Origin of the sequence: Faecalibacter macacae (assembly GCF_003687725.1) — a bacterium.
GTDB lineage: Bacteria > Bacteroidota > Bacteroidia > Flavobacteriales > Weeksellaceae > Empedobacter > Empedobacter macacae.
In genome coordinates, this window is record NZ_RDOJ01000007.1 from 1 (window position 1) to 57,671 (window position 57,671).

Consider the following 57,671-nt stretch of genomic DNA (forward strand, 5'->3'; position numbering starts at 1 on the left):
AGATGCCGTTTTTGATATTCTGAGCAAAGCGCATACGAAGTGAAGAATCTACAAAATTCCTCGAGATAACATTTCTTTTGTCAAGCTGAACTCGTTTCAGCTTCTCATTTATAAATAATTTTCATTTTTGTCTTGACAACGAAACAAAAAAGTCAAGGCTATAAATCTATTGGACTTAAAATAAATATCATTTCGGGAATGAATTAAATAATTCGCTATCGCTCACTAATTCATTCTAATCCTACATTCAATTTATTTTTTAACGTCATAGATTTAGATGCCGTTTTTGATATTCTGAGCCTGTCTAAGAATTTATTGATAATATAAACGATAATTAATCGCGTGATTTTTTAAAAGATTTTGTTCTATTAATTGTTCATTTACTCCATAAAATAAAGTTGAAGCTGATTTAGTTTCAAGTAAATCAAAATAACCATTTCCTTCAGGACAAAAAGGATTTTCGTAATGAGTTTCATAACCAATCAAGAAGTTTTTAGCTTCGGATGGTTTGATTTTTAAATGAACAGGAAAAATATATTTCCCCACATAATCTTTATCCACTTCAAACCATTTTTCAGCAATCAAACTATTCTTTGAATCCTTATTTTCTAAAATAATCGGTTTAAAATAATAGTATTCGTTACAGTAATTTTTCTTCTTGATTTTGGATTCGAACAAGATTTCAATTGCTACAATTTCGATTTCAGATTCTATTGGTAAGTGTAATGTAGAAAAGACTTTTATACCATAAGTCGTATGATCGGTTAAGCGAATAATCTTTTTGGACTTTGGTCTAAATTGCTTGTATTGGGAATAATCCATCAACTGAAATTCATTCAAATTAATTGTATCATTTGATTGCGCAAAAGTTAGAATTGATAAACAAAAGAATACTAAAAACCTCATCTAATCTTTCTTTTTCAACAATTCTTTAATTTCTCTAATTTCTTCTAACAATTGATTATTTTGTCGTTCTAAATCTTCGATTTTTTCTGAATTTTTAAAGATTTTATCAAAACGTACTAAGTATAATCTGAAGATTAAAACAAATACGATAAATATGATTATTCCTCCTATGTTTTCTATAATTCCCATAGTATCAAATTTACTTGATTTTTTTTGAGTTTCCTCGGAATGATATTTTGTTTTATCAAGCTGAATTTGGTCAATATTTTTCATTTTTGTCTTAACACAAAAAGGAAACAAGAATGTCAAGCTGAACTCGTTTCAGCTTCTCAATATATAAAGCGATCCTGAAATAAATTCAGGATAACGAATCCTTGTAAAAAAACACAATGAATCTTCTTCGATAAGCTCAGAATAAATTCTTTTAAAAACTCAGCATTAAAAAATCCCAAATCAAATGATTCGGGATTTAAGAAATATTGTAATTAATCGATTAGATTAAATTTAAAACTTGTTCTAAATCTGCTAATAAATCGTCGATGTCTTCGATACCAACAGATAAACGAATTAAATCGTCTGTAATACCAATTTCAGCGCGTTTTTCTGCAGGAATTGACGCGTGTGTCATCGTCGCCGGGTGATTTGCTAACGATTCAACTCCACCTAAAGATTCAGCTAACGTGAAAACTTTTAAGTTTTCTAATAATTTAAAAGCATCTTCTTTTTTACCAGAAGTTAAAGTGAAAGTTACCATTCCACCGAAATCTTTCATTTGCTTCTTAGCAATTTCGTGTTGTGGATGATTCTCTAAACCTGGATAATATGTATGTGCAACTTTTGGATGAGCTTCTAAGAAACGAGCTACTTTCATACCATTAGAACAATGACGATCCATACGAACCGCTAAAGTTTTGATTCCACGTAAAACTAAGTAAGAATCTTGTGGTCCTAAAATTCCACCAGTTGCGAATAAATTAAAGTGAACATCAGTTGCTAATTGATCAGAATTAACCACAATTGCTCCTGCTACTAAATCTGAGTGACCTCCTAAATATTTTGTTGCAGAGTGCATTACGATATCCGCTCCTAATTCGATCGGACGTTGTAAATATGGCGAAGCAAATGTATTATCAACAGCTACTAAAACATCAGCTTTTTTTGCTTTAGCTGCATCATTGATTGCTTTGATATCAACCACTTTCATTAATGGATTTGTTGGTGTTTCAATCCAAACCATTTTCGTGTTGTCATTGATTAAAGCTACAGTAGCTTCAACATCTGTCATATCTACGAAATGAAATTTTAAACCAAATTTCTCGTAAACACGAGTAAATAAACGGTAAGAACCACCATATAAATCGTCCATAGCGATGATTTCATCACCAGGTTTGAATAATTTTAAAACACCATCGATTGCTGCTAAACCAGAACCAAATGCAAAACCTGCTACTCCTCCTTCGATAGATGCTAAAGCATTTTCTAAAGCCGAACGAGTTGGGTTTGCTCCACGAGAATATTCGTATCCTTTGTAATCTCCAGGAGAACGTTGTGCAAATGTTGATGTTTGGTAAATTGGAGTCATAACCGCTCCTGTAGATGGATCATGGTGTTGTCCACCGTGTATAGCTTTTGTATTGAATTTCATGTTGTATTCTTTAAAGTATAGCAAATATATGGAGTTTTATTTATTCTAAGTTTTAATGTTTTGTTAGAATTTAGTTCAGAATATTTTTGGATTGAATAAATACATTTTCTACTGCATATATACCAAAAACAGAAGGTTTAGCTTTTACAATTACATGATTTTTTGTCAAACTAATTTTCTCAAGCTTTTGATATAAATTTTTATTTAAATCTACTGTCTCTTTATTTCCTCTAAAATTAATTTTTAGATTATAATAATCTCCACCTCTTCTATATCTTCCTTTTTTAATTTCTAAAATTTCACAATTTTCTGTAATTGTTGATTCTTCAGCTGATTGATTAATAAGATATTTAAATCCAAAATAACTAATCATTGAAATAAAAAACGCTAACACTAATGATCCAAGAATTTTTAATAATAAATCATTTGATTCAAATAACTTATTTTTAATAAATGGAATATTAAATATCAAAAAAATTATAATAACATGAAATACATAAAATAATACCAAGTTTTGACATTTAGTAGAATTATTTCATCAGTTATATACAGTAAATATATTATTGCAGTATAGACGAAGAAAATAAATGTAGAATACTTTTCTGCCTTTTTATTACTTTTTTCTTCTTGTATTCTTATTCTTTTACCAACAGAATTATTAATATTTCTTCCCATTAACTAAACAATTCGTGTAAAACTTGTAATGAATTTGGTTTCTTAAAATTGTTGGTATGTATTTGATAATACTTCACTAAAATTTCTAGCAATAAACCACGCTGTTGTTGATTGAAATGATTTTTCGATTCTAAATCAAAAGGTGTATTCAGTAACTTTTTGAATAATTGAGTTTCGATCGGATTTAGCATATTAATAGATGAATTCGATTCAGAAAAGAATCCATTTTCTAAATCAAAATATTGGGCAGATTCATTATCATCATTGGGATAGAATCCTAAAAAGTGCGTTAAATTCATCAAGAAAACCAAATGAAAATCGGCAAATTCTTCCTTCTTCTCATCAAATAAAACTAAACTCTGTTTAATAAATTGGTATAAATCTTCGTTATGTTCTTCCGCTTTTAAAATCAAATTTAAAAGTTCAGCCAAAAAGAAAACAATTGCAGATTTCACGGGATGAAAATGCAGTGATTCATAATAATAAGCAGCTTGCGCTGATTTTATAAAGACCAATTGTTGATCGTTTGACTTTGGTTTATATGCAATATCTATCTCGTTTAATGGAAAATACAAAGCCGTATTTCGTTTCTTTTTAGAGAAAACTCCTTTAGCTATAAACGATTTCAAGCCTAATTGTTCGGTATAACAACGAACAATTAAGCTTGTATCTCCATATTTTAAACTTGATAAAACAATTGCTTTTGTTTCAATCTCTTTCATTATCTCACTACAGCGATTTTTAGCGTTTTAGTTTCTGTTCCGTCTGCATTTGTCATCAACACTATATAAATTCCAGATGCCACATCTTTTCCTTTACTATTTTTTGTGTTCCACTCTACAATTCCACCATTTGCTTTGGCTTCGTACAATAAATTTCCAGTTACATCTGTAATTTTTACTGAAGCACGATTTGGAATATTTTTGATAATCATATTTCCTTTGAACCCAGGCCGAACCGGATTAGGATATGCAATAACATGATCAAAATTATCGCCAACATCTTGTACATCTCCATTAAAAACAACTACACCTTTTTCTGTTGCGAAATATACTTTCCCATTCGAGTCGTCTATTTCAATATCATAAACTGTATCAGATGGTAGTGCTGAATTTTTAGAAGTGAAGTTATAAATAGTCTGTTCTCCATTATCAGAAACATAGTAAACACCTGCAGCATTTGTCGCAATCCATTTTCTATTTGCTTTATCCACTTTAATATCGTTGATTCGTGTAGAAGTTAACAAAGCTTCTGGAATACCGTCTTGAATAATAACAACTGGTTCTGTTCTATAATTACCTGACTCGATAGAAGAATCAGCATTATTTAAAACAGTTAAACCTAATAAAGTTCCAATCCATGCATTATTATTTTGATCGATGGCAACTGTTAAAACTCCATCTTCATATAGATTTGCATTAGATTTTGTTAGAGTTACAACTTCCGTCATATTTTTATCTAAAACAGAAACTCCACCAGTTCTTGCATTTGGAAACCAAATATAATTCGACGAAAAATCTGGAGATAAAGCCGTAGATGGTCTATTTTTATTAGATCTTAGACGACGCCAAGACTGACCTTTTCTTTGGTAATAATGATTAGTTTCCCAACCTGATGGCTCGTCTACGAAAGAACTACTAACATATAAATCTCCATCCTTATCAAATGCACCTCCACCCATTCGGTAAGACCATACAAAAGGTGAAGTAATGTGATTAACATCAAAAGACTCTCCGTTTTGAGTAAATTCAAACATTCCGATTTTTTGTTCAGTTCCCCAATTTGGTCGTTCTGCAAATGGGATTGCAATAAAATTATTATCATCTTTTGGATTTACAGAAATCTTCACGAAATCTTTCGCGTTATATAAATCCGAACTTTTAAAATGTTTCCATTTGAACTTATCAAAATAATAAAATCCATCAGCATTAAAAGTTGGCGCATTAAAATCACTCATTCCACCTGGCGCAATCCAAACTTTTTGTTTACTAACAGCTAATGAATAAGATAAGTTATTAAAAGGTCCATCAGGTTTATAACCTTCTGAATTATCTAAGTACGTTAAGTCAAAATCAATCAACCCAAATTTTGCTGTTCCACCAAAATACTTATTATTGTGAAAAATTCCTGTATTTATAGGCATTTTTTGCAGTTGAGTTCCTCCTTCCGTAGTTTCATAATAATCTTCTGAATGTGTAATTACACTCTGATTCGAATTCATAAAACTTACTTGAGAAGCTTGTGCAATTGCTAAAATATCATGATTCGATTTTAAATCTTTAATATTAGAAAAACTCTGTACTTGAGAAAATTGTGTATCAGAAGTTAATTTATACAACATTGAATTTGATGCAAAATACATCTGACCATTAAAAAGCTCTACATATTTTACACCTCCTACAGATTGAGTCCCTGTTAATAGTTGCCAAACATAAAAGTTTGGAAAATTTGTTCCGTTAATTAACTGATAAGAATATATTCCACTATCTGTAGCCGAAAAAACACGACCATTGTAAATTGCAGATTCGTTTACTGCAATATAATTACCGTTATTGTAGAAAAAAGTAGTTTCTAAAAACTCACGATCCGTTAAACTGTAAGAAGCAATACCAAATCCACCAGAAATAATTGCAACATTGTCTTGGATAAAAATGTGATTAATCTTTTTAGCGCCAGAAAAACTATTCCATGGAATATCTAAAACCATTTGAGTTTCGCCATCAATTAATAAATCTATCGATCCATTTTCGTAACCAATAATTAAAGTATTTGTTGCTGCATCGTAGTTCATTGCAGTGATACCAACATTACTTAAAATATTTGTCTTGTTATATTTTACCCATTCTCTTTCTGGATTTGAAGAATCAAAAAGGAAAATTCCGTTTTCTGTAGCGCAATACAAAATACCTTGAACTTCTTCAATGTATTTTACATTAGAATAGGAGAATAAATCAGACCATCTTCCATTTGTATTCTGCCCAAAAAGCGAGAACACAGGAAAACATAATATTAGTAAAAGGTACTTCTTCATAATCAACAAAAATACTGTTATTTATAACAATATTTTTAGTGAAAAATTGTAATTATCATCGAGAAAGCTCAAAATACTTTCCTGGTAATGGTTGCAGAATATTCTTTAACTCTAAATCCAACAAAACTGGCATCAATTCATAAGTCAATAAATCTAAACTAATAGATAATGCATCGATATGAGTCTTTCCATTTTGATCTAAAAAATCTACAATTTTCTGCTCTTCTACTGTTAATTCAACAAACATTTCTAATTGATTTGTTTTCTTTGGATTATCGTTTAAATTTAGATGGTATGCCAAATCTTTAGATGATTCAATCAAATAAGCTTGATGCGTTTTAATCATATAATTACAACCTGAACTCAATATATCTGTTGATTTTCCTGGTAAAGCAAAAACATCTCGATTGTAGTCATTCGCAAATTTAGCTGTTACTAAACTTCCTCCATGCGAACCAGATTCTACCATAATTGTAACATCTGAAAGTCCTGCTATTATGCGATTTCGTTGTAAAAAATATTTTGGAGAAACACCTTTTATCGAAGATTGTTCAGAAATCCAACCTCCAGTTTCTAACATTTCTAATGCGACATTTTTATGCTGTGGAGGATAAATATGATTGAGATGATGAGCTAAAACTGCCCAAGTTGGAATATTAAATTTTAATGCTTGTATATGGGAATAAATATCACAGCCATAAGCTAAACCACTAACGATTGTAACATCATAATCTTTGATTCCGTCAATTAATTCCTCTATAAATAACTTCCCATAATTAGTCATTTTTCGTGTGCCTACAATTGCAATTTTTTTTGTGTTTTCAAAAAGAATATTCCCTTTTGTAAATAATACAATTGGTGCATCAGGACATTGTTTTAAAAGTGAAGGATATGAATCATCAAATAAGGTTATAATACTGATATTATTAAATTTACAAAATTCGATTTCAGCATCTGCTAAATCAAGATACTTTTCATTCCCAATATCTTTAATTAATTTTGGTCCGAAACCACTAATATTAAGTAATTCATTTTTAGAAGATTCCCATACAGCTTTAGCACTACCAAAGAAATTAACGAGAAAAAATATTCGATTATCTCCAATTCCTTTGATAAATGACAACGCTAAAATGTATCTTTGCTCAGAATTCATTCTTTTAAATTAACTATTTACATTCAAGACACACATTTTTAATTATTTATCTTAATAAATCGAAAAAAAATGTTAAATTCGTTGTTATGAGGTTAGAGAACTATATTAATCAGCTTATGTTTCAGTACGATTGTGTAATCGTTCCGAAATTTGGTGCGTTTATTTCGCATCCGACAAGTGCAACTATTAACCAAGAGGATCATACAATCACTCCTCCGCATAATGCAGTTTCTTTTAATTCATCATTAACATCGAGTGATGGAATTCTTGAAAAAAAATATGCTTTAGAAGAAAAGGTTAGTATTGAAGATGCTTCTTTACAGATTGAAGAAGACGTGAACAATTGGAGATCTCGTTTAAACAACGGTGAAACAATTGTGTTGGATAATATAGGAACGTTTACAAATGATACTGAAGGAGTTTTGAATTTTAAACCTCATACTACTGAAAATTTCTTATCAGATGCATTTGGATTGCGAGCTATCAAACCTAATTTAATTTTAAATACTCCAGAAGTAGCAACTGTGGTACCCTCTTCTAAAAGAAATTGGTCATCGTTTTTAGCTGTTGCATCAATTGTTCCGATTATTGTAGGTGGATATTTTTACTTTAATACACCTCAACCAGTTCAGAAATTTGTTGATCATCAATGGAGTGGTATTGTTTTACCAGCGATTAAAGAAGCAGCGCCTAATTTATTAAACTCTGCATCACCAATCGAAAAGATTAGTAAATTAGAAGATGTAATTCATAATTTACCAACAACAATTTCTAATCCTTTAGAGTATGTTCAAGCTGGAACCTCAGTTTCTGTACCAGCTGAAACTGATTCTACAGGACAAAATGTATTATCTCGTTTTGAGATTACCGTTGTTGAAGAAAAACAATTAAATGAAGACGAGAAAGAAGTTAAAGCAATTATCCGTAACTCGAAAGTTGATGCTAATTCTTTAAATTCTAAATCATCTAATTCTTCTACAAAAGAGACTGTAAAATCTGCGAAAGCAGAAGAAAACAACAATGTAGCAGGAAAAGGAAACGATAAAAATGCGGAAGATGTAATTAGAATTGATTCTAATCCAAAAAAATTCCAAGTTATCGCAGCTTCATTGAGAAGAGCTGATGATGCAGCAAGAATGCTACGTTTCTTAGAAAGTGAAGGTTACAAAAACGCAAGTATCGTTTATGTTAAAGGTCGTTTCTACTACGTAACTTTTGACGGTTTTGATACAATGGAACAAGCTTCTAAGTATTTAAATAATTTACACAAGCAACGTCCAGACGCTTGGATTAGAGAGCATAACTAATAAATTATTATTATCTTATAAAAAAAGGGTTACTATGTTAGTAACCCTTTTTTATTACACTATAATTATGTTATTTTTAATGAATATGTATAATAATTAGTAATTCTTAAATAGAATATTGAACTTTGCAACTCAATAAATAGGTTTATGTTAAAAACTAAAACAGCAAAAGAATCATTAGCAGTAATGACAAACTTGGTTTTACCGAATGAAACCAATCAATTAAATAACATGTTCGGTGGTGAACTTTTAGCTCGTATGGATCGTATTTCTGCTATTTCTGCAAAGATGCATTCAGGAAGTTTACAAGTTGTAACAGCAAGTGTGAATCACGTTTCTTTTAATCAACCAATTCCTCTTGGAAGTACAGTTAAATTGGAATCGAAAGTTACTCGTGCTTTTAAAACTTCGATGGAAGTTTATGTTGATGTTTTTGTTTATAACTATGAAGAAGAAAAGTTTACAAAAACAAACGATGCAATTTATACTTTTGTTGCTTTAGATGGTAATAATAAGCCTGTTGAAATTCCTGAATTAGTTGCTGAAACTGAATTAGAAATTGAACGTTATAATGCAGCTTTACGCAGAAAACAATTAAGCTTAGTATTAGCTGGTCGTTTAAATCCGAAAGATGCCAACGAACTGAAAGCTTTGTTTTTAGGTTAATATAAAAAAGCCACTCGATTGAGTGGCTTTTCTTTTACTTATTTTGTCCCGCAATGCGGTCTCTTACATATTCTACTTTGGTTTTACCATGAGGTTTTGGCACTCCATTTTCGTCTAAATTTACCATTGTTATTTTATCAACAGTAATAATCGTTTCATGCGTCATTTTGTTACGAACTTCACAATTTAAAACGAGAGATGTTGTACCAAATTTCACAACTTCAATTCCAATTTCAACAATATCTCCTTGCTTTGCAGAAGCCATAAAATTAATCTCGGACATGTACTTTGTAACTACATGTGGATTTTCTAATTGAACAACACTATAAAGTGCTGCTTCTTCATCAATCCATGCTAATAATCTACCTCCGAAAAGAGATTTATTTGGATTTAAATCTTCTGGTTTTACCCATTTACGAGTGTGAAACTTCATAAGCGTTCATTTGATGTAATTTATTTTCTTTTGCAAAATCATTAGCGGCTGAAATAAACTTCACTAAATCAACTGCGAATTTCCCGTCAAGGATACTTTCATTTTTACGAAATAACGCATCAGAAACCTCTTGTATAGCCTCTGGATGAAAGTTCTTTTGTTCTGTAGATACTTTGTTTGAACAACAAACATTCTTTAAATCACTGTAAAGCATTTGATTTAAATATTGATCACCAATTTTAATCGTTCCTTTTTCAGCAATAATCGTAATATTTGATTCGAAATTTTTATTAAAAACAGACGTCGTGTAAGTCATATGACCAACAGCTTCGTCTGCAATAAAATCAACATATCCACTATCATCAAATTCTGTAATATCAGAATGTGAAAAATTAAAACTTCTTGAATTTACGCATTTAACCTCATCAAACCAATAGTTAATGATATCTACGAAATGAGAGAATTGAGTATATAAAACTCCACCATCCATATCGTCTGTACCATGCCACTCTCTTAACTTGTAATAATTTCTATTACGGTTCCAATAACATTGTACATTAACCATGTGTATTTTACCTAAAGCATTGTTCTCTACCAATTTTTTTACATATTGTACTACTGGAGAAAAACGTAATTGCATAGAAGAAAATACGCGTAACCCTTTCTCATTTGCAACAGCTAAAATTTCTTCAGCATCTGCAACATTTAACGAAATTGGTTTCTCGATGAAAACATTTTTTCCAGCCTTTAAACAACGGATAGCATGTTCGCGATGCAAACCATTAGGTGTTGCAATTACTACCACATCAGTTGTTGTATCTTCTTGTAAGAAACTCTCTAATGTAGAGTAAGTTATTGCATCAAGATCAGAAGGTAAATTAAAATCGATAATCGAAATTAAATTAGCATTTTCTGTATCTCTAATCGCTTGTTCATGAACTTTACCTATATGTCCATATCCAAGAATGGAAAAATTTTTCATACAATTATTTGATGATTTTTTCTAAAATCTTTTGTGTAATTAGGTAAGTTGGTTTAACACCTGTTAATCCTAAACCTCCTGATGCTAATGTACTTCCAGTTTCTAATGGATTATCAGAAGCGTAGTAAGCGTACATTACTTTCACATCTTTGTCGATGTGGTGACGAATTTTAGAAGCTACCTGAATTGCTTTGTGGTAATGTGCTCCTTCCATTTCTAACCCTACCGCTTGGAAAGATGAATTTTTGAAATATTCTAAGATGTCTTTGTTTTGTAAAGAAGTTCCTAAAACCGAAATCATTGGCCCTTCGTAAACTCCTAAACCTGAATCTTTAAAATCTTCAGCTGTTAATTCATTGTCAAAAAAGTAATTATCAGTTGTTCCTTCAAATACGTGAGATGTTGCAATCATAATATCTCCTTTAACACCTTCTAAAATTCCAGCTTTCCCCATGATAGACACAGATTTCACATTCATTTTAAAATTAGCTTCTGCTTTTTTGTATGGTTTTAATAACTCATCCATTGCTTCAAAAGCTTGCTCTCCAAATGCATAATCCATAACGATAATTACTTCGTTATCTTTTGCTTTTGCATAAGAGAATCCTGTATTTTTAAGATCAACTTTCGCTAAATCGATAATTTGTACATCGATATTAGTTCCTGATTTATCTTTAATGTAAATTAATCCTTGTTTTTTTACATAATCAAGTAACTCTGCTCTTAACAATTTATTGTTTGCAGCACTTAAATCTTCGTAAATTTCAACAGAATCACCTTTGTATTTACGTTTTAAACCATCATAAGCATATAACATATTAGATACTGAATGCATATTTGCACTGATGATGTGAATATTTCTTTCGTGTAATCCGTTTTCGAATAATTGACGTTTAATTTCATTCGCCCATTTTTCTCCAATTACGTGATGTCCGATAGATTCGCGTAAAGTTGATGTAAAAGTAATTTCACGTTTCTTAACTCCGATACGATCTGCCTGACTTGTCATTCCCATCCAGTAAATGATAGAGAAGAATTTGTCTGGCTCGTCTGCCGTTCCGAAATATTCGTGAGTAGACTGCGTTTCTTCAAACGTACGTCCTAAGATGCTTGATAAGTGCATAATTGCAACTTCACGCTCTTGGCGAGTTAAATCTTTTTTCGTTAAAACGATTTCTTCAATAACTTCCCATAATCTACTTTTAGTTAAAGTTTGATTATCAAATGCGTGATTTCTGATTTTATCAGCTTCGTTGTATAAGAACGTTAAGTGTGTTAAAACATCAAAAATATCTGAACGACCTCTAGAAATTTCGATGTTCATCTGATCATCATCGATTCTGTAACAAAAACGACGTCTTTTTGCAGGAATAATTGGAGTAAAGATTGAACGATCGTACCCTTCATCAGCAGTAAAAGAGATAAACGGAGTTTCTACAATTCCGTCAGGCAAACGATCTAAAACGTACATTAAACCACTTAATTCTACTTTATTAGGATCTGTCATAGAACCATAAATTTCTGGTTCTAATTCAAATAATAAGCTTCTTAAAATTTTACCAGGATTTCCTGACACTCTATAAACACCACGGTGAAATAAGTGGCGCATTGAAATATATAATCTTTCGATCGCATCTGTCGATCTTCTAGCTCTTGATATTGCCATAATTTTTTTTACTTTTTTTGATTATTTAATTCAGCCTGAATTTGCATTAACTCTCCATACCATTCTTCTCCAAATTTTCGTACCAAAGAATCTTTTGCAAACGTGGCTACATTCACTTTTAATTCTTTACCTAATGTACAAGCATCTGAACAAATATCCCACACATGGTAGTTAACTGCAGTAAAACTTGAATATTCCTTAACACGAACTGGGTATAAGTGACAAGAAATAGGCTTTTTATATTCAATAATACCTTCTTCGTACGCTTTTTCTATTCCACACTTAGAAAAACCGTTTTCTTCGAAAACTAAATATGCACATTCTTTGTTGTTAACTAACGGTGTAACCCAGTCACCATCAGTATCCATTGTATATTTACCTTCGTTTTCAATTACCTCAATTCCTTCAGGTCTTAAAAAAGGTTTTACATCTTCGTAGATATCGTCTAAAATAGATAACTCGTCCTCTTCTAAAGGAGCACCTGCGTCACCTTCTACACAACAAATTCCTTTACATTTATTCAAGTTACATACAAACTCTTCATTAAGCAATTCTTCAGAGACCAAAGTCTTTCCTATTTGAAACATAATCTATCTATTTTTTGTAACCGACAAAGATACGGCGTTTTCTTCAGAAAATTGTAATTTTGTAAGCTAATAATGAATAAAGCTATCCATAAAATCAATCATCCTAAGCAACTTAGGGAACTAAATCAGGCAGATTTACCTGATTTAGCAAAAGATTTACGCGAATATATTTTAGATACTTTAAGTGTTAAACCAGGACATTTAGGTGCAAGTTTAGGTGTGATTGAATTAACAATTGCACTGCATTATCATTTTGACACACCGACAGATTTGTTAATTTGGGATGTTGGACATCAATGTTACCCTCATAAATTATTGACTGGAAGACGTGATAATTTCGACACCTTACGTCAAGAAAATGGTATTTCTGGATTTCCTTCACGTGAAGAAAGTGAATTTGATGTATTTGGAACTGGCCATTCTTCAACTTCTATTTCTGCTATTGTTGGTATGGCAACTGCTGATGAAATTAATGGTATTAACCGTAAACATATCGCAGTAATTGGAGATGCATCCATCACTTCTGGTATGAGTTTAGAGGCTTTAAATCATCTTGGATCTACAGATTTGGATGTTTTAGTGATTTTGAATAACAATTCAATCGGGATTGATCCTTCAGTAGGTGGATTAAAACAACATTTTAATCAATTAACAAATAATCAACATTCAATTTTTGAAGATTTTGGTTTGAATTTTCTTGGAACTGTTGATGGACATAATTTTGATTCATTATTAAATGCTTTTCAACAAGCGAATGAAACCAAAGGTCCTAAAGTTTTACATGTAAAAACAGTAAAAGGAAAAGGATATGAAAAAGCCGAATTGGATCAAGTAAAATGGCATGCGCCTGGTTTATTTGATAAAGAAACAGGCAAAATTACAAAAGTGTCTAAAAGTAAATCGTACCAAGATGTTTTTGGTGAAACGATGTTAGATTTATTAAATCAAAACGAAAAGATTATTGCAATTACTCCTGCAATGATTACTGGTAGTAATTTAGTAAAATGCCATGAGAATTTCCCGAAACGTGTAATTGATGTTGGAATTGCAGAACAGCACGCTGTTACTTTTGCAGCTGGATTAGCAGCACAAAATACAATTCCGTATTGTACAATATATTCGACTTTTTTACAACGTGCATACGATCAAGTCATACATGATGTAGCGCTACAAAATTTACCTGTTGTATTTTGTATTGATCGTGCTGGAATTGTAGGTTCGGATGGAGCAACGCATCACGGATATTTCGATATCAGTTATTTGAATACAATTCCGAATGTGATTATTGCTTCGCCAAGTAACGAAAAAGACTTTAAAAACATTTTATATACTGCTCAGTTTACTGAACAACCTTTTGCCGTTCGTTTTCCAAAAGAAAGTATTGAAACAAACGAAAATACTTTTGAATATCAGAAAATCACGATTGGTAAAGCGAATAAAATTACTGAAGGAAACAAAATAGCTTTATTGGCTACAGGTCAGTTATCATATACAATTAAAGAAATTATAACAGAGAATAAATTAGAAAACGAAGTCTGTTTAATCGACTTCCCATTCATTAAACCATTGGATGAACAATTCATTAAAATTTTAGCTTTAAAATACAATGTTATTGCAACTTTTGAAGATGGAATTTTAAATGGAGGATTTGGTGATTCTGTTTTAAAGATTTTAAATAAATCGAATTATAAAGGTAGTTTTAAAATGAATGGATATCCTGATGAATTTATTACTCATGGAACAATAAATCAATTAAATCAACAATTAGGATTAGACAAAGAGTCGATTTTAAAATTCATTCAATCTTATTTATAAATTTTGGAATAAGAATTGTTTACATCTTCCCAAATTCAAATGATTATGAATAAAATTATTCCATTTTTAGCACTTGTATTATTTACAATTTCGTCATGTTCTACACCCAAAAACATGAGTGAATTTTATGATAAATACGACAAACAATCTACTGTAATTCCTTTACCTAAATTTGCAATCAATTTAGCGAAGAAAAACACCGATTTAAAAATATTAGAGTATATCAATTCTGCCAAAGTATTCATCATTACAGATGCAGGAAAAGCAAAACAAAATAGAGTAATTAAAAATCTTATCGCTGCAACAAAAGGTGAAAACTATGAACAGATGATAAAATTAAAAGTGAAAAAGAATAACGTAAATGCCGCGTACTTAGAAGATAAAGGACAAATAAATCAGTTAATTCTTGGTGTTAACGGTTTACGTAATGTTTTAGTTATCGATTCTAAAGTTAATTTAACGAAAGAACAATTAGAAGAAGCTTTAGATAATGTAGATTTATCTGAATTAGAAGATATCTTAAAATAGATTTTTCTAGTTGTATATTCTCAACGTATCTTTGACCCATGAGTGGAAAATTGTATTTAGTACCTACGCCAATTGGAAATTTGAAGGATATGACTTTTAGAGCGGTAGAAATTCTAAAAGAATCTGATGTAGTTTTAGCAGAAGACACACGTAACAGTGGAATTCTTCTAAAACACTACGAAATTGAAACGCCAATGCGTAGCTATCATATGCATAACGAGCATCAAGCGACTGAAGATATTATCAGACAATTAAAAGACGGACAAACGATTTCGATTATCACAGATGCTGGTACGCCTGGTATTTCGGATCCTGGTTATTTATTAGCAAAAGAATGTGTTGCAAATAACATCACAATCGAGTGTTTACCTGGTGCAACAGCTTTTGTTCCTGCTTTAGTTGTTTCTGGTTTACCTAATAATGAGTTTACTTTTATTGGTTTTATCCCTGTTAAAAAAGGAAGAAAATCGAAATTAGATAGTTTAGTTGACGAAAAGAAAACAATGATTTTTTACGAATCTCCACACAAAATTGGACGTACGTTGAAAGATTTAGCTGAAACTTTCGGAAATGAAAGAAAAGCGAGTTTATCTCGTGAGATTTCAAAGAAATTCGAAGAAACTTTAAGAGGTTCTTTAATCGAATTAGCTGAAATTGCTGAAAAAAGAAATTTAAAAGGTGAAATGGTTTTAGTGGTTGAAGGAAATCAAGAAAAATAAAAACATTCTCTAAAAAAATATATAAAACTGTATTCAAGAATTTGAATGCAGTTTTTTTTATTCTTCGAAACGAATATCCTTGATATTTAATTGCCAAGTTCCTTTTCCTTGCCAATAATTCATACCAATTGTATAAACCATATCGAAAGAACAACCTTCTTGTAATTTTTTACCAAATTTCCCTAATTTAAAACCAATTGCTGGAAATGTTGAACGTGTATTTTTTTGATGAACATACAAGCGAGCATGTTCTTTTCCTACCAATCTAAAATCAGTAGCAATCAAATTCTTAGACAAGAAAACCGGATTCATGTTTTCTGGACCAAAAGGTGCCATTCGCATCACTGTTTCTAAAAATGATTTAGAAATATCATTAAAAGATAATTGTTTATCAATTTCTATAATTGGAGTAAAATGTTTTGCTTCGCTTTCTTCACGTACAGTTGCTTCAAAAGCTTTTTTAAATGCCTCAAAGTTTTCTTCTTTTAACGCTAAACCTGCAGCAGCCATATGACCACCAAATTGCGTTAATAAACCAGAATTCTTTTCAATTGCATTATACATATCATACTCTTGAACTGAACGTGCTGAGGCAACCAATTCGCCTTCGTAATTTTTAGTAAAAACTAAGGTTGGTTTATAAAACATATCAACTAAACGAGAAGCTACAATCCCAATTACTCCTTTGTTCCATTCTGGGTGATAAACTATTGTAGAAAATGTTTTGGATTGATCCAGATCTTTTAATTGATCTAAAGCTTGTTCAGTTGTATCTATATCTAACTTTTTACGTTCGTTATTTAACGAATTAATATCAGCTAAATACTTTTTACAATCCTCTTCGTTCTTACTCAACATAAAACGAACTGCTTCAGAACCATGTTTAATTCGGCCAGCTGCATTAATTTTAGGTGCTATTGAAAAAACAACGTTAGAAATATTTACATTTCCTTTTATGTTTGTAGGAATCATCTGTTCGAAACCTAAACGAGGATTTTCATTCAAACGCTTTAAACCTGCATAAGCTAAAATTCTGTTTTCTCCAGTAATAGGCACAATATCAGCAGCAATACTTACAGCAACTAAATCTAATAAAGGATCTAAAATATCATTATCCATATTAAATTGTGCAATGTAAGCTTGTACTAATTTAAAACCTACACCACAACCACTTAACTCTTTGTAAGGATAAGGACAACCTTTACGTTTTGGATCTAAAACTGCATATGCGTTCGGAATAGATTTATCTGGTAAGTGATGATCGCAAATAATATAATCGATACCTTTAGAATTAGCAAAATCAATCTGATCATGAGCTTTTATCCCACAATCTAAGGCAATAACTAACGAAATCTTGTTCGCAACTGCATGATCTATACTTTGATAAGAAATTCCGTAACCTTCGTTGTTACGGTCTGGAATGTAGTATGTGACATTCGAGTAGATAGAGGACAGAAATTCGTAAACCAATGTTACAGCTGTCGTTCCATCTACATCGTAGTCACCAAAAATAAGGATATTCTCCTCATTATCTATAGCCCATTTAATTCGAGATACGGCAACATCCATATCTTTCATTAAAAAAGGATTATGTAAATCTTTTAATGATGGGTTGAAAAACGATTTAGCTTTTTCAAAATCTGTAATCCCACGCTGAGCTAATAAAATAGCAGTTGTTTCGGAAACACTTAATGTGGTCCTTATACTCTCTACAACTTCCGTAGTAGGTTGCTCTTTTATTTGCCATTTTTTGTCCATCAGTAAATAGGTTATTTGCTATAAATTTATACTATTTAAAGATAGGAAGAAAAGAAAATAACTATTTTGATTTATTTACTTCTTTTACATATTTATCTAACGCCATTGTCATTGACGGAGTTTCTTTTGTTGGAACCTCGATATCAATACGTAATCCCATCTTTTTTGCTTCAGCTACAGTGTTTTTACCGAAAACAGCAATTCTTGTTTGATCTTGTACAAAATCAGGGTAGTTTTCGAATAATGAAATGATTCCTGATGGAGTAAAGAAAACTAAGATATCGTATTTTACATCTTCTAAATCAGATAAATCACTAGACATAGTTCTAAATAATGTAGCTAATTGCCAATCTAAATTTAAACTATCTAATAACTTAGGAACATCTGGTTTGATTACGTCTGCTGCTGGAAGTAAGAATTTTTCTTCTTTGTGTTTCTTAAATAAAGGAACCATGTCCGAAAATAATTTCTCTCCAATATAAATTTTACGTTTTCTGTAGACAATGTACTTTTGTAAGTAAAAAGCAATAGCTTCTGACTCACAGAAATATTTCATCGTATCTGGAACTTGAATTCGTAATTCTTCAGCAATACGAAAGAAATGATCAATTGCATTACGACTTGTAAAGATAACTGCAGTAATTCTTTGAAAGTCTATCTTCTGTTGTCTAACATCTTTACCGTCTACTCCAACTACTTGGATAAAAGGACGAAAATCAATTTTAATCTTATAGCGTTTTTCAATCTCAAAGTATGGAGAATTGTCCGCCTGTGGCTTAGGTTGTGATACTAATATCGATTTAACTTTCATAGTAATAATTAGATTCCTTTACCAATAATTAGGAACTTTGCTAAAACCATTATTGGTAAAATTTCTAGGGTGCAAAGGTACAAAATATTGTAATACCAAATAGATTTATTCGTTGATATTTGATTAGAATACCTAAAATAGATTTCCCATATACGATTAACACATAATAATATAAACCATGAAAGCATGATAATGTTGCCGTCTAAATCAGAATAAAAATAAAGAAAACAACTGACAATCAATATTAAAATATTTCTTGCATTTACGTAACTAGAACTTTTCATGAAGAAAGATATCGAGTTATCTTGATAAAAAACTCGGAAAAAAGCCATTTCAATAATCAGTTTCATCAACATCACAGCAGATATCAATACGAAACAAAAAGCAATTCGCAATGGAATAGTTAGCGTATAATTTAATACTTGTACATTAAAATGCGCTACAAGCAGTGCACTAATTAGTACAATCATCATAATATTGATGATTAAACTAAATAAAGTGGTGTTGTCGTCTGTAAAACTTAAATACTCCGTTTTATTCTTTAGCGTCTTAAAGTTTTTTGCAAACAAATACTTTGATGCACAAACAATTAATAAACAAATCACTAAGATGATTAGTATATAATCGTTGGTTTGCGTGTTTTTAGCAATACTAATTAATTCTGTAGCTTTCATAATTTTTCCAAAAATACAAAACCCTATCAATCTAATAACTATCTTTATCCCCTCAAAATGATATTTATGTCAGACAAATTAGTCATCATCCCGACATATAATGAAAAAGAAAATATACAAGCCATTATCAGAGCGGTTTTGGCAATGGATGATACTTTTGATATTTTAATAGTTGATGACAGTTCTCCAGACGGAACTGGCGATTTGGTACGTGCATTATTTGATGAAAGTAATGGGCGATTACACTTAGAAGTTCGTACAACAAAAGACGGATTAGGAAGAGCGTATGTACATGGTTTTAAATGGGCTTTAGCGAATAATTACAAGTACATTTTCGAGATGGACGCAGATTTTTCTCATAATCCAAACGATTTACCTCGTTTATACGACGCTTTAGCAAGTGGCGCTGATGTTGCTGTTGGCTCTCGTTACAGCAATGGTGTAAACGTTGTAAACTGGCCAATGGAACGAGTTTTATTATCATATTTCGCTTCAAAATATGTACGTGTCATCACTAATTTACCCGTACACGATGCTACTGCAGGATTTGTTGGTTATAAAGCTGAAGTTTTAGAAGCTTTAGGTTTAGATGATATCAAATTTAAAGGATACGGATTTCAAATCGAAATGAAATACAAATCTTGGGTTAAGAAATTTAAAATCCAAGAAGTTCCTATTATATTTACAGATAGAACTTTAGGAGAGTCTAAAATCAGCTCGGATATCATCGGAGAAGCTGTTTTTGGCGTAATTTCTTTAAGATTAAGAAACATGTTTGGTAAACTATGAAAAAACTAGCTTACATCTTTATTTTATTAATCGGAATCGTTTCTTGTAGCAAACCTTATGCGAAGAAACCAGATAATTTATTGAGTAAATCTGAAATGAAAAACATTTTAGTAGATATCTATACTAGCCAACAAATGATGAATTCTATACAAGGACAATCATCAAATCAGGTGTTAGACATTGCTAAGAACACCATGTATATTTTCGAAAATCACGAAACTACACATAAAATTTTTGAAGAAAGTTTTAAATACTATTATACTCAAACAGGTGATTATCAGAAAATATTAGATCAAGTAATTGATGAACTAAAGGATAAGTTATCTGAAGAGGAATTAAAACGATACGAAGAAATTCAATCACAGGTTCAACAACCTCAATAATATATAAACCGATTACGAAAAGTAATCGGTTTTTTTAATTTTAAAAACATACTAAAAAAACAAAGTCGAGATTAAATCTCGACTTTATGATAACTTATTTCTGTAATTCTTGTTCTATTCCAAAAACCCAAAGGATTTTTTCGTCAGCTAAACGATTTTTCGCTTCTTCGATATAATCGTTCTTTAATCGTTCGTAAGCTTCTTCACTTATATAATTAGGATCGAACGGAGGAACTGGCATTACCTCAACTTTAAAAGTCTTTGTATGTCCTTTATAGTTCACTTCCTTTTCTATATATTGTTTTTCTTCTGCCATTTATCTGTAATTGAATAATCAAACTCTTACAAAGATAGAGATTATTGAGAAATTAAATGAATAATGTAATTTTTCCTAATTAACCTAAACCTATAAAATAAGATCCTTACTTAGAAAATTTTCTGATTTTCTTGTATATTAAATATAACTCATCTAAATCTTTAGATATATTTTCATATTTTAAAATTAAACAAATCGTTTCACTATTTATATTAACACCATCTAATACATTTGTAAAAATTTGTATTGATTGTTTCATACATTGAATCTTATAAAGTATTTTATAAAAATTGGTATTAATATTATTGTTAATAGCTATTAATTCTTCTGGTAATTGGCTTAGGTGTGAATTCTCATTTATCTTAACAGAATTCTCGTTAATATTTTCAATAAAAAGCTTTAAACTATTATAGTCATTTATAAAGTTACTTTTATCATCATTATAATTTTTCTCTATTTTAATAAAGTCTTGAAATTCTAATTTATCTATAATTTTATTATTTAAATATTTTTCAGAATACAACGACAAAATACCTTCAAGATTTATTAAAATATTATTTAAAAAAACTTTATTAAGATCATATGCTGTTTTTCTTTTAATATAATTAGGCCACCATTGTACAATAAAATAAAAAATACTACTACAAATAATACCAATAAATAAATCATTTATAATCTCGTTAATTCGTTTACTTATAATACTATTAAAAACCGAACAAAATTTAAAATCAAATGTTAGACATCCTAAAACAATTAAAGAAATAACAGATATTAATAATATAGCTTTATCAAAAGATTCTATTTTTTTCATAATCGAAAATGTAATTAAATTATTAAGTGTAAAACTTTCTTTTCTTCCCATAAAAAATACCCCAGAAAGTGTCTAACTTTTTGGGGCATGTCCACAATTTATGTTGAGGTTTTATTTGATTTTATCATCTTGGTACTTTTTAAGTATCATCTTGGTACCTATTTATGACTCTAAAACTGATTAATACCTATTCATGATCATTTCCTAAATCTAAATTAAACTTATCTTGGTACCTTTAACATTAGAATAAAATACCTATTTTAATTTTACACCTCCTAAAAATAATTTACCCTTATTAGATGTTTTATAACGTTGATATTTAGAGTTAGGTTTATCTGGAAGTGTTCTCTCTATCAGATCTTCAGCTAATAATCCACCTAAGTACCTTTCCCTAAAAGACTGCTTATTTGAATACCCCATTTTATTAAGAATTTCATCTAAAGGAAGTGGATCCAAACAAAGAAATAGGATCTGTAATAGGTATAAATTTTTCTTAGGAATAATCTTGGTACCTTTTTCCTCCCATCTTGGTACCTCTTTCCAATTATCTTCTGTAAAATTCTTATTAACAGCCCAATCTAAATTTTGCATCTTGATACCTTCTTCATTCCATCTTGATACTAAATTGAAAATAACATCTGATTGTTCTATTCCTTCTACTTCATCAGATAATGGAATATTACTAAGATGATCTTCATTAATATAACCAAATGAATTTATACCTATAAACTCTAATAAAATCCCCGTAAATGGAGATAAATCACGTTGTAATAAAGGTATTTCGGTTTTAAAGATATTATCTTCAAAAAATATAGGGACAGCTCCTTTAGCATATTCTGCTAAAAATTTAGCTATATTTCTAACTCCAGAACCTATTTCATCAGTCCATCCAAATGCAGTAAAAAACTTTCTAATATTAGGATTTTTGGCAAATGGTGAGAAATTCTGAATATCTAGAGCTCCAGTAAAAGTAGCTCTATTAGGATTAGTTGAAATTACTTTGTTTTTATAAATTATAATTTCTGTAGGTTGATTATTAGTATACTCTCTATGTACGATTACATTACCAACTAATTCACGAAATATATTTTCTCTTAAACTAATTCTTTGACCATTTTCATCGACATAAAATCTTTCTTCCAAATGTTTACGAATAAACTACATTAACCGTAAATATGTATCGATTAAATTAGTTCGTAAAGGTGGTGTTATTCTATCATCCCATCGATCCAAATTATCACGTCTAACCATTGCTTCTACTTTATAAGCTGGTAATAAACTTTGTATTGTTTCATCCTTTCCAAAGATAAGTGCAGCAGCTAATGTAAACCCCTCTTCACCTGTTTTAAAATCTTTTCTATACAATGACGAACTTCTCAAAATTTCTAATGGTTCCATATTTAACCAAGGATGTGATGGATTGGATATCTTGATTAAACTTTTAGCTTTATCAAAAAGATTAATATCTAAATCCTAAAATTTTAAATACTCATAGATTTGACCTTCCGTAAAAATCTGTCTTTTCCTAAAGTAAATTTCATTCGTTTGGGTGTCATCAACTATTTTTATATCAGCTTCATCAACTCTATCGTAGATATCGTTATTATAACAATGCACTTGTGAGCTCACTGCTAATTTGATAATAATAATATTTTTCTCCTTATACTTATAAGGAAAAGGTGAAATAGATATTGGTGGATTATTGTTGAAGGATTATTAACCGTTGTTGATACGGTCGTTATAAAACTACTTAACTTATCCTCTGGTATACCATTAACATCTCCATTATCATCTACACCAGCTAAAATAACACCACCTTCCTTGTTTAAAAAAGAACAAATTGTATCATAAATACTTCTTGGAACTTTACCGTCATCACATTTTTTAAATTCAATGCGAGTACCTTCTCCTTTAGATAAAATATTTTCAATTTCTTGATTTGTCATCAGTTCTATGTTACAATTTTAGTAATTTAATAAAGATATTAAAAACCTCAACATCATAAAAATGTTGAGGTTTTGATTTATTTTTTATTAAATATTCTCTTACTCCACCGTTACTTGCCCATTCATTAGCATAGGTAATAACCAATCGCGTAATTGTGCGAGTTCTTGGTTTTGTTTTGTATTAATTTTTATTTTAGCATCATAGATTGATACCATATCATTGAATTTAGCCAAGATATCTTTATTAGGATAAGCTAATTTTAAAGTAAACAAATCGTCTTTAGTTAATGAACCAAAAGTTGTTCCTACCCCATTTAAAAAATCAAATCTTTTTTTAAATTCATTCATTAAATAAATAATGTAAGAGTTAAACCCTTCCTTACTATTTATACTTGCCAACCCTCGACCAATACAACAATCATACATTGCTATATTCATTGTACCAACTGGTGCTCTAACACTTAATAGAATATCATCTTCTTTTGCAAATCTAGTAGGTTGAGAAGTATACATACGATTTTCTGGATATCTCCACCCAAAATCAGTAGAACCTTGAAAAAATATTATACCCTGAGCATCAGAATTGTATGATTCACCAGAAGGAGATTGTCCCATTGTTATATTAGCTATTTCATTTAACTCTTTCACCTCCCAACCCTCAGGAATTTCGCGTTTTAGAGTTGGATTGTAAACCATTTTACCGCCAGATGATTTGTAGCCTACAGGATGAGATCCTGAAACAAGTTCAGGATGACTTTCGTTGGTGATAGGGAATTCGAATTGGACAAACCAATAATCGTACAGTGTTTTTGCCATGGCTTCTAACTCTGCATTGATTTTGTTGTTGACTTCGATTTTATCGTCTAAGGCTGAAAGAACTACGGCTATTTTTTGTTGTTCATTAATAGGCTTATTTATAATCTCAATCTCACCAAAATTTTTTAAAATAATTCTGGGAAGTGCACTACCTGAAACATATTTTTTAGCAACTGTATCTTTAACTGATTTTGTATGTAAATAATATTTTAAATAATGCGGATTAATTCTTTCAATGTCAGGACGTAATATTCCTATAGAAGATAATATAACTTCCTCTTTCTCTTCTCTAATTACAAATACGTGTTTTAAATAACTTCCATCTTTAGCAATTAATACATCATTAACTAGAGGTTTACAATCTGCTTTAACTAAATCATTGTAATCATTCTCAGAAATATATTTACAAGATGTAGAATCGAAACCGTTATGGTTCATATCTTTTACAGAATACATAGGAAAACCTTCATCAACCCCTATAGGACTATAATGAGCACCATCAGTAATCTTAATACAAACATCTTTTAGTTTAATAAAGTTACTCATACTTCAATCCTTTTAATTGTTTCTGAATCTCTTGGTCTAAGGCGTTGCCTTCTGCAAATAAAGTAGCTAAACGCGTTTCGAAATCGTTCATTTTTTGTTGGAACTCTTCGGGTGTAATGTCAACATATTCAATCTTTACCTCGAAGTATTGTCCTGCTGAAAACGAATAATTTTTTGCAATAATTTCTTCTTTGGAAACGACTACGCTTAAATCTTCAACGGCTTCTTTGTTGTTGAAGGTTTCAATGATTTTTTCTTCCTCATCTTGCGTTAAAACCGTACGTTGGTTCTTCCCATCTTTTACCGTTGTTCCTAACTTTGATGCATCCATTAACACAATGTGTTCGTTGTCTGCATTTTTATCTAGGAATACTACCGATACATTAGTCCCCGTACTTGCAAAAATATTAGATGGCATAGAAACTACCCCACGTAACCATCCACGCTCTATCATCGCTTGGCGAATTTTCTTTTCGATTCCACTTTGTGCCGTAATAAAACCTGTAGGTAACACAATGGCTGCTTTTCCTTTGTCGGATAGGCTGTACATGATGTGTTGAATAAACATTAAGTAAATCGCCATCGATTCCTTTTTTGTTTTAGGCACATTAGGAATCCCAGCGAAGAAACGATCTTTAAACGCATCCTTTTGTAAATCTTCTCTAAAATCGGAAAAATCTAATTTAAACGGAGGATTAGAAACAATGTAATCGAACTTCTCGTTTAAATACGTTGGTTCCGCAATAGTATTGGTTTTAATGATATTTGGGATACTGTGTGATAAATTGTTTAACACTAAATTTAAACGCAACATATTAGATGATTTCTGCGAAATATCCTCTGAATAAATGGTACAATTTTCTTCCCCAATTTGGTGGGCAATACTCATCAATAACGTTCCTGAACCCGCACTTGGGTCGTAACATTTTACGCCACTTACAGGATCTGGTGCTAAAATTTTAGCCATAATACGAGCCACCGCGTGAGGTGTGTAATATTCGGCATATTTACCACCCGAATCGGTGTTGTAATCTTTGATTAAATACTCGAAAATCGTTGCAAAGAAATCGTATTTCTCTTCGAACATTTTCTCGAAAGAAAATTCGAATAATTTATTGACTAATGCACGACAAAAAGCATCACGTTGTGAACCATCCGAAATGAATTGGCTTAACTCATCAAACATTTTATCTTTCGCACCAGAAGAAGATTTGATCGAGAAAATCTCTGCATTTTCTAAACTGATTTGGCGTAACGTATCATCAAACAACTTGGCAAAATCCTCTTGATTTTGGTTGTTGTATAAATACGTAATCATGTGTTGTGGTCTTAACTGTGGAATATCAGCCCCAATTAACACCGTTAAGAAATTATATTCGTCTTCGGACAAATTTTCTAATGCTTGTTGGAAGTTATCTGCTTCTGCTAAAGTAGGATTAACTTTCTTCGCTTCATAACGAAATTTATCATTCAAGAATTTGTATAAGAATACCTGTGTGATAATCTTAAATTCGTTCCCGTCGTTTCCTAAACCATAATTGGCACACACACTTTTTAAGTTGTCGATTAATGCCTTTGTTTGGTTAATGAAATTTATATCTGTCATTTTATTGTTTTCGTTATTTGTATTCTTTACTTTATCTGTATCCGTTGTATTGTTGTTGGTACTCGCTTACGATTAAGTAATTTATTTTTTGGGTTGTTTTAAAATCTAACTTAATGTTTTGGGTTTGCACAAATTCTTTCACCACATTTTGCATTAAATTCTTTTCGAAGAAAGCGGTATTGCTTAAAATGTTTTGATTTTTAAGGATTTGCTCGTCTGTTTTTTCTTTTACTTTGATTAACGCATCAAATAATTTAGACTCTTGCACACCTAACCCTTCATTTTCGGTTAAACGATTATGGATACGCACGTACTTTTCGTCGTTTTGATACTTATCTTTTAGGTTATTATTTAAACGATTTAGTTCCTTTACTTTGTCGTGAATATTTTTAAGTAAGTGAATATGCTCTTGCATTTCGTCCTGCGAAACCTCATCTAATTTCTTGTTGGCAAAGATACGTTCTAACTCTTCTCTTAACGAAATAAAACGAGGATCTTGTTGGTCGAAATTATGTTGTAAGGCTTCTCGCGTTGTACGAATTTGATTTTTTAATTGATCGGCTAATACCAATTCGTTTTCTCCAATTTTCACAAAATCAAAATAAACCTCCTCTAAAGCCAGGTTTAATAATTTAGTATTCTCTTCTTTGTTTTGAAGGTTATCTACTACGTTTAATTTATCTAATTGCGCACGAGCTTCGATTAAAAAGCGGTTGTAATCTGAAAAATTGATATCAAGTTCGATGTCTTCGTATCCTTCCAATTTAATTACATTTCTTAAATCTTTGGCTGTTTGTAATGCCTTTACTAAATCTAAGACAATACTTTTATCTTTGATTTGTTGAATTTGTTGAGAGAAAATTTCTTTGTTTTGGGTGTTGTATTGGAATAAGGTTTCTTTGACCTGTTGTAAGTCTTTTTGCACCTCTTCTTTGGATTTGAATAAATTGTTGTAATACTCGAAATCGTCGCCCAATTGATTTTGAAGCTCTTGAAAATACAAGGCATTGGTACGGTCGAATGCTTTAGAAATATCTGCAAAATCAACAACGTAACCGTATTCGTAACTTTTATATGGACGGTTAACACGTGTTAAGGCTTGTAATAAATTATGATCTTTAATGACACGATTTAGATACAATTTCTTTAAACGATTTGCACTGAAACCTGTTAGTAGCATGTTGTAAACAAATAAGATGTCTACTTTACCACTTTTAAAGCCTTTGATTAAATCTTTACGAATTTCTTTGTCGTTGGCATCGTGCAAGATTAAAGCCGCTTTTAATTTAGGCTGTTTTGTTTGGTAGACATTGTATGGTTCGGCTACTAATTTGCTTGCATCAATTTCTTGTACGCCATATTTCTCTTCGAACAATTCGAATAACTTTTTAGCTTGAGTTGCTGATTCACAAACGACCATTGCCCCTAATGAGCTGTCGTTATTAGCAACACGGAATTCGATTAAATCATCTGTAATATATTCTAACAATGGACGAACGTATTGCTCGTGAGCATAGACCTCTGTTTTTAGAATATCGCCTTGTTTTACCTGTAAACGATCTAAAACTTCTGCCATTTGCATTTGGAATTTACTTTTAATTTCCTCTCGGATTAAACGCAACGTATATCCGTCGGCAATTGACATGTTGTAATAATATTTGTGAATATAATCCCCAAACAACTTTTTAGAATCATATTCTTTAGCAACCTCTTTTAATAAAGGGGTACCTGTTAATGCGATTTTAATTGCATTTTTATCCGAACTAATTAAGTTGGCTAAATAGTTACCTTTTGGATTGTATGAACGGTGTGCTTCATCTAAGAAATAGATTCGCTGTACATTGATATCATAATCAATAGGCATATCTGTACTTACCTCGTCTGAAAACTTTTGAATGTTAACTACTGTAATTTCTGGTTCACCTGCGTGATTCAAAATTGCTCCAACTTTTTTCATATCGTTAATGAACTCTATACGAGAATTGACACGGTTTACTTTTAACCCACGATTTGAAAATTCGGTTGTTGCTTGTTCTAATAAGTCGATACGGTCTACAATGAAATAGAACTTAGGAATGATGTTTTTCTTTTGGAAATAATCTGTTAAGTGCTTTACGTTGTAATAAGCTAATGCTGTTTTCCCTGAACCTTGTGTATGCCAAATGATGCCTTTGTTGATGCCTTGATCTAACTTTGCAGCAATTGCCATGGTTGCGAATATCTGAGGATAACGCATGATGTGTTTTTGAACTACAGGAACGCCATTTTCTTCTTCGTGTACATACGCCAATGTGTATTTTAAGATAAAAGCGAAACGCTGACGTGAAAGTAATGAAGTTAATATTCTATTGGTTGGTGAATCGTAGTGTTTATTTGTGATGTATTCGGGACTGTCTTTGATGGCGTATAGGTTATTATCCTTTAAGATTTCGATTTCTTTTTCGGGATTGATTTCTTTTAGTCGATCTTGAACAGGATAGTCTGGATCTTCTCTGAAATAACTGAAATGTAGTTTTTTATATGCTGATGTTGCATAATAAGCACCTTGTATAGGTTCGATTACCCCGTCTTCGTATTCCATGTTATTAGAGAAGATCATTAACTGCGTAATGTTTGCAAATCTTCTGAATTTAGGATTTTGAAAACGTTGATTGATACGTTTACGTTCAGCTAGAATACCGTCTTTGTTATTCGGTTTCTTTACTTCGATAAATGATAAAGGAATCCCGTTGATTAAAATGGTGATGTCTGGACGAAATTCTTCTTCTCCGTTACGACAAGTTAGTTCAGTCGTTACATGAAATGAATTGTTGTTGAAGTCTTTGAAGTCGATTAATTTGATTCCTGATGAAGAAGTTAATCTTTTGTAGAATTTTTCTCCTAGGTCTTCAAAATTCGCTTCTAAAGTAATCTCATCTAAGACTACTTTAATTTCGTCTTTTGTTGCATCGGGATTGATTCTTTGAATACTTTCAAAGAATATTTCTGTAAATATGTTGGTTTCCTCTTGTCTTTTTTGTTGGTTTTGAGGTATGTATTGGTATCCTAATCGTGTTAGATGTAAAAGTGCTGGTATTTTTACTCTTGAGTCTTCGTTGAAAGCCATGGTTAGTTTTATAGTAGAGTAAATATAATAAAAGGAACCTCAAAAGTCCGAATATTTACTACAATTAAACTTAATCTTATTAACTAACATAAAACACTTTACGTTAGATTAAACCCTATTTTAAACAACACCAAACTACTGATTTTGTTTGTTTTAACAACTTTTAAAGACACAAAAGTGTTAGCTTTTTATCTAAACTAGAAACTATACAGTTAGTTATCAGTATCTTACAATACTATTTTAGAGTAAATAAATTGTATGACTAAAATTCAAGTGATTTCACCTCATTTATCACATCTAAGATTTTTAAAATCTGAAAAATTACCAAAAAATTTTTGGAGCTACCTGCTTCTAATTTATGTTCTTATAGGGAGGGAGGGGGGAATTAAGAGGATACGGAGGGAGGGGTAGAAAAAAACGATTAAAATAATGTTATTTGATCTGAACCTCCTTTTTCCTTTAACTTAAAATAGTTCTTTTCTTTTATCATAGTTAAGTATAAGTTTAAATAAAGATAACAATAGATCTATATTACCAATGAAAATTATTTGTAAATTAGTAACAAGAAAAGTAAGAAATCGAGGAAAATCGGACGAATGTCGGACTTGTAGAAATAAAAAAACCTCAACATCCCTGTTTATAAGGAGTTGAGGTTTTTATTGAGGTTCCTAGCGGATTCGAACCGCTGTGGACGGTTTTGCAGACCGCTACCTAACCGCTCGGTCAAGGAACCATTTCCATCATTTTGGTTTGCAAATATAGCAATAATTTTAAAAAAACAAAGACTAATATTCTTTTTCTAAAATAATACTTACTTTTTCTACATGCCCACCAATAGGAGGATTCACCTTAGAAAGTTTAATCTTTGCATAAGTAACAGTTGTAAGTTCCTGTCCTATACGATCTAAGACTCTTTTACACACATGCTCTAATAATTTTGAACGGATACTAACTTCTTCCTTCACAATATTATTTAATGTTACATAATCTAATGCATCAACTAATTCGTCCGACTCACAAGCCTTAGAAAAGTCTGCACGAGCTTCTAAATCCACTAAATAATCAGATCCAATACGAGCTTCTTCGTCCAAACACCCATGGTTTGAGTAAATCTTGATATTTTCTAAAATAATCGTTCCCATGTGCCAAAAATAAAAAAGACTTGCTTTAAAAGCAAGTCTTGATATATTTAATTAATTCTGATCGAATTATTTTGCTGCTGCGTATAATTCAGCAACTTTAGCCCAGTTAACAACGTTAAAGAAAGCGTTGATGTAGTCTGGACGACGGTTTTGGTAGTTTAAGTAGTAAGCGTGCTCCCAAACATCTAAACCTAAAATTGGTTGACCTTGTACATCAGCAACTGGCATTAATGGGTTGTCTTGGTTTGGAGTAGAAGTAACTACTAATTTACCATCAACAACTACTAACCAAGCCCATCCTGATCCAAAGCGTGTGGCAGCAGCTTTAGAAAATTCGTCTTTAAATGCGTCAAAAGATCCGAAAGCAGCATCAATAGCTTCAGCTAACTCTCCTGTTGGGTTACCTCCTGCGTTTGGAGCTAAAGTTTCCCAAAATAAGTTGTGGTTGTAAAAACCTCCACCATTGTTACGTACAGCTGGAGTTCCAGTTCCGTTCGCTAAGATTTCTTCGATTGTAGCGTTAGCTAAATCAGTTCCTTCGATAGCTGCATTTAAGTTTGTAGTGTATGCTGCATGGTGTTTTCCGTGGTGGATTTCCATTGTTTTAGCGTCAATGTGAGGCTCTAATGCATCTAATGCATATGGTAATTGTGGTAATTCAAATGCCATGATATTTTATTTTTTTAGATTATTAATTTGATTAAAATTAAATCAATTTCTACAAATATAAGACCGAAGTCAGAAAATATTAACATAATTTAATATGAATAGTTTAAATTAGTAATTCCAGAAGAACAAATCCTATGAAAACACTTTGGAAAATCGTTAAATGGTTTTTAATAATTATTGCTTTAATCCTTCTTGCACTGTATTTTACAGGTAATGATTATATTATTAGAGGTGTACAATTAACCTATTTAAAAGGCGAAAAAACAGCCAATATTGATGATTACAGAGATTTCGACAATAATGTCATCTTGGCAGGAACTCCACAACTGTGGCAAAAGCATCAATCATATAATCTGATAAATATTAATCCTGAATTTGAAAAAGAATTAATCGATTATAAAACCGCTTCATTTATTATAATTAAAGATGGACAATTATTAACTGAAAAATATTATTCTGGATATGATGAATCAAGCATTACCAATTCTTTTTCAGTTGCTAAATCTATTACTACTATGTTAGTTGGGAAAGCGATTGAAGATGGATATATTAAAAGTTTTGATCAAAAAATAACAGATTTTTTACCTGAATTTAAAGCTGATGAATTTGGTAAAGATTGTACAATTGCAGATTTATCTGCAATGACTTCTGGCTACGATTGGGCTGAAGATTATTACCTTCCGCTAAATCCAACAGCAAAAGCTTATTATGGTGATAACATCGAAGAACAGATTTTAGATCGAAAATTTATCAAAAAATCTGGTGGACATTTCGAATATCTTTCGGGTGATACACAATTGTTAGGAATTCTTTTAAAACGCGCTTTGAAAGACAAATCTATTTCGCAATACGCACAAGAAGTGCTTTGGCAACCTATGGGAATGGAGTTTGATGCGCAATGGTCGAAAGATAATCCAAATGGAATGGAAAAAACGTATTGTTGTTTTAATACGACTGGTCGTGATTTTGCTAAATTAGGTCAATTACTATTAAATAATGGGAGATGGAACAATAAACAGATTTTAGATTCTGCGTTTGTTCAGAAAATGGTTCAACCAAATTCAAAAGCGTTCATCAATAGAGAAGTTCCAATTTACGGACATTCAATCTGGATGGATCCCTCTTACAAAACACCATTTTATGCTATGTTAGGACATTTAGGGCAACGTGTAATTGTTATTCCTTCTCAAAATTTAATCGTTGTAAGAACAGGAAAGACCCACCAAGATCAGCCACAAAATAACCCAATCACAGATGGCGACGTTTATCGTTTGGTAGATGAGGCAATTCGTATTAATCAAAATGTAAAATAATGCTAAATACTATTCCATACAAAAAGATACTTTTCTTAGATATAGAAACAGTTCCACAAACGGATAACTGGAATTTATTATCTGAACGAACACAAGAATTATGGGCTAAGAAAACAGCATATCAGCGAAATAATGATGAAATTTCTCCTGAAGAATTTTATCACGAACGAGCTGGAATAATGGCTGAATTTGGTAAGATAGTTTGTATTTCTTGTGGAATTGTAGTGAATGAAAATTACATCCACATTAAAAGTTTCTATGGTCATGATGAAGAAAAGATATTGAAAGATTTTAATTCGATGTTAGTCGAAAATTTCTTTAAACCTGATCATTTGTTATGTGCACATAATGGTAAAGAATTTGATTTCCCATACATTGCAAGACGCATGATGATTAATCAAATTGAAATCCCTAGAATTTTGCAAATGTTTGGAAAAAAACCATGGGAGATTCCACATTTAGATACGATGGAATTGTGGAAATTTGGAGATTATAAACATTTTACATCTTTGGATTTAATGGCAAATATCTTCGAAATTCCAACCCCAAAAGATGACATTGACGGTTCGCAAGTTGCAAAAGTATATTACGATGAAAACAATGTAGAACGCATCAAAGATTATTGCGAGAAAGATGTTGTTACCCTTGTTAACGTTTTTAGAAAAATGAGATACGAAAGTATACTTTCTCGAAGAGAAGATTTATAAAATAAGAAAGCCACTCGAATGAGTGGCTTTTGATTTATTCATTATCTTCTGTTAGATCCTCTAGAATTTCAATTCCTTCATGAATCGTAAGTAATATTTGTTCAACAGAATTTCGGTACATCTTTTTAACGACACCTGTATATTCGTTCAGCTCAATAATATCTTCTTCCTCTAATTCACGATCATAACACACTTCAGAAATTAATCCTGCTAATGTATCATAATGCTCAGATTCTTCAAATTTGTAAGGTAATAAACGATTGATGTCAGAAATTGTATTATGTGCATTAACTAAATAAACTCCTTTATCTAAACGCTCTACAATTGGATCTTCGTTATCATATTCGTCTTGAATCTCTCCAACTAACTCCTCTAAAATATCTTCCATAGAAACAATACCAGCAAGTTCTCCTACCTCGTTGGTAACAACTGCCATTTGTACGTGTTTCTTTTGGAATTGTTTTAATACGTGTTTAATCATTGCACTTTCCGAAATAAATAAAGGTTCACGTAATAAACCAGAAATATCAGTTTCGTTCGGATTTGCCATTAATTGACGCATTAAATCTTTTGTATATAAAATACCAATAATATTATCTATCGATTCTTCGTAAACTGGGTAACGTGAGTAACCTTCCTGAATTGCAAAATCTATCGCATCTCTAACAGAAGTTGTTACGTTAATTGCAGAAACGTTTTTACGAAGTGTTTGAATATTAATTACTCTACGATCATCAAACTCAAATACATTCTGAATTAAATCTCGTTCAGATTCTTCAATCGCTCCACCTTCAGAACTTTCAGTAATAATCATTTTAAGCTCTTCCTCTGTATGGATATCTCCACCATGTATTGGCTTGATTCCGATAGCACGTAAAATCATATTCGCTAATCCATTCATTAACCAAATTACTGGTCTGAACACGAAATAGAAAATACGTAAAGGCCACGCTACTGTAAAAGTTGTTTTAGTAGGAAACTGAATTGCTAAAGATTTCGGCGCTAACTCACCAAAAACAATGTGTAAAATCGTAATGATAACGAAAGCAATAATAAATGAGAAATTCTGAGCAAAACTCATCCATTCTGGTCCTGTTAATCCTAAAACTTCAAATAATTTAATTACGACAGGCATTAAAGAAGATTCTCCTACCCAACCTAAACCAAGCGAAGCAAGTGTAATACCTAACTGCGTTGCAGCAAGATAAGAGTCTAAGTTGTTTACGATAAGTTTGGCAACATTTGAGACACCAGAATTGATATCTTGGTTGACTTCAATCTGAGAAGATCTTACTTTCACAATAGCGAATTCGGCTGCCACGAAAAAACCATTTAAAAAAACAAGAAAAATTGTTAGCAAAAGTTTTGCTACTGAAATTTCATCTGTGACATTGTGATTAGCAACTAAAAACAATGTCGAAATCTGGGAGTATGTATCCATCTGTTGAAATTAAAAACCAGCACGTTCAATTTTTTTTAAAGCTGGGAATCATAATCTCTAAATTAATAATTTTTTTTGAAATTTATTTAGATTTTTGATTCTCAGCAAAATTATGAAAAATTTAGATTCAAAATTCATTTTTCGCTTCATCTCATACAATCCATAAAAAATCTGTAAATTTCAGCTGTCAATATTTGTTAAATATGAACACATCAACAACGTCACAACCTTGGATTATTGAAGTTAAAAACCTAACTGTTTCTTTTGGAGAAAAACAGGTTTTAAACAACATTAATTTTAAGGTACAACAAGGTGAAACTTTAGGAATTGTAGGAGAATCTGGTTCTGGTAAATCAATTACATCGCTTGCTATCATGGGATTATTATCGCCTTTGGCGAAGATACATGCTGGAAGTGAAATTCTATTTCATCAAAATGGATCTACAATAAATTTACTTGAATTAGATACGAACGAAATCAGAAAAATTCGAGGAAACGATATCGCAATGATTTTCCAAGAACCTATGACTTCGTTAAATCCGAGTTTACGTTGTGGTGAACAAGTAGAAGAATCTATTTTATTACATCAAAAACTTTCTAAAACGGAAGCGAAAGCCAAAGTGATTAGCTTATTTGAAAAAGTTAAACTTCCGAATCCTGAACGTGTATATAAAGCGTATCCTCACGAATTATCGGGTGGACAAAAGCAACGTGTAATGATTGCTATGGCAATTGCGTGCGAGCCAAAATTATTAATTGCAGATGAACCTACAACTGCATTAGATGTTACGGTACAAAAAGCAACTTTGGATCTATTGAAGGAGTTACAACAAGAAGAAAACATGAGTATGATTTTTATTTCTCATGATTTAGGTGTGATTGCAAATGTTTGCGAAGAAGTTTTAGTAATGTTTAGAGGTGATGTAGTTGAACAAGGAAATGTTACCGACATCTTTAATAATCCAAAAGAAAACTATACCAAAGGTTTAATCGCTTGTCGTCCTCGTTTAGAAGAACGCTACAAACGCTTACCAACTGTAAAAGATTTTTTGAATGATGCGAATCATCAATCTGAAATATATACAACTGAAGAAAGAGAAGAATTTCATCAAAAAATATATAATCAAACACCAATTTTAGAAGTTAAAAATCTAAAAAAATACTTTTATCCATCTTCTTTATTTGGACAATCTGATGTTCCTAGTGTAAAGGCTGTGGATGATATTTCTTTTAAAGTATTTCCTGGTGAAACTTTAGGGTTAGTAGGTGAATCTGGTTCTGGTAAAACAACATTATCACGAACAGTTTTGTTGTTAGAAAAACCTACTGCTGGTGAAATTTTCTTTAACGGAACTGATATTTCAAAACTAAAAAAAGAAGAAATCAGAAAATTACGTCGTGATATTCAAATCATCTTTCAAGATCCTTATTCAAGTTTAAATCCACGTCATACCATCGCTCAGATTATTACTGAACCGATGGAAGTACATAAAATTGGTTCAAACAAAAAAGAGCGTTTAGAAACAGCTAAAACACTTTTAGAAAAAGTAGGATTATTAGCATCGGATTTAAACAAATATCCGCACGAATTTTCTGGTGGACAAAGACAACGTGTCGGAATTGCCCGTGCTTTAGCTTTACAACCAAAATTTATCATCTGTGACGAATCGGTTTCAGCATTAGATGTTTCTGTACAAGCGCAGGTTTTAAATCTATTAAACGATTTAAAATCCGAATACGGTTTTACATACATTTTTATCTCTCACGATTTGGCTGTTGTAAAATACATGTCGGATCAGTTATTGGTAATGCAACATGGCGAAATGAAAGAATTGGACGATGCAGATAAAGTTTACGCCAATCCATCTACAACTTATACACAGGAATTAATCGCTTCGATCCCAAAATTATAATCACATCATTTTATTATAAACAAAAAGCCCGAATCAAATGATTCGGGCTTTTTTATATCTATCGAAATAGCATTTATTTAATGATTCTGTCGCGGTTATCTTTGATATCTGCCGCTTGGATTAATGAAGGTAATAATGTTTGAGAAACTTGACCTTTTAATTGACGGTTTAAGTTTTCTAATAACATGTTTCCTTTTTGTCCTGTTGGAACATTTTGAGATTTTGGAGTAATGTAGAATACACCTGCATTACCTGCAATCGCTTTAGAAGATGTATTTGGTTTAACACCAAAAGCAGCTCCTACTACACGAGGCTCTAAACCTACACCTTGGATGTTAGAGTTTCCAAAGTTAACAGCTGTAGTAGCTTTTGCACCTCCAAATTGTTTAATGAAAGCATCAATACCACCTGTACCAATTTTTTCGTCAACTAATTTAGAGATTCTCTCTTGTAATAAAATTGGTTCAACAAACTCTCTAACTACCGATGGAGCAGCTAATCCTTTATCAAAACGATTTACTAAGTGAACTACAATATAATCTCCATTTTCTGAAGTAAATAAGTTTGTAGCACCTTGTGCAGTTTTCTTATCAAACGCCCAAGACAAAATTTTATCTGTTTGGTCAGCTGGTAATTCTTGTGCAACAAATGGAGCAAAACGCTCAATTGATTCTGAAGTTCCAGATACAAAGTTTGATTTTTTAGCTACAGCTGTAAAATCGTTTAATGTTTTATTTTCTACATTCTGAGCGAAAGTACGAGCATTTTTAAATGCTGCATCAGTTGTCGCTTTAGATGGTTCGATACGTTTTACTAAGTTCGCAATTTGGTAAACAGTATTAGAATTTACTGAATCTTTAACCTCTTTAGATTTAGAGATTTTATAGATTTGGTAAGTATCTCCTACTTTGTAAGGTCCACCAACTTGACCAACTTGCGCAGTTTTAAAGAATTCTAAAATTTCTGGAGTTAAGTTCGCTTTCGCTAAATCTTCTCTTGAGAAATAGTTAGAAATAAACGGCTGATCTGAATTTAAAGAAACAAAAATTGAATCATTTTTAGTAGATCCAAATGCTTCGATTGTATCAGTAACATTGTTTACCTCATCATGTCTAATTTGTTGTGCTAAATACTTTTTAATATTACCTAAAGCTACAACATCATCTTGTGCAGATGCTTTTGCTGGAAAATAAGTATATGCAACTTTAACTAATCCGTTCGCTTCGAAACGTTTTGGGAATTTTGATGTGTATGCATTGATATCATCATCAGAAATTGTAACGTTTAACTTTTTAGCTAATGATTTGTAATCTACAAACGCATAATCAATAGTTGCATTAGAACCACCGTATGTTTGTTGTAAATCTGCTTCTTTACCTGTAACTGCTGTACCAGCCATTACATAGCTTAAATATTTACGAGATAAAATTTCTAATTTAATCTGTTCAGAAGTTTGTAACCAACCTTTGTAATTCTGCATCATGTTAGGATCAGAAGCTGCTGCCTGCTCTAATTGAGCAATTTGCTGTTGTGCTTCTGCTGGAGATTTCATTCCGAAATTTTGTGCTACATAATTCCAAAACTCATCATCAGATACTTTTAAACCTAATTTCTCTGCATGTTGCTTTAATACTTTTTGGCTCACTAAACTTGACCAAGTTTGCTGAGCTAATTGATTACCTGAAACATTTTGCCCTTGTTGCTGTAACATGTTTTGTACAGATTCTTGAGCAGAATAATATTCATTAATACCAATACTTTCACCATTGATACTTCCTATTTGATTAGGATCTCCTGTGAATAACTGTTTAATTTTTGAGTTTTCTCCGAATAAATCACCCGCTACGAAAGCAAGCATTGCTATTCCGATTACCACAAAAATTAACCAGGTTTTTTTACGAATTTCTCCTAAAACTGCCATTCTTATGTTAATTTATATACGATAATAGGGGCGAAAATACGACAATACATTGAATAATAAAATAGAAGAAAGTAGAAGAATGAGGTATGTTGTAATTTTTTTTTAAAATTTCTGATCCTCACCCATTAAGATATATCCTTCGTTATTGAAAAGAGTATATGTTTCTAAATCATCCGATGCTTCAATTCCATTTTTAGCCGTAACTCTGCTCCCGTCTTTACCTATTAGTTCGACTTGTTTTGTGGAATAAATCAATTTTCTGTTTTTATCCCAAAATAATTGTTCTGATTTTACTGAATCGCCTTCATCTGTAATAATAATTACATTACCACGGCCTTCGTAAATTCCTGTTTTATCGCTTAACCTTCCCCAATCTGCTTTAAAAAATCCTGGTTTTTCTTTTCCTTTCTCAAAGAAATCTAATTCTAACCCTTTCTTAAAAATAGTATAAGGAGAATCAATTAAACTATATTCTTCGATTAAAGGTGAACGCAAATTCATTGTAACTTTCCCTGAATCTTTAAAGATGATATTTGCATCAATAAGACTTCTATTTGGAAAGTTAGTTTTTTTACCTTTTGTTATAGCTGGAGCCTGTCTGTCACAAGAAAAAAGTGCAAAAATTAGCGGAAGAAGTACTAAAAATTTCTTTCCAGTATTCCACAAACTCTTTTTTGCACTTTTAATCATTGTATTTTTTATCATTGATTATGATTAATCAATTACACGTTTTCTAAACCAAATATCGTTTAAGTCAAATCCTAATCTCATACCAAAGTAATCATCTTGGATTAAACCATGATTTGCTGTTCCTCTTTTTCCGTATTCTAAAGATATGTTTACCATAGATCCATCATTTGTTTTACCAATTGGTAATCCGGCACCTAAAGTAACACCATATTTATCGATATCATGTCCGTAGATTGAATAAGGCGCAGATTCGTAGTAAGCACCAGCACGATAAATCACACGATTAAAGTAACTTTTATAACTGTTAAAATCTGGAATCCAGTAACCTCCAACTGCTACATGTACATTGTTTTTATACTCTGTATTACTTGCAACTGTTGATGGAGCACTTAAAGTTGGTTTACTAAAATCTGACCAAGTGTTAAATTTCCCTTCTACTGCGATAGACCATGCGTTATCTTTCGTATACGATGTACCAATTGCAAATGTGTGTGGTAATTTAGTGTCTAAAGATGAATTTCTCTTTAATGAAATTGTGTCCTTTGACGCTTGAGTTGACCCCATGTAAGTGTACGTAGAAACTAACTCTCTTAAGTCTGTATTAAGATTAGTTCCTAAAGTATAATAAGCACCTACATATAAATTATTAGTTTTCCCAATTCTCTTCTGATACATTGTACCTAAAGTTAATTGTAACCCTCTATAATTTGCTTTTGTGTCGTAGTCAGTTAATAAACTAGCACCTTCTAAAGTAACTTTTTCATTCGTTAATAACTCACCGAATAAATAATTAGCTCTTAAACCAACAGATAATCCGTTTGAGATATTGTGATTGTAAAAAGCATGTAAAGAGTTAATACCTCCACTACCAGTCATAGTAGAAAATTGTTTTAAATCTCCGTTTTCGGTAGAGTTATTAATATTATAACCTAAACCTGTAAAAGGTTGGAAACCTACTCCTAAACTACTTTTTTTACTTACAGGAAATGACAATGAAACATTAGATAGTTTAAAACTACCAGCTTCTTGTTTATCTTCTCCAGTTTTGAATGAACTATTTTGAGCTCTAACACTTGCGTTAAAGTTAGTCATTCGGATACTTTGATTAGCAGCCGGATTCGAAAAATTAGCATTTTGCCCGTAAGGGTTGGTTGGTACAGTAGAGATTCCACCCATAGCACCTTGTTCCGCACTATTATTAAATAATTGCTCGCCAATACCTATAGAAGAATATGGGGATACAGATACTGTTTGTGCTTGTATTGTCGTTGCTCCTACAAGAGCAAGACTACAAATAATCCATTTCATATGAACTTATAATAGAATTCTAAGGCACAAATATGATGATTTGTTATTAAAATGAAAAATAAGTTGGCAAAAATGAATCGTTAAAACTCTATTAAAATTATTTTCATCCGAAAAACAGAGGTCTGAAACATTTTTTTTAAAAAATTTTAAATTTTATTTTTCACAATTTCAATCACTTAACAAAAACACCTAAAAAAAAGTTGTAAAAAGATTTGGAGGATAAAATTTTCGCTCTATATTTGCATCACAATTAAGGCGGTGCCTTAGCTCAGTTGGTAGAGCAAAGGACTGAAAATCCTTGTGTCCCTGGTTCGATTCCTGGAGGCACCACTGCTTAAAACCTCAATCAAATGATTGAGGTTTTTTTTGTTATAAACTTTCGATTTTAACAATTCATCACAAAAAAACCGATACAAGAATGCACCGGTTTTATATTTTAATTCAAATCAAAAATTAACTAAGCATTTTGTGCTTTAATTAAATTTAATGCAGAACCTGCTTTAAACCATTCGATTTGCGCTTCATTATATGTATGATTTGCTAAAATTGTATCAGAAGTACCATCCGCATGAACAAATTCTAAAGTTAATGGCTTCCCTGGAGCAAAATCAACTAAATCTAAAAAGTTAATAGTATCATCTTCCTGTATTTTATCGTAATCTGATTTATCAGCAAAAGTTAAAGCTAACATTCCTTGCTTTTTCAAATTAGTTTCATGAATACGAGCAAACGAACGAACTAAAACAGCTACAGAACCTAAATGACGTGGTTGCATCGCTGCATGCTCACGAGAAGACCCTTCTCCATAGTTTTCATCTCCAACAATCACTGAAGGAACACCCGCAGCTTTATAAGCACGAGCAGTTGCAGGAACTGGCCCATATTCTCCAGTTAATTGATTTTTAACTGAATTCACATCTTGATTGAATGCATTTACAGCCCCAATTAAAGTATTATTAGCAATATTATCTAAATGCCCACGAAAACGCAACCAAGGACCAGCCATAGAAATATGATCGGTTGTACATTTCCCGAAAGCTTTGATTAATAATTTAGCTCCTGTAATATTTTCACCATTCCATGGTTTAAAACCTTCCAATAACTGTAAACGCTCAGATCCTGGAGCTACAACAACTTCCACAGAAGAACCATCTTCAACCGCCGCTTGGTATCCATTATCTTCATAAGCATATCCTTTAGTTGGCAATTCGTCACCAACAGGCGCATCTAACATCACTTCTTCCCCGTCTTTATTTACCAACTTATCTGTCATTGGATTAAAGTCTAAACGTCCCGCAATTGCAATTGCAGCTACCATTTCTGGAGAAGTTACAAAAGCATATGTATTTGGATTACCATCGGCACGTTTTTTAAAATTACGGTTGAATGAGTGAACTATCGTATTTTTTTCTTCTTTATCAGCACCTTCACGATCCCATTGACCAATACAAGGTCCACAAGCATTTGTAAAGATTACAGCATTAAGATCTTCGAAAGTCTTGATAAACCCATCACGAGCAGCTGTATAACGAACCACTTCTGAACCTGGATTAATACCAAAAGAAGCTTTTGTTCCTAACCCTTTTTCTATCGCTTGTTGAGCAATTGAAGCCGCACGCGATAAATCTTCGTAAGATGAGTTGGTACAAGAACCGATTAAACCCCACTCTACATCTAATGGCCATCCATTTGCTGCAGCAGTTTCCTTCATTTTAGAAACTGGCGTCATTAAATCTGGTGTAAATGGACCATTTAAACGAGGTTCAAGTTCAGATAAATTAATTTCAATTAATTGATCATAGAAATTTGCTGGATTAGCATACACTTCGTCATCCGAACGTAAATAAGCCTTCATTGCATTAGCTGCATCAGCAACATCATTACGATCAGTAGCTCTTAAATATCTCTCAGAAGCATCATCATAAGCAAAAATAGAAGTTGTCGCACCAATTTCGGCACCCATGTTACAAATCGTTCCTTTACCTGTTGCAGATAAAGATTCAGCACCCTCCCCAAAATATTCTACAATAGCACCAGTACCACCTTTTACAGTTAATAAACCAGCAACTTCTAAGATTACATCTTTTGGAGAAGCCCAACCAGATAATTTACCTGTTAATTTAACACCAATTAATTTTGGCATTTTTAACTCCCAAGCCATTCCAGCCATTACATCTACAGCATCAGCACCACCAACACCAATAGCAACCATTCCTAATCCACCAGCGTTTGGAGTATGAGAATCGGTTCCAATCATCATTCCACCAGGAAATGCGTAATTCTCTAAAACTACTTGATGAATAATACCTGCTCCTGGTTTCCAGAATCCGATTCCATATTTGTTAGAAACTGATTCTAAAAAGTTAAATACTTCTGATGATTTTTTGATTGCTTCTTTTAAATCCGTCTTAGCTCCGACTTTCGCTTGAATTAAGTGATCACAGTGAACTGTAGACGGAACAGCAGTTTTTGTTTTACCTGCTTGCATAAATTGTAACAATGCCATCTGTGCTGTTGCATCTTGCATTGCAACACGATCAGGAGCAAAGTCTACATAAGACTCACCCCTTACATATGCTTCAGTTGGTTGTCCACTAAATAAGTGTGCATATAAAATTTTCTCTGAGTAAGTTAAAGGACGCCCTACGATAGTTTTCGCCGCATCTACACGTTCTTGCATACGCGCGTAAACTCCTTTAATCATATCGATATCAAAAGCCATAATGTTTATTTTAGATTTCTTTTATAGTTTAAATAAATTCACAACAATTTACAGAATATTTTCATTAACAGAGCCTTAAAATTTGTTAAATCATTCAATTTAAAAACATTTGAACCTCTTTTCAATAAGATTATAACAAAAAAAAAAGAGGCTAACCATAACAGTTAGCCTCTTTTGATATTATTTAATTGTATTTATTTACAACTAATTATTTTGTAGAAATTGGAGTAAACTTAGTTAAATTAATTCCAGCTACTGCAGCTTTGTACTCTTCGATAGAAGGAATACGTCCTAAAATTGCAGATAAAACTACAACTGGAGTAGATGCTAATAAAGATTCACCTTTTTTACCATCTCTATCCTCTACTACACGACCTTGGAATAAACGAGTAGAAGTAGCTAATACAGTATCACCTTTTTCAGCTTTTTCTTGGTTACCCATACATAAGTTACATCCAGGACGCTCTAAGTACATAATGTTTTCATATTGTGTACGAGCTTCAGATTTAGGTAATAAGTCGCTAAATTCGAAACCTGAATATTTTTGTAACATTTCCCAATCACCTTCTGCTTTTAATTCGTCGATGATATTGTAAGTTGGAGCAGCAACTACTAATGGTGCGTTGAATTTAACTTCACCTTGTTGAGCTTCAACGTTACGTAACATTTGAGAAACAATTTTTAAATCGTCTTTGTGAACCATACAAGATCCTACGAATCCTAAATCTACAGTTTTATCGTTACCGTAGTAAGATAATTCACGGATTACATCATGAGTATAACGCTTAGAAACATCTACATTGTTTACATCTGGATCTGCAATCATTGGCTCGTCGATGATATCTAAATCGATAACAACCTCAGCATAGTATTTCGCGTTAGCATCTGGTTGTAAAGCTGGCTTAGCACCTGAACGAATTTCTTCGATACGAGTGTTAGCTTTCTCGATTAATCCGTGTAACACGTTGTTTTTGTTCTCCATTCCTTTATCAATCATGATTTGGATACGAGATTTAGCAATTTCTAAAGATTGGATTAAAGTCTCGTCTTGAGAAATACAGATAGAAGCTTTCGCTTTCATCTCAGCAGTCCAGTCAGTGAAAGTAAACGCTTGGTCAGCTAATAAAGTTCCGATATGAACCTCGATGATACGACCTTGGAATACGTTTTCTCCGTCAAATTGCTTTAACATTTGTTGTTGAGTCGCGTGTACAACATCACGGAAATCCATGTGTTCTTTCATCGCTCCTTTGAAGGTAACTTTAACAGATTCTGGAATTGGCATAGAAGCTTCACCAGTAGCTAAAGCTAAAGCAACAGTACCAGAGTCAGCACCGAAAGCAACACCTTTAGACATACGAGTGTGAGAGTCACCACCGATAATGATAGCCCACTCGTCAATAGTGATATCATTTAATACTTTATGGATAACGTCTGTCATTGAGTGATAAACTCCTTTAGGATCACGAGCTGTAATTACCCCGAAGTCGTTCATAAATTTCATTAATTTAGGAATGTTTGCTTGCGCTTTTTTATCCCATACAGACGCTGTGTGACATCCTGATTGGTATGCACCATCAACAACTGGAGAAATAACTGTAGCAGCCATTGCCTCTAATTCTTGAGCTGTCATTAAACCTGTTGTATCTTGAGATCCTACGATGTTAACTTTAACACGTACATCAGATCCTGCGTGTAAAACTGTTCCTTCTGCAACACCTACAGCATTGTTGTTGAAGATTTTTTCAACTGCAGTTAATCCTTGTCCTTCTACAGAAACTTCTTTAGCAGGAGCGAAAACTACAGGAGCTTCAACACCTAAAGTTTGAGCTGCGAAAGTTTGAATTTTTTTACCAAATACGATAGCATAAGAACCACCAGCTTTGATAAACTCTAATTTTTGTGGTGTGAAAGATTTAGAGATATCTTTTAATTCAACGTCACCGTTGTATAATTTTTTAGTTTTAGTGTTAATAGTTAAAACTGTACCTGTTGCAACAGAGTAAGCTTCTTCTAAAACAATATCACCAGCTTCGTTACGAACTACGTTTCCGTTTTCGTCTGTTTTCTTAACCCAGTTTTGTAAATCGATACCGATACCTCCTGTTACATCAACAGTAGTTAAGAAAATTGGAGAAATACCGTTAGTACCTGCTACAATTGGAGCAATGTTAACGAAAGGAACGTATGGAGATGCTTGTTTACCAGTCCATAAAGCCACGTTATTAACACCTGACATACGAGAAGATCCAACACCCATTGTACCTTTTTCAGCAATTAACATAACTGATGCATCTGGATGAGCAGCTTTTAAAGCTTCGATTTCTTGTTGTTGAGCAGGAGTCATCATACATTGTCCGTGTAATTCACGGTCAGAACGAGAGTGTGCTTGGTTACCTGGAGATAATAAATCTGTAGAAATATCACCTTCAGCAGCGATATAAGTAACAACTTTAATTTCTTCAGCAACTTCTGGTAATTCTGTAAAGAATTCAGCTTTAGCGTAACTTTCTAAAATATCTTTTGCAATTGCGTTTCCAGAATTGTAAGCATCAGCTAAACGAGCAGTATCTGCTTCGTATAAGAAAACTTGAGTTTTTAAAACTTTAGCCGCTTTTTGAGCTAATTCTGCGTTTTCACCTAAAGCGATGTCTAATAAAACTTCAATAGATGGTCCACCTTTCATGTGAGATAATAACTCAAATGCGAAAGCAGGAGTAATTTCAGCAACTACTTCTTGACCTAAAATGATTTCTTTTAAAAATTTTGCTTTAACACCAGCAGCAGAAGTTGTTCCTGGTAAAGTGTTGTAGATAAAGAATTTTACAGAATCCTCACGGTATTCATTTCCTAAATCTTTGATTTGAGCGATAATTTCGCTTAATAATTCAGCACCATCAATAGGTTTTGGGTGTAATCCTTGACCTTTTCTTTCTTCAATTTCGTTAATATACTCCTTATAAAGGCTCATAATTGTTATTTTTTGAAAATTAAAGGCTGTAACATCCAAGGCAATTTAATGCATTTTCCATCCCAACCAGTAATAATTAATTATATATATTTCTTACAAAAATACAGTTCTATTGATAATTTTTCATAGAACTTCAATCATTTTTAATTATACTCTAACAATTTAGAACAATTACAAAAAATGATTAAATTTCACATTCCTAATAATTTAGGGCAAAAAAATCTATCTCGAAAAAATAAAACCATTTTAAATATCTACTTGATAATTTTTAGGCCTATTTTTTGTTAAGTTAGGTTATTCCAATAAGACTTAACGGCATTAAAATACTTCAATACACTTTGTCTTAATATAATAAAATCCGTGCAATTATACGATTTTTTTATAATATACATAATTACGTATAATTATAAGTTAAATTAAATATATATTCAACATTCGTGTAATTTTATACATTTAATTTTATAAATTTGCGCCCTTAATTATTATTAAGCATATGAAACTTTGGGACAAAGGTTTTACCATTAATGATAAAATCGAAAAATTCACTGTCGGAAAAGATAGAATTCTAGACAGTTATTTAGCTCAACATGATGCAATTGCTTCTAAAGCACAAGCAAATATGTTAGCTAAAGTTGGTTTAATTACAAACCAAGAGAATGATGCATTACAAACTGCATTAGACGAAATATTACTTTTAATTGAGCAAAACAATTTTGATATTGATGATAACTTTGAAGATATCCATTCAAAAATTGAAGCTTATTTAATTGAAAAAACTGGCGATGCTGGTAAAAAGATTCACGTTGCTCGTTCTCGTAACGATCAAGTTTTAGTTGCTATTCAATTATTCGAAAAAGAATATTTAAAAGATATCAACAAAAAGATTTTAACGTTAATCGATATTCTTTTACAAAAAGCAGATCAGTATAAAAATGCACTTTTACCAGGTTATACGCATTTCCAAGCAGCTATGCCAAGTAGTTTTGGAATGTGGTTTTCTGCTTACGCGGAAAGTTTATTAACGGATTTATACTTTTTTGAAGCTTCTTATAAAATTGCAGATCAAAATCCATTAGGATCTGGGGCTGGATTCGGAACATCATTCCCTATCGATCGTTTGCAAACAACACAAGAAATGGGATTTTCAGAAATCTTAGTTTCTTCTGTTGGCGCTCAAATGTTACGTGGTAAAACAGAAAAATCTGTTGCAACTGCATTAGCAATGATTTGCGGAACATTATCTAAAATGTCTTACGATTTAGTTTTATACAACTCGCAAGATTTAGCTTTTGTTAAGTTACCAAATGAAATGACAACTGGTTCTTCAATTATGCCTCATAAAAAGAACCCTGATGTTTTTGAGTTGACTCGTGCGCATTGTAACAGAATCCAAGCAATACCAAATGATATAATGTTAACTATTAATAATCTTCCGAGTGGTTATCACAGAGATTATCAAATCTTAAAAGAGATATTATTTGAACCAATGCTACAATTTGAAAATATTTTAGATATTTTGACTTTTGCTATTCCTCAGTTAGAGATAAAAGATGGATACATGGAACAAGATAAATATGACCCAATTTATACGGTAGAAAATATTAACGATGCAATTAAGAACGGAACACCTTTCCGCGATGCTTACCGAGAAGTTGGTTTATCTGTAGAAAACGGTACTTACAATCCACATAAAGAATTTAAAACTTCTCATGTAGGTAGTATTCATAATTTAAGATTAGATTTAATTCAAAATAAAATCGAAAATTTCAAATTAGATTCAAGTATTTGCAAATAATATCATCATATAACGAACACAACAACAGCTTAAAACATTCTTTTAAGCTGTTTTTTATTTTATAATTTCAGAATAAAATAAAACTTAAATAATTGATTTAATGTGTTTTGTAAAATAAAAATGAATTTACAAAACTATTACAACATCAATACTATAATTAATTCTGATTTCACTCTAATTTTGGTTTGTCAAGTTAACAAAACGTTTAATCGATTAAATTTAAAAAAATGAAAAAATTTTTCGCATTAGTTGCAGTTGCAACTTTATCATTAGGAGCAGTATCTTGTGGAGAGAAAACTGAAACAGTTGAAACTGAAGCAGTAGTTGATTCAGCAGCAGCAGTAGTTGATTCAGCAGCAGTAGTTGTTGATTCAGCAGCAGTAGTTGTTGACTCTGCAGCAGCAGTTGTTGATTCAGCAGCAGCAGTTGTTGAAGAAGCTCCAGCTCAATAATTTTAGCGAAGCTTAAAATACAAAAGGCGTCTAACTAGGTTAGGCGCCTTTTTTTATGTGAATAATTTGAAATTCTTTATTTAGTGATTCTCATCAAACTTACCTGATTGAATTTTACGATCCAATTCAGCTTGAATATCATCTAAAACAGGTTGTACTGTAGAATCTGGAATATCTGAAACTCGGATATACATTAATCCGTCTATTGCATCATTAAAGTTTGGATCTACATTAAAAGCAATTACTTTCGCATTTTGTTTTACATATTTCTTAATTAAAACAGGTAAACGAAGCATGTTTGGTTCTAATTCGTCAATCAATTTATCAAACTTATTTAAATCCGCTTCAGTTTCGTCGAAAATGAATTGTTTATCTTCTTCAGCTAATTTTACTTTAAATTCTTTTTTAGGGCGAACAAACTGTGCCACTGTTGAATCATAGTAATTAGATTTCATAAACTCAATCATCAAAGATTTTGAAAAATCAGAGAATTGATCACTAATACTTACACCTCCTATTATAAATTTCTGATTCGGATTTCTTAGCGTTACATGTACAATTCCGCGCCACAACAAGAATAATGGCATTGGTTTTTGCTGATATTCTGAAGAAACAAAAGCACGACCCATTTCGATACATTCTTTAAATAATGGATGAATTTCAGGATCAAAATTAAATAATTCATTAATATAGAACCCTCTAACACCATATTTCTCGTAGACTTCAGCACCTAAAGCCATACGATATGCACCAACTATTTTGTTAGCTTCTTTATCCCAAAGAAATAAATGATGATAATGATTATCGTATTTATCTAAATCAATCTCAAGATTCGTTCCTTCTCCTACTTGTCTAAATGTGATTTCTCTTAAACGACCAATTTCTCGCATAACATTTGGAATATTTTCTGCCTTAGCAAAATAACATTCGTAATTATTATTTGTAAAAAGTAAAGAAGAAGCGTCTTGTTTCAGTCTGTTTAAATCATCCATCAAAAACTTTACATCTATCTCAGGAACAACATCTTTTACTTTTGTTTTTGAGGAAATTTTTGGTAAATGAAGTTGAGATGGATTTTTTAAAACATCTTTAAATGATTTCTTTTTATTGTAATAAGAAGAAAGCATATAGGTCTTCTTCCTAAGAAAAGCCTTGAATTCGTTTATATCCGTAAATTCAGCTTGTTGCTTTAACAAAATTGGCTTTCCTACACGAATCTGAACCGGCCGAGTTCTTTTCTTTACCATTTCTCCTGGCAACATTGCTGTTTGTAAATCAGGATGCATTTTAGCAATTTGGTAAAACATTTCACTATTCTTAGCTCTAAAGAACATAGGAATAATTGGAACTTTAGCTTTCTTTATTAATTTGATAGCAGATTCTTGCCACTCTCTATCTAAAACATTTCCGTGCTCATCGCGATATGAAACCTCACCTGCTGGAAAAATACCAATACATCCATTGTCTTGTAAAGTTCTTAAAACTTCGCGCATTCCATTGATACTTGAATAAACTTCTCTTCTAGATTCGAAAGGATTTACAGGAATTACCATTGGTTGTAATGGAACAATTTTATGCAATAAAAAATTACCCATTACTTTAAAATCTGGACGAATTTTACTCATCATATGCATTAAAATGATACCATCTAATGCTCCTAAAGGATGATTTGAGATTAAAATAAATGGTCCTGATTTTGGAATTCTTTTTAAATCTTCAACATGAATTTCGTAATCCACATTAAGATCATCTATTAAATAAGATAAAAATTCTTTGGTTTCTAAATGTTTCCCACGATTGTAAATTCTGTTTAATTTATCTAATCGTGTTGCTTTTTTTAAAAACCATGCCGCAGGCTTACCTACGATACCAAATCGAGATAAACCTGTAGCATTATAAATATCATTTGTAGTAACTAAACTCATTAATTTTTAACGACAATTTGTAACGTCTCACGAACTGTTTGACGTAATAATTCTTTATCCTTATTGATGACAGAGTCAGAATTTGCATCAAAGTGACGAATAGTATATAATAATACATTTTCATCAACTTGTACTTTAAATTCTTCTTCAACATCAAGAATAAATTGTTCTAAATTATTGTACTTATCCTCTAAACATAAAGATAACGAAATTGCAGAATTCTGCATTAAATTAACTTTGATTTGATATTGATACAATTTTGTAAATAATCCACTTAATTTATCTTCAGTAATAAAAGAGAAATCTTTTGAAGATAAACGCACAAGATGTTGTTCTTTCTTTAGAATGAAACAAGGAACTTGTGGATTTAAAGGTTGTCCTTTCTCTACCGCTGTTCCGGCCTCTAATGGATTAATAAAAGATTTTACAAAGAATGGAATTTCTTTTTGCTGTAATGGTTGTAATGTTTTTGGGTGAATTACTGACGCTCCATAATAAGCTAACTCTATCGCTTCCTCGTAAGAGATATGATTTAATAACTCTGTATCATTAAAATAACGTGGATCGGCATTTAAAACTCCTGGAACATCTTTCCATATTGTCATACTATCTGCATTAGTACAATAAGCAAAAATTGCTGCAGAATAATCAGACCCTTCACGACCTAAAGTTGTTGTAAAATAGTTAGGATCTGAACCTAAGAAACCTTGCGTAATGTAAAAACCAGTTTTTGGTAATTGAGCAATGTTACTTTCAGTTAATTTCCAATCTACTTTACCTTCACGGTAAGTACTATCGGTTTTAATGTAATCTCTTACATCTAACCATTCATTAGCTAAACCAATAGAATTTAAATACATAGAAATAATTTTTGTAGAGATTAACTCACCACAACAAACTACTTGATCGTAAACATAACTTCTATTTGGCGATTTATTTCTTCTTAAAAACGAAGTTAAATCATTGAAAAATTGACTAATTTCATTCGAAACATCTGTAGCATCTTCAAAAACTTCCTTAGCAATCTCTATGTGTTGTTTTTCAATTTCATTGATAGTCTCAGTATAATCATCCTGATCAAAATAACGTTTAACTACTTCTTCTAAAGCATTTGTAGATTTTCCCATTGCTGAAACAATCATACAAGTATTTTGATACCCCACAGTCTGTAGCAAATTAGCTACATTTCTTATCCCTTCAGCATCTTTTACTGATGCACCACCGAATTTGAAAACCTTCATTTTATTACATTTCTAATAATTAGCCTGCAAATATAAGCAATCGAGAGGTTTAAATCACTAAATTGATAAAATCTACCACTATTTTTTAACTTATTACTAAGTGAATATTTTTCAACAATTTCAATCGTTTGAAATTGATAATTAACTATAAAATTTACGATATTTGTAGAGCAAAACAAAACTATGGCACAAAATTCACATCAAACTCTTGGTGAGTTCATTATCGACAATCAAGAAGACTTTATCTACTCTACCGGTGAACTTTCTAGATTATTAAGTTCTATTAAATTAGCAACAAAAATCGTTAATTACAAAGTTAACAAAGCCGGATTAGTTAATATCCTTGGTGAATATGGTAACGAAAATGTTCAAGGCGAGAAACAACAAAAATTAGATGTATTCGCTAACGAAACTTTCATTGAAACTTTATCTCAACGTGAAGTAGTTTGTGGAATTGCTTCTGAAGAAAATGAAGATTTTATCGAAATTAAAAACAATAGAAATTTAGTAAATAGTAAATATGTTGTTTTAATTGACCCTTTAGATGGTTCATCAAATATTGATGTTAATGTATCTGTTGGTACAATTTTCTCTATCTACAGACGTGTTTCAGAACCTGGAACACCAGTTACTTTAGAAGACTTTTTACAACCAGGTAATAAACAAGTTGCTGCTGGTTATGTCGTTTACGGAACTTCGACAATGTTAGTTTACACAACAGGAAACGGAGTTAATGGATTTACACTAAACCCAGGTATCGGAACTTTTTATTTGTCACACCCTAACTTACGTATCCCTGAAGACGGAAAAATTTACTCTGTAAATGAAGGTAATTACGTTAAATTCCCGCAAGGAGTTAAAAACTTTATCAAGTACTGTCAAGCAGATGAAGGTGATCGTCCTTACACTTCTCGTTACATTGGCTCTTTATGTTCAGATTTTCACCGTAACATGTTAAAAGGTGGTATTTATATTTATCCTTCTGGAACAAATAACCCCCAAGGTAAATTACGTTTATTATATGAATGTAACCCAATGGCTTTATTAGCTGAACAAGCTGGAGGAAAAGCATCTGACGGACACCAAAGAATTTTAGATATTGAACCTACAGAATTACACCAACGTGTTCCTTTCTTCTGTGGATCTAAAAATTTAGTTGAAAAAGCTGAAGAATTTTTAGCCGATAATCCTGAATAATTTTCAAACCTCATCATAAAAAAAGCTTCTCGAAAAATCGAGAAGCTTTTTTTTATGATTTATAGATTTTAATTAAGGAATCTTGATTCCAGGATATTGACCTGGGAATACGTGTCTTAATGTAGAACCATATTTTGCATTAATTGCATCAGAGAACATATTTGCAACAATTGCATAACCTGTACCTGTTAAGTGAATCCCGTCTAGAGAGAATGCTCCTCCCGAAACAAATGTTGTTGTATATGTGTTACCATAGTATTTAATACCTTGTACTGATGATAATTTAGCCATCTGAGAGTATACATCTACAATTGCAATATTGTAATTTCTTGATAATTCAAAAATTGCAGCATTATATTTAGCAACCGCAGCTTCCGCTTTAGCAACTTCTTTTTCAGACAATACCCACTCATCTTCTAAAGGATAAGTAATACCTGCAAATGATAATTGACCAGCTTGCTCTTGAGATAATCCCATTTGCATTAAAGCTTGAACTCTAGAAGTATCAACTTTACCAATATAATTTGATGATTTTAATACTAATAAATCTTTAGCTGTCGCTTGACGAGCCTGACCATAAGTCATCCCAAATAAAGTTGCTTGTGCTGCACCTAAAGCTGGTGTTAAAGCTGCTGTAATTTGAGCTTGTAAGTTTGGTAAATCTTTATCCTTAATAACAACTGGACTAGCAGCCGATTGAGAGAAAGAGATTTTACGTTCCGGCACACCTAATGCATCAAACACTTGATTTAACCCTGCAAATGTTGCATTTAATGTAGGAATCATTGGGCCGAAAGATGGATTTACCGGTGAAAGTGGTGCGTGAGGAACAGTTGTAAAATATGGTACAGATGTCACTGAAGGGATATTAGCTATAACACCTTTAGCTCCATTTGCTGTTAAAGCTTGTAAAGCTCCATTAATTGCTCCTTTTACTACATTAACATCCGAAATATCATTAGATCCGTAAGTAGATGGATTAGTATTCCCTACTTGATCAACACCAACTCCTCCAGATACAGCATATCCTAAAACATCGTTATTTCCTATCCATAAAGAAAAGAAAGTAGGATTCTGAGCAACTGCATCAGCAACTACTGATGTTGAAGCAGAAGAAGCAAAACGAGCAAAGTAAGGATTAGCTAAACCTTGTGCTACCCCAGCTGGATTTCCATATCCTGGAGCAACTAAATGGTACGATTTAGCACCTGGAACACCCATGTTTTGGTATGGACCTGCAGCAGAAATATTATCTAACGAAGTTAATGCTATTGTATCCTTTGGAGTTAAACTCATAGTTTCTCGATCAAGTCTAAGAGTAAGTTTACCTCTAATTCCTAAGTTTAAAAATCCACCAATTTCATCTTGCATGAATGGAGTTTTAAATTCTCCACCTCCAGCTGGTTTCATTAAACCTGCTAAAATATTTGGGTAAGAATTTGTTTGTCCTGAAATAAATAATGCATTATCTGTGTAACCAGATGTTAACGAGTTACCTAATGCAACATATTTAGAAAAGTCAGCTGATCCTGATGTTACAACAAAATCCTCAACAGGATTTTCAAAATCATCATCACAACTAAATAAAGTTATAGCTAAAGCCGCTAATAATATTTTGTTTAATATTTTCATAATCCTGTAGTTTATTTGATGTTATACGCTAATCCTAATCCGAAGTTAAAAGCTTTTAATTTTACATCACCTCTAAAATCTTGATCTACATTATGAATATAACGCTCTTGACCATTTACAAATGCTCCATATAAATCTAACATAAATCCGTTTTTGAAACTAAACCCTAAACCTGCAGTAAATGCATTATTGTCAGTACTTGGAGTTTCAGAAGACCAATATTGGCTTGGAACTGGTGATTCGTCATGGTAATATCCAATACGCCCTTGAATCATATCATTGAATGTATACTCAGCTCCGATACGGAAAATTGTATTGTCTTTCCAATTTTTAACTGATACTGATTCTTGTTGATATCCTGTTTCTGGATTTTGTAAAATGATCGATAAATCTTTATAGCGTGTCCAGTTTTGCCAAGAAACCTCACCGAATAACTCTAATTTTGGAGTAACTTTATAAGAAGTTCCTACTACAAATTCTGAAGGTAATGGCAATACAGTACTCCATTGTGAAGTTTGGAAAGTTGGATTTGTTGATAAACCTGATGGAACATTATTCCAAGTAACTGTACCGTAATTTGCTTTTGCATCTACATTAGAGCGGTATGCTAATGCTACATTCCACTTTTCAGTTGGTCTAAACATTGTACCAATGTTAAATCCTAAACCGTGCGCATCATCATCTTCTAACTCTAATCCAATATCATTACCAGCTACAGTTTGAACTTTTTTCATTGTAGCAGATCCATGTGTATAAATAAATCCTGCTCCAACACTAAACCATTCTGTAAATTTATACGCTACTGTTGGTTGTACATTAAAAGCTTGTAATTCAATCTCTGTGATATTAGAACGGTTTTCCCAATCGTTAGGCCATGTTAAAGAACTTCCAAATGGAGTTGTAACACTTAATCCAACCGCTAAATCATCTGTAGGCTTATAACTAACTGCTAAATAAATAGGAGTAGATAATCCGTTATCTGTAACCGCTTTGTTTAATGTTTGAGGATCTTGCCATTTTGCTTCAGATTTTACTCCAAAAACACCAGCTGCTATACTTAATTTTGCATCTACAAACGCTAATCCTGCAGGGTTATAAAACGCCACACTTGCATCTCTTGCCAAAGTAGTAGAGTTTCCTCCTAATGCTGCTTGTCGCACACCTTGTAAAGCTACACGATATCCACCAGCAAATGCTGAAGAAGATAATGCAGCCAAGGCTAATGTTAAGAAAATTTTCTTCATATTCTTTTTTTGATAGTTTTTTTGTTAATTGTTTATTAACAAAAATATAATTTTTTATTTATAATGTTATGTTTACATAGTAAAATTTACTATGTATTTTTAAATAAGCAGTTTAATATTAATTCATTAAAGCGTAAAAACTACACTATTTAATAAATTTCTTTTAATTTATTTGAAATAATATAAGCTTCAGACCAACATGCTTGAAAGTTAAAACCTCCAGTAATAGCATCTATATTTAACACTTCTCCAGCAAAAAATAAATTTGAGACAAGTTTAGATTCCATCGTTTGGAAATTAACTTCTTTTAAGTCAACTCCACCTGCGGTAACGAATTCATCTTTAAATGTACTTTTACCATTTATAGAATACTCAGCTGCCGTTAACTCTTTAGCTATTTGTTCAATCTGTTTTTTTGATAAATCTGCGAAAACCAAATTTTCATTGATTTTGCAATATTGAAGTATACTTACCCAAAATCGTTTTGGGAAGTCGAATGGATTATATTTATAGATCGATTTTTTCGCATCTTGATTCTTTTTTGAATTCAATAGCTCTATCACATCTTCTTTTGATTGTTGAATAAAATTGATCTCTGCGTCAAATTTATATCCTCTTTCATTTAAAGCTAATGCTCCCCAAGCTGATAATCGTAAAATTCCAGGCCCACTAAATCCCCAGTGCGTAATTAATAAAGGGCCTTCAGATTCTAATTTTTCTGATTTAATTTTCACATCAACTTGATCAAATGAAATTCCCATCAAACCTTCGATTCGTGGATCTTTACAATTAAATGTAAATAATGACGGAACAGGTGAGATAATTTTATGACCAAGATTTTTAATTATTTTCCAAAATTTAGGCGTACTCCCAGTTGTTACAACAACATTTTCAAAACGATGAATACCTGAAGCTGTTTCTATTTCGAAACCATCCTCAACTTTATTAATTGATTTTACTCCGTCAGAAAAATTAACTCGAACTTTATTTTTCTCAACTTCCTTCAATAAACATTCGATAATAGACATCGAACTATTAGAAACTGGAAAAATACGGTTATCATCTTCTATTTTCAATTCTACTCCACGATCGTCATACCACGCCATCGTATCTCCTGGTTGAAATTGATAAAATACACTTAATAACTCTTTTTTTCCTCTAGGATAAAATTCTACTAAATCTAAAGGATCAAAACATGCATGTGTTACATTACATCTTCCTCCTCCAGAAATACGAACTTTCTGCAAAGGCATTTGGGCTTGTTCAAAGATTACAGTATCTTTCCCAAGCTCTTTTCCTAAGTTAGCCGCTAGAAAATATCCTGCTGCACCACCTCCTATTATCGCTATTTTTCCCACGCAACAAAGTTAAACGAATATTTTAAATCAAATTTTAACACAATTTTATAGTTAGGCACAATAATTGTCGCAGGGATTTCACGTTATACTATAACTATGAAAAAATTATTATTTACAGCCGTACTTACTTTACTTTCTTTCAACTTTGCTAACGCACAGGCATATACAGGAAGTGGAGATCAAAAAGTATCATTAGGACTTGTTCCATGGGGATATGGAACTGGATTATCAGCAATTTATGATTATGGAATTTCAGACATCATCTCTGTAGGTGGTGGTGGTGAATTCTATTTTGGTGGAAAAGAGGACCATGATGATTTTTACATTTTTGGTCGTGCAAATTTTCACTTAGGAG

The 57,671-nt window shown here is 31.9% G+C and carries 49 protein-coding genes and 2 tRNA genes (1 of these 51 running past the window's edge); 15 read left to right on the plus strand and 36 right to left on the minus strand.

Annotated features, from left to right (window positions below):
- Positions 1-312 precede the first annotated feature (312 nt).
- The 7 genes from EAH69_RS06460 to dprA all read right to left on the minus strand — a co-directional run bounded on the left by EAH69_RS06460 (position 313) and on the right by dprA (position 7,410).
- Positions 313-906, minus strand: a complete 594-nt coding sequence (locus tag EAH69_RS06460; RefSeq protein ID WP_121934374.1) for a hypothetical protein — start codon at positions 904-906, stop codon at positions 313-315.
- On the minus strand, positions 907-1,179 hold the full coding sequence (locus EAH69_RS06465; RefSeq protein WP_121934375.1) for a hypothetical protein: 273 nt from the start codon (positions 1,177-1,179) through the stop codon (positions 907-909).
- Between the two features lie 220 nt (positions 1,180-1,399).
- The gene (locus EAH69_RS06470) at positions 1,400-2,551 is read right to left on the minus strand and encodes a cystathionine gamma-synthase (protein ID WP_121934376.1); all 1,152 of its coding nucleotides are present in this window, start codon (positions 2,549-2,551) and stop codon (positions 1,400-1,402) included.
- Positions 2,552-2,621: 70 nt separating this feature from the next.
- Positions 2,622-3,023 (minus strand): hypothetical protein, encoded by a 402-nt coding sequence (locus EAH69_RS06475; protein ID WP_121934377.1) that lies wholly within the window; start codon positions 3,021-3,023, stop codon positions 2,622-2,624.
- A gap of 202 nt (positions 3,024-3,225) precedes the next feature.
- Positions 3,226-3,948 (minus strand): DNA repair protein RecO, encoded by a 723-nt coding sequence (gene recO, locus EAH69_RS06485; protein ID WP_121934379.1) that lies wholly within the window; start codon positions 3,946-3,948, stop codon positions 3,226-3,228.
- Positions 3,948-6,257, minus strand: coding sequence for a type IX secretion system anionic LPS delivery protein PorZ (gene porZ, locus EAH69_RS06490; RefSeq protein ID WP_121934380.1), 2,310 nt, complete (start codon positions 6,255-6,257; stop codon positions 3,948-3,950). Before porZ ends, recO begins: the two co-directional genes overlap by 1 nt.
- 55 nt (positions 6,258-6,312) lie before the next feature.
- Positions 6,313-7,410, minus strand: coding sequence for a DNA-processing protein DprA (gene dprA / locus EAH69_RS06495; RefSeq protein ID WP_121934381.1), 1,098 nt, complete (start codon positions 7,408-7,410; stop codon positions 6,313-6,315).
- An 86-nt stretch (positions 7,411-7,496) separates the two neighbouring features.
- Here dprA and EAH69_RS06500 point away from each other — a divergent pair, with 86 nt between their 5' ends.
- Together EAH69_RS06500 and EAH69_RS06505 are read left to right on the plus strand one after the other, a co-directional pair.
- Positions 7,497-8,717: an HU domain-containing protein gene (locus EAH69_RS06500; protein ID WP_121934382.1), complete on the plus strand. Its 1,221-nt coding sequence runs from the start codon at positions 7,497-7,499 to the stop codon at positions 8,715-8,717.
- Between the two features lie 147 nt (positions 8,718-8,864).
- Entirely contained in the window at positions 8,865-9,383 is a 519-nt protein-coding gene (locus tag EAH69_RS06505; RefSeq protein WP_121934383.1) for an acyl-CoA thioesterase, read from the plus strand.
- 34 nt (positions 9,384-9,417) lie between these two features.
- Here the strand turns inward: EAH69_RS06505 and EAH69_RS06510 are convergent, their stop codons facing one another.
- From EAH69_RS06510 to EAH69_RS06525, 4 genes are read right to left on the minus strand one after another with little or no spacing between them, the layout of a single operon-like run.
- Positions 9,418-9,816 carry an acyl-CoA thioesterase gene (locus tag EAH69_RS06510; protein WP_121934384.1) on the minus strand — a complete coding sequence of 133 codons (399 nt, stop codon included), beginning with the start codon at positions 9,814-9,816 and terminating at the stop codon, positions 9,418-9,420.
- Entirely contained in the window at positions 9,797-10,798 is a 1,002-nt protein-coding gene (locus EAH69_RS06515; RefSeq protein WP_121934385.1) for a Gfo/Idh/MocA family protein, read from the minus strand. Before EAH69_RS06515 ends, EAH69_RS06510 begins: the two co-directional genes overlap by 20 nt.
- 4 nt (positions 10,799-10,802) lie before the next feature.
- Positions 10,803-12,464 (minus strand): DUF6909 family protein, encoded by a 1,662-nt coding sequence (locus EAH69_RS06520; RefSeq protein ID WP_230466731.1) that lies wholly within the window; start codon positions 12,462-12,464, stop codon positions 10,803-10,805.
- Positions 12,465-12,472: 8 nt separating this feature from the next.
- Positions 12,473-13,051 (minus strand): DUF3109 family protein, encoded by a 579-nt coding sequence (locus tag EAH69_RS06525; RefSeq protein WP_121934387.1) that lies wholly within the window; start codon positions 13,049-13,051, stop codon positions 12,473-12,475.
- 72 nt (positions 13,052-13,123) lie between these two features.
- Between EAH69_RS06525 and EAH69_RS06530 the strand changes: the two genes are divergently transcribed.
- Genes EAH69_RS06530 through rsmI form a run of 3 tightly spaced genes read left to right on the plus strand, consistent with a single transcriptional unit; the run spans position 13,124 to position 16,113 of the window.
- Entirely contained in the window at positions 13,124-14,866 is a 1,743-nt protein-coding gene (locus tag EAH69_RS06530) for a 1-deoxy-D-xylulose-5-phosphate synthase (RefSeq protein WP_121934388.1), read from the plus strand.
- Positions 14,867-14,911: 45 nt separating this feature from the next.
- Positions 14,912-15,394 carry a DUF4252 domain-containing protein gene (locus tag EAH69_RS06535; RefSeq protein WP_230466732.1) on the plus strand — a complete coding sequence of 161 codons (483 nt, stop codon included), beginning with the start codon at positions 14,912-14,914 and terminating at the stop codon, positions 15,392-15,394.
- Positions 15,395-15,432: 38 nt separating this feature from the next.
- Positions 15,433-16,113: a 16S rRNA (cytidine(1402)-2'-O)-methyltransferase gene (gene rsmI / locus EAH69_RS06540; RefSeq protein ID WP_121934390.1), complete on the plus strand. Its 681-nt coding sequence runs from the start codon at positions 15,433-15,435 to the stop codon at positions 16,111-16,113.
- A gap of 57 nt (positions 16,114-16,170) precedes the next feature.
- Here rsmI and recJ read toward each other — a convergent pair whose 3' ends face one another.
- The 3 genes from recJ to EAH69_RS06555 form a co-directional block, all read right to left on the minus strand.
- Positions 16,171-17,871, minus strand: coding sequence for a single-stranded-DNA-specific exonuclease RecJ (gene recJ / locus EAH69_RS06545; protein ID WP_121934391.1), 1,701 nt, complete (start codon positions 17,869-17,871; stop codon positions 16,171-16,173).
- 61 nt (positions 17,872-17,932) lie between these two features.
- The gene (locus tag EAH69_RS06550; protein WP_121934392.1) at positions 17,933-18,682 is read right to left on the minus strand and encodes a uroporphyrinogen-III synthase; all 750 of its coding nucleotides are present in this window, start codon (positions 18,680-18,682) and stop codon (positions 17,933-17,935) included.
- Between the two features lie 8 nt (positions 18,683-18,690).
- Positions 18,691-19,356, minus strand: coding sequence for a DUF4271 domain-containing protein (locus EAH69_RS06555; protein WP_121934393.1), 666 nt, complete (start codon positions 19,354-19,356; stop codon positions 18,691-18,693).
- 66 nt (positions 19,357-19,422) lie between these two features.
- Between EAH69_RS06555 and EAH69_RS06560 the strand changes: the two genes are divergently transcribed.
- Positions 19,423-20,145, plus strand: coding sequence for a polyprenol monophosphomannose synthase (locus tag EAH69_RS06560; protein WP_121934394.1), 723 nt, complete (start codon positions 19,423-19,425; stop codon positions 20,143-20,145).
- Positions 20,142-20,528, plus strand: a complete 387-nt coding sequence (locus EAH69_RS06565; protein WP_121934395.1) for a DUF4296 domain-containing protein — start codon at positions 20,142-20,144, stop codon at positions 20,526-20,528. Before EAH69_RS06560 ends, EAH69_RS06565 begins: the two co-directional genes overlap by 4 nt.
- A 94-nt stretch (positions 20,529-20,622) precedes the next feature.
- On the opposite strand, the gene EAH69_RS06570 is transcribed toward EAH69_RS06565, so the two are convergent.
- From EAH69_RS06570 to EAH69_RS06620, 11 genes are all read right to left on the minus strand, one after another.
- Entirely contained in the window at positions 20,623-20,844 is a 222-nt protein-coding gene (locus EAH69_RS06570; protein WP_121934396.1) for a hypothetical protein, read from the minus strand.
- Between the two features lie 106 nt (positions 20,845-20,950).
- On the minus strand, positions 20,951-21,655 hold the full coding sequence (locus tag EAH69_RS06575) for a hypothetical protein (RefSeq protein WP_147439103.1): 705 nt from the start codon (positions 21,653-21,655) through the stop codon (positions 20,951-20,953).
- Between the two features lie 255 nt (positions 21,656-21,910).
- Positions 21,911-22,798, minus strand: coding sequence for a Fic family protein (locus EAH69_RS06580; RefSeq protein WP_121934398.1), 888 nt, complete (start codon positions 22,796-22,798; stop codon positions 21,911-21,913).
- Between the two features lie 15 nt (positions 22,799-22,813).
- Entirely contained in the window at positions 22,814-23,053 is a 240-nt protein-coding gene (locus EAH69_RS06585; protein ID WP_121934399.1) for a hypothetical protein, read from the minus strand.
- 233 nt (positions 23,054-23,286) lie between these two features.
- A complete protein-coding gene (locus EAH69_RS06590; protein WP_121934400.1) occupies positions 23,287-23,601 on the minus strand; it encodes an AlbA family DNA-binding domain-containing protein in 315 nt (104 codons plus the stop codon).
- Positions 23,602-23,700: 99 nt separating this feature from the next.
- Entirely contained in the window at positions 23,701-24,963 is a 1,263-nt protein-coding gene (locus tag EAH69_RS06595; protein ID WP_121934401.1) for a restriction endonuclease subunit S, read from the minus strand.
- Positions 24,956-26,569, minus strand: a complete 1,614-nt coding sequence (locus EAH69_RS06600) for an HsdM family class I SAM-dependent methyltransferase (RefSeq protein ID WP_121934402.1) — start codon at positions 26,567-26,569, stop codon at positions 24,956-24,958. The genes EAH69_RS06595 and EAH69_RS06600 overlap by 8 nt, the downstream gene beginning before the upstream one ends.
- A 31-nt stretch (positions 26,570-26,600) precedes the next feature.
- Positions 26,601-29,675 (minus strand): type I restriction endonuclease subunit R, encoded by a 3,075-nt coding sequence (locus EAH69_RS06605; RefSeq protein WP_121934403.1) that lies wholly within the window; start codon positions 29,673-29,675, stop codon positions 26,601-26,603.
- A gap of 662 nt (positions 29,676-30,337) precedes the next feature.
- Positions 30,338-30,408, minus strand: a tRNA-Cys gene (locus tag EAH69_RS06610).
- Positions 30,409-30,460: 52 nt separating this feature from the next.
- The gene (gene folB / locus EAH69_RS06615) at positions 30,461-30,817 is read right to left on the minus strand and encodes a dihydroneopterin aldolase (RefSeq protein ID WP_121934404.1); all 357 of its coding nucleotides are present in this window, start codon (positions 30,815-30,817) and stop codon (positions 30,461-30,463) included.
- A gap of 66 nt (positions 30,818-30,883) precedes the next feature.
- Positions 30,884-31,486 carry a superoxide dismutase gene (locus tag EAH69_RS06620; protein ID WP_121934405.1) on the minus strand — a complete coding sequence of 201 codons (603 nt, stop codon included), beginning with the start codon at positions 31,484-31,486 and terminating at the stop codon, positions 30,884-30,886.
- Positions 31,487-31,620: 134 nt separating this feature from the next.
- Between EAH69_RS06620 and EAH69_RS06625 the strand changes: the two genes are divergently transcribed.
- Entirely contained in the window at positions 31,621-32,799 is a 1,179-nt protein-coding gene (locus EAH69_RS06625; RefSeq protein WP_121934406.1) for a serine hydrolase domain-containing protein, read from the plus strand.
- Positions 32,799-33,506, plus strand: coding sequence for a 3'-5' exonuclease (locus EAH69_RS06630; RefSeq protein ID WP_121934407.1), 708 nt, complete (start codon positions 32,799-32,801; stop codon positions 33,504-33,506). The genes EAH69_RS06625 and EAH69_RS06630 overlap by 1 nt, the downstream gene beginning before the upstream one ends.
- A 34-nt stretch (positions 33,507-33,540) precedes the next feature.
- Here the strand turns inward: EAH69_RS06630 and EAH69_RS06635 are convergent, their stop codons facing one another.
- Positions 33,541-34,947 (minus strand): hemolysin family protein, encoded by a 1,407-nt coding sequence (locus EAH69_RS06635; protein ID WP_121934408.1) that lies wholly within the window; start codon positions 34,945-34,947, stop codon positions 33,541-33,543.
- A gap of 203 nt (positions 34,948-35,150) precedes the next feature.
- On the opposite strand from EAH69_RS06635, the gene EAH69_RS06640 reads away from it, so the two are divergent.
- Positions 35,151-36,860, plus strand: coding sequence for an ABC transporter ATP-binding protein (locus EAH69_RS06640; RefSeq protein ID WP_121934409.1), 1,710 nt, complete (start codon positions 35,151-35,153; stop codon positions 36,858-36,860).
- 73 nt (positions 36,861-36,933) lie between these two features.
- Here the strand turns inward: EAH69_RS06640 and EAH69_RS06645 are convergent, their stop codons facing one another.
- The 3 genes from EAH69_RS06645 to EAH69_RS06655 all read right to left on the minus strand — a co-directional run bounded on the left by EAH69_RS06645 (position 36,934) and on the right by EAH69_RS06655 (position 40,779).
- Entirely contained in the window at positions 36,934-38,781 is a 1,848-nt protein-coding gene (locus tag EAH69_RS06645) for a SurA N-terminal domain-containing protein (RefSeq protein WP_121934410.1), read from the minus strand.
- Positions 38,782-38,883: 102 nt separating this feature from the next.
- Positions 38,884-39,486, minus strand: coding sequence for an LPS export ABC transporter periplasmic protein LptC (lptC, locus tag EAH69_RS06650; RefSeq protein WP_121934411.1), 603 nt, complete (start codon positions 39,484-39,486; stop codon positions 38,884-38,886).
- A 9-nt stretch (positions 39,487-39,495) separates the two neighbouring features.
- On the minus strand, positions 39,496-40,779 hold the full coding sequence (locus EAH69_RS06655; protein WP_121934412.1) for a porin family protein: 1,284 nt from the start codon (positions 40,777-40,779) through the stop codon (positions 39,496-39,498).
- Positions 40,780-41,036: 257 nt separating this feature from the next.
- Here EAH69_RS06655 and EAH69_RS06660 point away from each other — a divergent pair.
- Positions 41,037-41,109: transfer RNA gene (locus EAH69_RS06660), tRNA-Phe, on the plus strand.
- Between the two features lie 127 nt (positions 41,110-41,236).
- Here EAH69_RS06660 and EAH69_RS06665 read toward each other — a convergent pair.
- Together EAH69_RS06665 and EAH69_RS06670 are read right to left on the minus strand one after the other, a co-directional pair.
- Positions 41,237-43,501, minus strand: a complete 2,265-nt coding sequence (locus tag EAH69_RS06665; protein ID WP_121934413.1) for an aconitate hydratase — start codon at positions 43,499-43,501, stop codon at positions 41,237-41,239.
- A gap of 208 nt (positions 43,502-43,709) precedes the next feature.
- On the minus strand, positions 43,710-46,472 hold the full coding sequence (locus tag EAH69_RS06670; protein WP_121934414.1) for a bifunctional aconitate hydratase 2/2-methylisocitrate dehydratase: 2,763 nt from the start codon (positions 46,470-46,472) through the stop codon (positions 43,710-43,712).
- A gap of 493 nt (positions 46,473-46,965) precedes the next feature.
- Between EAH69_RS06670 and argH the strand changes: the two genes are divergently transcribed.
- Both argH and EAH69_RS06680 read left to right on the plus strand, forming a co-directional pair.
- The gene (gene argH, locus EAH69_RS06675) at positions 46,966-48,267 is read left to right on the plus strand and encodes an argininosuccinate lyase (protein WP_121934415.1); all 1,302 of its coding nucleotides are present in this window, start codon (positions 46,966-46,968) and stop codon (positions 48,265-48,267) included.
- 227 nt (positions 48,268-48,494) lie between these two features.
- A complete protein-coding gene (locus EAH69_RS06680; RefSeq protein WP_121934416.1) occupies positions 48,495-48,719 on the plus strand; it encodes a hypothetical protein in 225 nt (74 codons plus the stop codon).
- A gap of 80 nt (positions 48,720-48,799) precedes the next feature.
- Here EAH69_RS06680 and EAH69_RS06685 read toward each other — a convergent pair whose 3' ends face one another.
- Complete coding sequence (locus tag EAH69_RS06685) at positions 48,800-50,644, minus strand: lysophospholipid acyltransferase family protein (RefSeq protein ID WP_121934417.1); 1,845 nt, start codon at positions 50,642-50,644, stop codon at positions 48,800-48,802.
- Positions 50,644-51,885, minus strand: a complete 1,242-nt coding sequence (locus EAH69_RS06690; protein ID WP_121934418.1) for an aspartate kinase — start codon at positions 51,883-51,885, stop codon at positions 50,644-50,646. The genes EAH69_RS06685 and EAH69_RS06690 overlap by 1 nt, the downstream gene beginning before the upstream one ends.
- A gap of 183 nt (positions 51,886-52,068) precedes the next feature.
- Here EAH69_RS06690 and fbp point away from each other — a divergent pair, with 183 nt between their 5' ends.
- On the plus strand, positions 52,069-53,082 hold the full coding sequence (fbp, locus tag EAH69_RS06695; RefSeq protein WP_121934419.1) for a class 1 fructose-bisphosphatase: 1,014 nt from the start codon (positions 52,069-52,071) through the stop codon (positions 53,080-53,082).
- 72 nt (positions 53,083-53,154) lie between these two features.
- On the opposite strand, the gene EAH69_RS06700 is transcribed toward fbp, so the two are convergent.
- From EAH69_RS06700 to EAH69_RS06710, 3 genes are all read right to left on the minus strand, one after another.
- Complete coding sequence (locus EAH69_RS06700) at positions 53,155-54,714, minus strand: SGNH/GDSL hydrolase family protein (RefSeq protein WP_121934420.1); 1,560 nt, start codon at positions 54,712-54,714, stop codon at positions 53,155-53,157.
- 11 nt (positions 54,715-54,725) lie between these two features.
- Positions 54,726-55,958, minus strand: coding sequence for an OmpP1/FadL family transporter (locus tag EAH69_RS06705; protein WP_121934421.1), 1,233 nt, complete (start codon positions 55,956-55,958; stop codon positions 54,726-54,728).
- A 149-nt stretch (positions 55,959-56,107) separates the two neighbouring features.
- Positions 56,108-57,316 carry a BaiN/RdsA family NAD(P)/FAD-dependent oxidoreductase gene (locus tag EAH69_RS06710; RefSeq protein ID WP_121934422.1) on the minus strand — a complete coding sequence of 403 codons (1,209 nt, stop codon included), beginning with the start codon at positions 57,314-57,316 and terminating at the stop codon, positions 56,108-56,110.
- A 96-nt stretch (positions 57,317-57,412) separates the two neighbouring features.
- On the opposite strand from EAH69_RS06710, the gene EAH69_RS06715 reads away from it, so the two are divergent.
- A protein-coding gene (locus tag EAH69_RS06715) for a DUF6646 family protein (protein ID WP_121934423.1) crosses the window boundary here: on the plus strand, positions 57,413-57,671 show its 5' portion. Its footprint extends 173 nt past the window's final position; 259 of the gene's 432 nt are visible here — the first part of the coding sequence; it begins with the start codon at positions 57,413-57,415; its stop codon lies beyond the right edge, outside the window.

What these genes read in the sequence shown, in the direction of transcription:
- EAH69_RS06460 (WP_121934374.1), bottom strand. Translation starts at nt 906, where the DNA reads ATGAGGTTTTTAGTATTCTTTTGTTTATCAATTCTAACTTTTGCGCAA.
- EAH69_RS06465 (WP_121934375.1), bottom strand. Translation starts at nt 1,179, where the DNA reads ATGAAAAATATTGACCAAATTCAGCTTGATAAAACAAAATATCATTCC.
- EAH69_RS06470 (WP_121934376.1), bottom strand. Translation starts at nt 2,551, where the DNA reads ATGAAATTCAATACAAAAGCTATACACGGTGGACAACACCATGATCCA.
- recO (WP_121934379.1), bottom strand. Translation starts at nt 3,948, where the DNA reads ATGAAAGAGATTGAAACAAAAGCAATTGTTTTATCAAGTTTAAAATAT.
- porZ (WP_121934380.1), bottom strand. Translation starts at nt 6,257, where the DNA reads ATGAAGAAGTACCTTTTACTAATATTATGTTTTCCTGTGTTCTCGCTT.
- dprA (WP_121934381.1), bottom strand. Translation starts at nt 7,410, where the DNA reads ATGAATTCTGAGCAAAGATACATTTTAGCGTTGTCATTTATCAAAGGA.
- EAH69_RS06500 (WP_121934382.1), top strand. Translation starts at nt 7,497, where the DNA reads ATGAGGTTAGAGAACTATATTAATCAGCTTATGTTTCAGTACGATTGT.
- EAH69_RS06505 (WP_121934383.1), top strand. Translation starts at nt 8,865, where the DNA reads ATGTTAAAAACTAAAACAGCAAAAGAATCATTAGCAGTAATGACAAAC.
- EAH69_RS06510 (WP_121934384.1), bottom strand. Translation starts at nt 9,816, where the DNA reads ATGAAGTTTCACACTCGTAAATGGGTAAAACCAGAAGATTTAAATCCA.
- EAH69_RS06515 (WP_121934385.1), bottom strand. Translation starts at nt 10,798, where the DNA reads ATGAAAAATTTTTCCATTCTTGGATATGGACATATAGGTAAAGTTCAT.
- EAH69_RS06520 (WP_230466731.1), bottom strand. Translation starts at nt 12,464, where the DNA reads ATGGCAATATCAAGAGCTAGAAGATCGACAGATGCGATCGAAAGATTA.
- EAH69_RS06525 (WP_121934387.1), bottom strand. Translation starts at nt 13,051, where the DNA reads ATGTTTCAAATAGGAAAGACTTTGGTCTCTGAAGAATTGCTTAATGAA.
- EAH69_RS06530 (WP_121934388.1), top strand. Translation starts at nt 13,124, where the DNA reads ATGAATAAAGCTATCCATAAAATCAATCATCCTAAGCAACTTAGGGAA.
- EAH69_RS06535 (WP_230466732.1), top strand. Translation starts at nt 14,912, where the DNA reads ATGAATAAAATTATTCCATTTTTAGCACTTGTATTATTTACAATTTCG.
- rsmI (WP_121934390.1), top strand. Translation starts at nt 15,433, where the DNA reads ATGAGTGGAAAATTGTATTTAGTACCTACGCCAATTGGAAATTTGAAG.
- recJ (WP_121934391.1), bottom strand. Translation starts at nt 17,871, where the DNA reads ATGGACAAAAAATGGCAAATAAAAGAGCAACCTACTACGGAAGTTGTA.
- EAH69_RS06550 (WP_121934392.1), bottom strand. Translation starts at nt 18,682, where the DNA reads ATGAAAGTTAAATCGATATTAGTATCACAACCTAAGCCACAGGCGGAC.
- EAH69_RS06555 (WP_121934393.1), bottom strand. Translation starts at nt 19,356, where the DNA reads ATGAAAGCTACAGAATTAATTAGTATTGCTAAAAACACGCAAACCAAC.
- EAH69_RS06560 (WP_121934394.1), top strand. Translation starts at nt 19,423, where the DNA reads ATGTCAGACAAATTAGTCATCATCCCGACATATAATGAAAAAGAAAAT.
- EAH69_RS06565 (WP_121934395.1), top strand. Translation starts at nt 20,142, where the DNA reads ATGAAAAAACTAGCTTACATCTTTATTTTATTAATCGGAATCGTTTCT.
- EAH69_RS06570 (WP_121934396.1), bottom strand. Translation starts at nt 20,844, where the DNA reads ATGGCAGAAGAAAAACAATATATAGAAAAGGAAGTGAACTATAAAGGA.
- EAH69_RS06575 (WP_147439103.1), bottom strand. Translation starts at nt 21,655, where the DNA reads ATGAAAAAAATAGAATCTTTTGATAAAGCTATATTATTAATATCTGTT.
- EAH69_RS06585 (WP_121934399.1), bottom strand. Translation starts at nt 23,053, where the DNA reads ATGGAACCATTAGAAATTTTGAGAAGTTCGTCATTGTATAGAAAAGAT.
- EAH69_RS06590 (WP_121934400.1), bottom strand. Translation starts at nt 23,601, where the DNA reads ATGACAAATCAAGAAATTGAAAATATTTTATCTAAAGGAGAAGGTACT.
- EAH69_RS06595 (WP_121934401.1), bottom strand. Translation starts at nt 24,963, where the DNA reads ATGAGTAACTTTATTAAACTAAAAGATGTTTGTATTAAGATTACTGAT.
- EAH69_RS06600 (WP_121934402.1), bottom strand. Translation starts at nt 26,569, where the DNA reads ATGACAGATATAAATTTCATTAACCAAACAAAGGCATTAATCGACAAC.
- EAH69_RS06605 (WP_121934403.1), bottom strand. Translation starts at nt 29,675, where the DNA reads ATGGCTTTCAACGAAGACTCAAGAGTAAAAATACCAGCACTTTTACAT.
- folB (WP_121934404.1), bottom strand. Translation starts at nt 30,817, where the DNA reads ATGGGAACGATTATTTTAGAAAATATCAAGATTTACTCAAACCATGGG.
- EAH69_RS06620 (WP_121934405.1), bottom strand. Translation starts at nt 31,486, where the DNA reads ATGGCATTTGAATTACCACAATTACCATATGCATTAGATGCATTAGAG.
- EAH69_RS06625 (WP_121934406.1), top strand. Translation starts at nt 31,621, where the DNA reads ATGAAAACACTTTGGAAAATCGTTAAATGGTTTTTAATAATTATTGCT.
- EAH69_RS06630 (WP_121934407.1), top strand. Translation starts at nt 32,799, where the DNA reads ATGCTAAATACTATTCCATACAAAAAGATACTTTTCTTAGATATAGAA.
- EAH69_RS06635 (WP_121934408.1), bottom strand. Translation starts at nt 34,947, where the DNA reads ATGGATACATACTCCCAGATTTCGACATTGTTTTTAGTTGCTAATCAC.
- EAH69_RS06640 (WP_121934409.1), top strand. Translation starts at nt 35,151, where the DNA reads ATGAACACATCAACAACGTCACAACCTTGGATTATTGAAGTTAAAAAC.
- EAH69_RS06645 (WP_121934410.1), bottom strand. Translation starts at nt 38,781, where the DNA reads ATGGCAGTTTTAGGAGAAATTCGTAAAAAAACCTGGTTAATTTTTGTG.
- lptC (WP_121934411.1), bottom strand. Translation starts at nt 39,486, where the DNA reads ATGATAAAAAATACAATGATTAAAAGTGCAAAAAAGAGTTTGTGGAAT.
- EAH69_RS06655 (WP_121934412.1), bottom strand. Translation starts at nt 40,779, where the DNA reads ATGAAATGGATTATTTGTAGTCTTGCTCTTGTAGGAGCAACGACAATA.
- EAH69_RS06665 (WP_121934413.1), bottom strand. Translation starts at nt 43,501, where the DNA reads ATGGCTTTTGATATCGATATGATTAAAGGAGTTTACGCGCGTATGCAA.
- EAH69_RS06670 (WP_121934414.1), bottom strand. Translation starts at nt 46,472, where the DNA reads ATGAGCCTTTATAAGGAGTATATTAACGAAATTGAAGAAAGAAAAGGT.
- argH (WP_121934415.1), top strand. Translation starts at nt 46,966, where the DNA reads ATGAAACTTTGGGACAAAGGTTTTACCATTAATGATAAAATCGAAAAA.
- EAH69_RS06680 (WP_121934416.1), top strand. Translation starts at nt 48,495, where the DNA reads ATGAAAAAATTTTTCGCATTAGTTGCAGTTGCAACTTTATCATTAGGA.
- EAH69_RS06685 (WP_121934417.1), bottom strand. Translation starts at nt 50,644, where the DNA reads ATGAGTTTAGTTACTACAAATGATATTTATAATGCTACAGGTTTATCT.
- EAH69_RS06690 (WP_121934418.1), bottom strand. Translation starts at nt 51,885, where the DNA reads ATGAAGGTTTTCAAATTCGGTGGTGCATCAGTAAAAGATGCTGAAGGG.
- fbp (WP_121934419.1), top strand. Translation starts at nt 52,069, where the DNA reads ATGGCACAAAATTCACATCAAACTCTTGGTGAGTTCATTATCGACAAT.
- EAH69_RS06700 (WP_121934420.1), bottom strand. Translation starts at nt 54,714, where the DNA reads ATGAAAATATTAAACAAAATATTATTAGCGGCTTTAGCTATAACTTTA.
- EAH69_RS06705 (WP_121934421.1), bottom strand. Translation starts at nt 55,958, where the DNA reads ATGAAGAAAATTTTCTTAACATTAGCCTTGGCTGCATTATCTTCTTCA.